Annotated in this window: 62 protein-coding genes (1 of these 62 only partly in view); 32 read left to right on the forward strand and 30 right to left on the reverse strand. The window is 66.4% G+C overall.

All coding sequences use genetic code 11. The features are described from left to right. Nucleotides 1-320: 320 nt before the first annotated feature. The 11 genes from SSA01S_RS08780 to SSA01S_RS08830 form a co-directional block, all read right to left on the reverse strand. Nucleotides 321-1256 carry a phosphatase PAP2 family protein gene (locus SSA01S_RS08780; protein WP_061780099.1) on the reverse strand — a complete coding sequence of 312 codons (936 nt, stop codon included), beginning with the start codon at nt 1254-1256 and terminating at the stop codon, nt 321-323. A 61-nt stretch (nt 1257-1317) separates the two neighbouring features. After that, nucleotides 1318-3237, reverse strand: coding sequence for an excinuclease ABC subunit UvrC (uvrC, locus tag SSA01S_RS08785; RefSeq protein ID WP_061780100.1), 1920 nt, complete (start codon nt 3235-3237; stop codon nt 1318-1320). A gap of 209 nt (nt 3238-3446) precedes the next feature. After that, entirely contained in the window at nt 3447-3767 is a 321-nt protein-coding gene (locus SSA01S_RS08790; RefSeq protein WP_042484285.1) for a DMT family transporter, read from the reverse strand. 240 nt (nt 3768-4007) lie between these two features. Beyond that, on the reverse strand, nt 4008-4670 hold the full coding sequence (locus SSA01S_RS08795) for a F0F1 ATP synthase subunit B family protein (protein ID WP_061780101.1): 663 nt from the start codon (nt 4668-4670) through the stop codon (nt 4008-4010). Then, nucleotides 4663-5157: a F0F1 ATP synthase subunit B family protein gene (locus SSA01S_RS08800; protein WP_042484280.1), complete on the reverse strand. Its 495-nt coding sequence runs from the start codon at nt 5155-5157 to the stop codon at nt 4663-4665. The genes SSA01S_RS08795 and SSA01S_RS08800 overlap by 8 nt, the downstream gene beginning before the upstream one ends. Before the next feature lie 63 nt (nt 5158-5220). Further along, a complete protein-coding gene (locus SSA01S_RS08805; protein ID WP_007406947.1) occupies nt 5221-5448 on the reverse strand; it encodes a F0F1 ATP synthase subunit C in 228 nt (75 codons plus the stop codon). An 80-nt stretch (nt 5449-5528) separates the two neighbouring features. Then, entirely contained in the window at nt 5529-6320 is a 792-nt protein-coding gene (locus SSA01S_RS08810; RefSeq protein WP_058733792.1) for a F0F1 ATP synthase subunit A, read from the reverse strand. A gap of 33 nt (nt 6321-6353) precedes the next feature. Further along, nucleotides 6354-6671 carry an AtpZ/AtpI family protein gene (locus SSA01S_RS08815; protein ID WP_061780102.1) on the reverse strand — a complete coding sequence of 106 codons (318 nt, stop codon included), beginning with the start codon at nt 6669-6671 and terminating at the stop codon, nt 6354-6356. A gap of 344 nt (nt 6672-7015) precedes the next feature. Continuing rightward, the gene (locus SSA01S_RS08820; RefSeq protein WP_061780103.1) at nt 7016-7396 is read right to left on the reverse strand and encodes a YdbL family probable chaperone protein; all 381 of its coding nucleotides are present in this window, start codon (nt 7394-7396) and stop codon (nt 7016-7018) included. Beyond that, nucleotides 7396-7575: a YnbE family lipoprotein gene (locus tag SSA01S_RS08825; RefSeq protein WP_241488661.1), complete on the reverse strand. Its 180-nt coding sequence runs from the start codon at nt 7573-7575 to the stop codon at nt 7396-7398. Before SSA01S_RS08825 ends, SSA01S_RS08820 begins: the two co-directional genes overlap by 1 nt. Nucleotides 7576-7613: 38 nt before the next feature. Beyond that, nucleotides 7614-10835, reverse strand: coding sequence for an intermembrane phospholipid transport YdbH family protein (locus SSA01S_RS08830; protein ID WP_082795004.1), 3222 nt, complete (start codon nt 10833-10835; stop codon nt 7614-7616). A 94-nt stretch (nt 10836-10929) separates the two neighbouring features. Here SSA01S_RS08830 and radC point away from each other — a divergent pair, with 94 nt between their 5' ends. After that, complete coding sequence (gene radC, locus SSA01S_RS08835; RefSeq protein WP_061780104.1) at nt 10930-11616, forward strand: RadC family protein; 687 nt, start codon at nt 10930-10932, stop codon at nt 11614-11616. 17 nt (nt 11617-11633) lie between these two features. On the opposite strand, the gene SSA01S_RS19065 is transcribed toward radC, so the two are convergent. Beyond that, on the reverse strand, nt 11634-12170 hold the full coding sequence (locus SSA01S_RS19065) for a hypothetical protein (RefSeq protein WP_156477719.1): 537 nt from the start codon (nt 12168-12170) through the stop codon (nt 11634-11636). Then, nucleotides 12116-12664: a glycoside hydrolase family 19 protein gene (locus SSA01S_RS20065; protein ID WP_240954968.1), complete on the reverse strand. Its 549-nt coding sequence runs from the start codon at nt 12662-12664 to the stop codon at nt 12116-12118. The genes SSA01S_RS19065 and SSA01S_RS20065 overlap by 55 nt, the downstream gene beginning before the upstream one ends. 533 nt (nt 12665-13197) lie before the next feature. Here SSA01S_RS20065 and pth point away from each other — a divergent pair. The 7 genes from pth to SSA01S_RS08875 all read left to right on the forward strand — a co-directional run bounded on the left by pth (nt 13198) and on the right by SSA01S_RS08875 (nt 18248). After that, nucleotides 13198-13773, forward strand: a complete 576-nt coding sequence (pth, locus tag SSA01S_RS08845) for an aminoacyl-tRNA hydrolase (RefSeq protein ID WP_058733782.1) — start codon at nt 13198-13200, stop codon at nt 13771-13773. Beyond that, entirely contained in the window at nt 13770-14372 is a 603-nt protein-coding gene (locus tag SSA01S_RS08850) for a TIGR02466 family protein (RefSeq protein ID WP_061780106.1), read from the forward strand. The genes pth and SSA01S_RS08850 overlap by 4 nt, the downstream gene beginning before the upstream one ends. A gap of 160 nt (nt 14373-14532) precedes the next feature. Beyond that, entirely contained in the window at nt 14533-14727 is a 195-nt protein-coding gene (locus SSA01S_RS08855; protein WP_058715837.1) for a hypothetical protein, read from the forward strand. 91 nt (nt 14728-14818) lie between these two features. Further along, complete coding sequence (gene ychF, locus SSA01S_RS08860) at nt 14819-15919, forward strand: redox-regulated ATPase YchF (protein WP_061780107.1); 1101 nt, start codon at nt 14819-14821, stop codon at nt 15917-15919. 80 nt (nt 15920-15999) lie between these two features. Beyond that, nucleotides 16000-16392 (forward strand): BLUF domain-containing protein, encoded by a 393-nt coding sequence (locus SSA01S_RS08865; RefSeq protein WP_061780108.1) that lies wholly within the window; start codon nt 16000-16002, stop codon nt 16390-16392. Nucleotides 16393-16483: 91 nt separating this feature from the next. Continuing rightward, nucleotides 16484-17791, forward strand: a complete 1308-nt coding sequence (locus SSA01S_RS08870; RefSeq protein ID WP_061780109.1) for an alkaline phosphatase family protein — start codon at nt 16484-16486, stop codon at nt 17789-17791. Between the two features lie 10 nt (nt 17792-17801). Next, nucleotides 17802-18248 (forward strand): MaoC family dehydratase, encoded by a 447-nt coding sequence (locus SSA01S_RS08875; protein WP_061780110.1) that lies wholly within the window; start codon nt 17802-17804, stop codon nt 18246-18248. On the opposite strand, the gene SSA01S_RS08880 is transcribed toward SSA01S_RS08875, so the two are convergent. Then, the gene (locus SSA01S_RS08880) at nt 18249-18740 is read right to left on the reverse strand and encodes a hypothetical protein (protein ID WP_082795007.1); all 492 of its coding nucleotides are present in this window, start codon (nt 18738-18740) and stop codon (nt 18249-18251) included. It abuts the gene before it with no gap. Nucleotides 18741-19055: 315 nt separating this feature from the next. On the opposite strand from SSA01S_RS08880, the gene petA reads away from it, so the two are divergent. The 7 genes from petA (at nt 19056) to SSA01S_RS08915 (ending at nt 24460) form a co-directional block, all read left to right on the forward strand. Further along, complete coding sequence (gene petA, locus SSA01S_RS08885; protein WP_061780112.1) at nt 19056-19649, forward strand: ubiquinol-cytochrome c reductase iron-sulfur subunit; 594 nt, start codon at nt 19056-19058, stop codon at nt 19647-19649. A gap of 14 nt (nt 19650-19663) precedes the next feature. Then, complete coding sequence (locus SSA01S_RS08890; protein WP_058715830.1) at nt 19664-20962, forward strand: cytochrome b; 1299 nt, start codon at nt 19664-19666, stop codon at nt 20960-20962. A gap of 26 nt (nt 20963-20988) precedes the next feature. Beyond that, the gene (locus SSA01S_RS08895) at nt 20989-21837 is read left to right on the forward strand and encodes a cytochrome c1 (RefSeq protein ID WP_058715829.1); all 849 of its coding nucleotides are present in this window, start codon (nt 20989-20991) and stop codon (nt 21835-21837) included. A gap of 146 nt (nt 21838-21983) precedes the next feature. Beyond that, complete coding sequence (locus tag SSA01S_RS08900; RefSeq protein WP_061780144.1) at nt 21984-22520, forward strand: adenine phosphoribosyltransferase; 537 nt, start codon at nt 21984-21986, stop codon at nt 22518-22520. Continuing rightward, on the forward strand, nt 22520-22975 hold the full coding sequence (locus SSA01S_RS08905) for a tRNA (cytidine(34)-2'-O)-methyltransferase (protein ID WP_061780113.1): 456 nt from the start codon (nt 22520-22522) through the stop codon (nt 22973-22975). The genes SSA01S_RS08900 and SSA01S_RS08905 overlap by 1 nt, the downstream gene beginning before the upstream one ends. Before the next feature lie 35 nt (nt 22976-23010). Further along, complete coding sequence (gene hemF, locus SSA01S_RS08910) at nt 23011-23871, forward strand: oxygen-dependent coproporphyrinogen oxidase (protein ID WP_061780145.1); 861 nt, start codon at nt 23011-23013, stop codon at nt 23869-23871. Between the two features lie 4 nt (nt 23872-23875). Beyond that, nucleotides 23876-24460: a GNAT family N-acetyltransferase gene (locus SSA01S_RS08915; protein ID WP_061780114.1), complete on the forward strand. Its 585-nt coding sequence runs from the start codon at nt 23876-23878 to the stop codon at nt 24458-24460. Here SSA01S_RS08915 and SSA01S_RS08920 read toward each other — a convergent pair. Together SSA01S_RS08920 and SSA01S_RS08925 are read right to left on the reverse strand one after the other, a co-directional pair. Next, entirely contained in the window at nt 24457-25209 is a 753-nt protein-coding gene (locus SSA01S_RS08920) for a hypothetical protein (protein WP_061780115.1), read from the reverse strand. The genes SSA01S_RS08915 and SSA01S_RS08920 overlap by 4 nt on opposite strands. Further along, the gene (locus tag SSA01S_RS08925) at nt 25209-26063 is read right to left on the reverse strand and encodes a DUF7847 domain-containing protein (protein WP_156477720.1); all 855 of its coding nucleotides are present in this window, start codon (nt 26061-26063) and stop codon (nt 25209-25211) included. Before SSA01S_RS08925 ends, SSA01S_RS08920 begins: the two co-directional genes overlap by 1 nt. A gap of 117 nt (nt 26064-26180) precedes the next feature. On the opposite strand from SSA01S_RS08925, the gene lipB reads away from it, so the two are divergent. From lipB to SSA01S_RS08945, 4 genes are all read left to right on the forward strand, one after another. Continuing rightward, nucleotides 26181-26852, forward strand: a complete 672-nt coding sequence (gene lipB, locus SSA01S_RS08930) for a lipoyl(octanoyl) transferase LipB (RefSeq protein ID WP_153003054.1) — start codon at nt 26181-26183, stop codon at nt 26850-26852. Between the two features lie 90 nt (nt 26853-26942). After that, on the forward strand, nt 26943-27206 hold the full coding sequence (locus SSA01S_RS08935; RefSeq protein WP_058717597.1) for a hypothetical protein: 264 nt from the start codon (nt 26943-26945) through the stop codon (nt 27204-27206). 236 nt (nt 27207-27442) lie between these two features. Continuing rightward, entirely contained in the window at nt 27443-28153 is a 711-nt protein-coding gene (locus SSA01S_RS08940; RefSeq protein WP_058717598.1) for a hypothetical protein, read from the forward strand. Between the two features lie 187 nt (nt 28154-28340). Further along, complete coding sequence (locus SSA01S_RS08945) at nt 28341-30203, forward strand: ABC-F family ATP-binding cassette domain-containing protein (RefSeq protein WP_061780117.1); 1863 nt, start codon at nt 28341-28343, stop codon at nt 30201-30203. Nucleotides 30204-30388: 185 nt separating this feature from the next. On the opposite strand, the gene SSA01S_RS08950 is transcribed toward SSA01S_RS08945, so the two are convergent. Next, nucleotides 30389-30667 carry a DUF3297 family protein gene (locus SSA01S_RS08950; protein WP_061780118.1) on the reverse strand — a complete coding sequence of 93 codons (279 nt, stop codon included), beginning with the start codon at nt 30665-30667 and terminating at the stop codon, nt 30389-30391. 91 nt (nt 30668-30758) lie between these two features. Then, nucleotides 30759-31142: a hypothetical protein gene (locus SSA01S_RS08955; protein ID WP_419836515.1), complete on the reverse strand. Its 384-nt coding sequence runs from the start codon at nt 31140-31142 to the stop codon at nt 30759-30761. 149 nt (nt 31143-31291) lie between these two features. Between SSA01S_RS08955 and SSA01S_RS08960 the strand changes: the two genes are divergently transcribed. Then, nucleotides 31292-31693, forward strand: a complete 402-nt coding sequence (locus SSA01S_RS08960) for an EVE domain-containing protein (RefSeq protein ID WP_061780120.1) — start codon at nt 31292-31294, stop codon at nt 31691-31693. A 22-nt stretch (nt 31694-31715) separates the two neighbouring features. On the opposite strand, the gene SSA01S_RS08965 is transcribed toward SSA01S_RS08960, so the two are convergent. From SSA01S_RS08965 to SSA01S_RS08980, 4 genes are read right to left on the reverse strand one after another with little or no spacing between them, the layout of a single operon-like run. Continuing rightward, entirely contained in the window at nt 31716-32534 is an 819-nt protein-coding gene (locus tag SSA01S_RS08965; RefSeq protein WP_061780121.1) for a shikimate 5-dehydrogenase, read from the reverse strand. Between the two features lie 57 nt (nt 32535-32591). Then, nucleotides 32592-33662, reverse strand: a complete 1071-nt coding sequence (locus SSA01S_RS08970; RefSeq protein ID WP_061780146.1) for a sialidase family protein — start codon at nt 33660-33662, stop codon at nt 32592-32594. A 42-nt stretch (nt 33663-33704) separates the two neighbouring features. Next, complete coding sequence (locus tag SSA01S_RS08975; RefSeq protein ID WP_061780122.1) at nt 33705-34751, reverse strand: NAD(P)H-dependent flavin oxidoreductase; 1047 nt, start codon at nt 34749-34751, stop codon at nt 33705-33707. Further along, on the reverse strand, nt 34748-35458 hold the full coding sequence (locus tag SSA01S_RS08980; protein WP_058717605.1) for a c-type cytochrome: 711 nt from the start codon (nt 35456-35458) through the stop codon (nt 34748-34750). The genes SSA01S_RS08975 and SSA01S_RS08980 overlap by 4 nt, the downstream gene beginning before the upstream one ends. 117 nt (nt 35459-35575) lie before the next feature. On the opposite strand from SSA01S_RS08980, the gene SSA01S_RS08985 reads away from it, so the two are divergent. After that, a complete protein-coding gene (locus tag SSA01S_RS08985; protein ID WP_061780123.1) occupies nt 35576-36466 on the forward strand; it encodes a prephenate dehydratase in 891 nt (296 codons plus the stop codon). 124 nt (nt 36467-36590) lie between these two features. On the opposite strand, the gene nudC is transcribed toward SSA01S_RS08985, so the two are convergent. The 3 genes from nudC to SSA01S_RS09000 are packed head-to-tail and all read right to left on the reverse strand — an operon-like array spanning nt 36591 to nt 39819. After that, complete coding sequence (gene nudC, locus SSA01S_RS08990; protein WP_061780124.1) at nt 36591-37448, reverse strand: NAD(+) diphosphatase; 858 nt, start codon at nt 37446-37448, stop codon at nt 36591-36593. Then, the gene (locus SSA01S_RS08995) at nt 37445-38761 is read right to left on the reverse strand and encodes a serine hydrolase domain-containing protein (protein ID WP_061780147.1); all 1317 of its coding nucleotides are present in this window, start codon (nt 38759-38761) and stop codon (nt 37445-37447) included. Before SSA01S_RS08995 ends, nudC begins: the two co-directional genes overlap by 4 nt. Further along, a complete protein-coding gene (locus SSA01S_RS09000) occupies nt 38761-39819 on the reverse strand; it encodes an A/G-specific adenine glycosylase (RefSeq protein WP_170171345.1) in 1059 nt (352 codons plus the stop codon). Before SSA01S_RS09000 ends, SSA01S_RS08995 begins: the two co-directional genes overlap by 1 nt. A gap of 26 nt (nt 39820-39845) precedes the next feature. Between SSA01S_RS09000 and SSA01S_RS09005 the strand changes: the two genes are divergently transcribed. The 3 genes from SSA01S_RS09005 to SSA01S_RS09015 are packed head-to-tail and all read left to right on the forward strand — an operon-like array spanning nt 39846 to nt 41835. Then, a complete protein-coding gene (locus tag SSA01S_RS09005; protein WP_156477721.1) occupies nt 39846-40361 on the forward strand; it encodes a DUF721 domain-containing protein in 516 nt (171 codons plus the stop codon). Beyond that, nucleotides 40361-41056, forward strand: a complete 696-nt coding sequence (locus SSA01S_RS09010) for a thioredoxin domain-containing protein (protein ID WP_061780126.1) — start codon at nt 40361-40363, stop codon at nt 41054-41056. The genes SSA01S_RS09005 and SSA01S_RS09010 overlap by 1 nt, the downstream gene beginning before the upstream one ends. A 29-nt stretch (nt 41057-41085) precedes the next feature. After that, nucleotides 41086-41835: a DsbA family protein gene (locus tag SSA01S_RS09015; protein ID WP_061780149.1), complete on the forward strand. Its 750-nt coding sequence runs from the start codon at nt 41086-41088 to the stop codon at nt 41833-41835. A 393-nt stretch (nt 41836-42228) separates the two neighbouring features. Here SSA01S_RS09015 and groL read toward each other — a convergent pair whose 3' ends face one another. Further along, nucleotides 42229-43869 (reverse strand): chaperonin GroEL, encoded by a 1641-nt coding sequence (gene groL, locus SSA01S_RS09020; protein WP_058717392.1) that lies wholly within the window; start codon nt 43867-43869, stop codon nt 42229-42231. Between the two features lie 53 nt (nt 43870-43922). Beyond that, on the reverse strand, nt 43923-44210 hold the full coding sequence (gene groES, locus SSA01S_RS09025) for a co-chaperone GroES (protein ID WP_042484184.1): 288 nt from the start codon (nt 44208-44210) through the stop codon (nt 43923-43925). A 225-nt stretch (nt 44211-44435) separates the two neighbouring features. Between groES and sppA the strand changes: the two genes are divergently transcribed. The 4 genes from sppA (at nt 44436) to SSA01S_RS19485 (ending at nt 48757) form a co-directional block, all read left to right on the forward strand. Continuing rightward, a complete protein-coding gene (gene sppA / locus SSA01S_RS09030) occupies nt 44436-46397 on the forward strand; it encodes a signal peptide peptidase SppA (RefSeq protein WP_082795008.1) in 1962 nt (653 codons plus the stop codon). 117 nt (nt 46398-46514) lie between these two features. Beyond that, the gene (locus SSA01S_RS09035; RefSeq protein WP_061780127.1) at nt 46515-47120 is read left to right on the forward strand and encodes a GNAT family N-acetyltransferase; all 606 of its coding nucleotides are present in this window, start codon (nt 46515-46517) and stop codon (nt 47118-47120) included. A 117-nt stretch (nt 47121-47237) separates the two neighbouring features. Next, nucleotides 47238-47996: a peptidoglycan-binding protein gene (locus SSA01S_RS19075; protein ID WP_082795009.1), complete on the forward strand. Its 759-nt coding sequence runs from the start codon at nt 47238-47240 to the stop codon at nt 47994-47996. Next, nucleotides 47993-48757: a hypothetical protein gene (locus SSA01S_RS19485; protein WP_156477722.1), complete on the forward strand. Its 765-nt coding sequence runs from the start codon at nt 47993-47995 to the stop codon at nt 48755-48757. The genes SSA01S_RS19075 and SSA01S_RS19485 overlap by 4 nt, the downstream gene beginning before the upstream one ends. A gap of 143 nt (nt 48758-48900) precedes the next feature. Here the strand turns inward: SSA01S_RS19485 and SSA01S_RS09045 are convergent, their stop codons facing one another. Then, nucleotides 48901-49773, reverse strand: coding sequence for a TonB family protein (locus SSA01S_RS09045; RefSeq protein ID WP_167348903.1), 873 nt, complete (start codon nt 49771-49773; stop codon nt 48901-48903). 218 nt (nt 49774-49991) lie between these two features. On the opposite strand from SSA01S_RS09045, the gene pgi reads away from it, so the two are divergent. The 3 genes from pgi (at nt 49992) to SSA01S_RS19490 (ending at nt 53294) form a co-directional block, all read left to right on the forward strand. Beyond that, nucleotides 49992-51485, forward strand: a complete 1494-nt coding sequence (pgi, locus tag SSA01S_RS09050) for a glucose-6-phosphate isomerase (RefSeq protein ID WP_061780130.1) — start codon at nt 49992-49994, stop codon at nt 51483-51485. A gap of 130 nt (nt 51486-51615) precedes the next feature. Further along, on the forward strand, nt 51616-52965 hold the full coding sequence (gene gor / locus SSA01S_RS09055; RefSeq protein WP_061780131.1) for a glutathione-disulfide reductase: 1350 nt from the start codon (nt 51616-51618) through the stop codon (nt 52963-52965). Nucleotides 52966-53126: 161 nt separating this feature from the next. Next, nucleotides 53127-53294, forward strand: coding sequence for a hypothetical protein (locus SSA01S_RS19490; RefSeq protein WP_156477723.1), 168 nt, complete (start codon nt 53127-53129; stop codon nt 53292-53294). Nucleotides 53295-53319: 25 nt separating this feature from the next. On the opposite strand, the gene SSA01S_RS09060 is transcribed toward SSA01S_RS19490, so the two are convergent. Together SSA01S_RS09060 and SSA01S_RS09065 are read right to left on the reverse strand one after the other, a co-directional pair. Beyond that, nucleotides 53320-53949, reverse strand: a complete 630-nt coding sequence (locus SSA01S_RS09060) for a glutathione S-transferase family protein (RefSeq protein WP_061780132.1) — start codon at nt 53947-53949, stop codon at nt 53320-53322. Between the two features lie 29 nt (nt 53950-53978). Continuing rightward, a complete protein-coding gene (locus SSA01S_RS09065; RefSeq protein WP_061780133.1) occupies nt 53979-54875 on the reverse strand; it encodes a dienelactone hydrolase family protein in 897 nt (298 codons plus the stop codon). Nucleotides 54876-55007: 132 nt separating this feature from the next. Here SSA01S_RS09065 and SSA01S_RS09070 point away from each other — a divergent pair, with 132 nt between their 5' ends. Then, on the forward strand, nt 55008-55212 hold the 5' end (the start) of the coding sequence (locus SSA01S_RS09070; protein ID WP_061780134.1) for a hypothetical protein. It continues 641 nt past the right edge of the window; 205 of the gene's 846 nt are visible here — the first part of the coding sequence; the start codon lies at nt 55008-55010; its stop codon lies beyond the right edge, outside the window.

Consider the following 55212-nt stretch of genomic DNA (forward strand, 5'->3'; position numbering starts at 1 on the left):
CCCGCCGATACAGGCCTGCGGCACTGAACGCATCGGCGGGTGTGCCAAGTGACTTGGGACCGCCGATACGAGAGAACCAGTCCGCCAGTTCGATCATGCCCCCCGTGTGCCCACGAAGCGCAAGATGCCATATGATCGGCGTCCAGCAGCCGGCCTGCCTACGCCATCGCTTATAGCGGATCGCCAATCCTCTCAGATAGAGCCGATTGCCAGCCGTCTCGCCCAAGATCACTTCCATGATGTCAGCTTCTCACACCGAGCGGCAAAACGACCAGTGGCGCCCCGCCCGGTAGGAACCAAAAGGCAATAGCTAAGGGATGCTAAGAGTTCACCGGACGCAGTAGGTCGATAAGCCCGTCTGACACCGTTGAAGTGGACATGCTACGACGACGGACCACAAGGATCGACGCAATTGCGACGGCCGTTCCACCAAACAGGTCAACGACATAATGGCCTCCAATCGGTACGGCCGAAACCCCCATGACCGCATTGGCCAGCACCATAGGCACGCGAGCAACTCGTACGGGCCATGCCGCCCAGGCGAAGATGACGGCCATAGAGGCGTGGAAGCTGGGAAAGGTCACGATTCCACCCAGATCGTACAGGTCGACCTCGTAAAATCTATTGCTTCTCAGCTCCGCGATGATCTTACCATAATGCTGCCCCAGATTTGGCACGTCCTGATATTCATAGAAGGCAAACGCCGCCTCGGCTGGAAAGAAAAAGGCGACGAAAACGGTCAGCGCCAGCGCGACTGCATAGACTGCAAGGAAGCGGTAAAGTCGCTCGGACCGCCCGGTCAAAGCCAGAAGCACGATCACCACAAGGGGAATACGGAAGCACAGGAAGTACGCGTTTTCCAAGGCCGCCAGCAATGTTGGACGTGCGTCGACAAAGGCCCTGATGGCGGGCCAGCGAAAGCCCATGAGCGCATCCATCCGGTCGAGCGCTTGATCCATCAATAGGCCTGAGTGGTGCATGGCGATATAGCTTGCCACGGCCCCCACCATGCCGATCACGGCAAACATGAGCGTCGCGTCCACGATCTGCACGACCGGTTGCAGGCGACCGAATCGATCAGGACGAATGCCGAGAGAAATGATCATGACGATGACGATGGAAGCGAGTTGCGTCGCCGACCCGGCGCTCAACCGAAATCCACTGATCATCGCTGCAAAGATACACAAACCAACTGCGCCTAGCGACGCCAGCCACAGATAATCCCGGAAAGCCTGTCGATCCATCAAAAGGCGCATGGACGTCTTGCTAATGCCCGCCGCTTAACGATCCCATAAAGCTGGGCAACGGGCTATGACGTCACCGACTATGGTAAAAGTCGTACACCTGCTGAGCGACCGCCTGGCTCACCCCCGGCGCTTTCTGTAAATCCTCCAAGCTGGCGTTCCTGACCGCCCGCCCCGTGCCGAAGTGCATCAGCAGCGCCTTCTTGCGCGCCGGGCCGATGCCGGGCACTTCGTCCAGCGGGCTCGCGCCCATTGCCTTGGCGCGTTTGTCGCGGTGCGCGCCGATCACGAAGCGGTGGACTTCGTCGCGTAGACGCTGGAGGTAGAAGAGCAGCGGCGCGTTGACCGGCAGCATCCGTTCGCTGCCGTCCATCATGTGGAAGACCTCGCGCCCCTCGCGGCCGTGATGCGGGCCCTTGGCGACGCCGACCAGGCAGACATCCTCGATGCCCAGATCCTCCAGCACCGCCTTGGCGGCATTAAGCTGGCCGCGTCCGCCGTCGATCAGCACCAGATCGGGCCAGGTTGCGTCGTCGCGATCCGGGTTCTCCTCCAGCTGGCGGGCGAAGCGGCGGCGGAAGACTTCGCGCATCATGCCGAAATCGTCGTCGGTCGCCGCCTCGTTCCCCTTGATGTTGAACTTGCGATACTGGCCCTTCTGGAACCCCTCCGGCCCCGCCACGACCATCGCGCCCAGCGCATTGGTGCCCTGGATATGGCTGTTGTCGTACACCTCGATCCGCTGCGGCGGGTCGGACAGGTCGAAGAAGTCGGCCACCTCGCGCAGCAGCTTAGCCTGAGTGGTCGATTCGGCCAGTCGCCGGTCGAGTGCCTCGACCGCGTTGCGCTTGGCCTGATCGAGCAGGCGGCGGCGGTCGCCGCGCTGTGGCACGGTCAGCTGGACCTTATACCCGGCCCGCTCGCCCAGCGCCTCGGTCAGCAGCTCGCCTTCGGGCAGGTCGCGGTCGAGCAGGATGGTCTTGGCCGGCGGCACTTCCTCGTAGAATTGGGTGAGGAAGCTGGTCAGCACCTCCTCCTCGGGCACGTCGTTGGTGTGCGCAGGGAAGAAGCTGCGATGCCCCCAATTCTGGCCGCCGCGGATGAAGAAGGCCTGGATGCCCATCACCCCCTCGCGATTGGCCAGCGCGAAGATGTCGGCGTCGCCCACCCCTTCGGCATTGATCGCCTGCGTGCCCTGGATGAAGGTCAGCGCCTTCAGCCGGTCGCGCAGGATCGCGGCCAGCTCGAAATCCATCGCCTCAGCCGCTGCCTGCATCTGCGTGCCGAGCTTGGCCTGGACCTGGGTCGACTTGCCACCCAGGAAGTTCTTCGCGTCGGCGACCAGTTCGGCATAGGCGGCCTCATCGATCCGGCCGACGCAGGGGGCTGAGCAGCGCTTGATCTGGTAGAGCAGGCACGGTCGGTCGCGCCCCTTGAAGAAGCTGTCGGTGCAGGAGCGGAGCAGGAACAGCTTTTGCAGCGCGTTCAGCGTGTTGTTGACGCTGCCCGCGCTGGCGAAGGGGCCGTAATAATTGCCGACCGCCCGCCTGGCCCCACGATGCTTCTGGATGCGCGGGAAGTCATGGTCGTTGCGTAGCAGGATGAAGGGAAAGCTCTTATCGTCGCGCAGCAGGACGTTGAAGGCCGGGCGATAGCGCTTGATCAGCTGCGCCTCGAGCAGCAGCGCCTCGGCCTCGTTATTGGTCGTGACGATGGTCATCGACCGGGTCTGCGACACCATGCGTTGCAGGCGCTTCGGCAGGCGGTCGACCTGGGTATAGTTGGCGACGCGGTTCTTCAGCGCCCGGGCCTTGCCGATATACAGCACGTCGCCGCGCGCATCCTGCATCCGGTACACGCCCGGCCGCAGCGGCAGCGTCGCCAGCACGTTGCGGATCGCCGCCACCCCCGCCTTCAGATCGGGCGCATCGGCCCCGCGCAGGGTGAAGGTGGATTTCTCTTCGTTGAAGCGGTCGACGGGAGGCTCAGACATTGGGTGCGATTTAGGAGCGACAAGGGCGGATCGCTACCCTGCCGGGAGGTTTGGTTCACGCGAAGCCGCGAGGACGCGAAGGTTTTTTGTTTGCGCAGAGGCGCGGAGGACGCAGAGAGCTTAGGAAGACATTCCTTCATCTCAGCGCTCTCTGCGCCTCTGCGCGAACCACCTTCTTCGTGTCTTCGCGGCTTCGCGCGAACCTTATTTCACCCTTGCGCGAATAGCTTGGTGCCCATCACGCCGATGACGGTCAGCACCATGAAGCCCGCCTGGATCGGCGCGATCTTGTCGCCGAACACGATGGCCCCGCCGATCACGACGCCGACCGCGCCTAGCCCGGTCCACACCGCATAGGCGGTCCCGGCCGGAAGCCCGCGCATCGCCAGCGCCAGCAGGCCCATATTCACGAAGCTGAGGATGATCGGCACGCTTGACGCCTGCCAGGTGGCGACGGTCGCCGCCCATTTCAGGCTGAGCGCCCAGCAAATCTCGGTAATCACGGCGATGCCCAGAATGACCCATGCCATCGGAAGTGTCTCCTTTGTCACGGGCTCGGAGAGCTGGGCATCGTCGCCGGAAACCCGGAAGAGACGGCGATGCGGCCCCGCATGTGCGGGGGTATGTGTTGCAGCGACTTGACCGTCGACGGCCGGGTGAGCCCGGCGGCTTTCTCCGTTCCATCCCGGTGACGTCGGGGCCCCCGGAAACGACCGAACCGCGCCTCGGGCCAACCCGAAGCGCGGTCCTGTCTCCGGCCCTGAAGCCGATCAGTTCGGGCGACCGAGCCCCGATATGGTGCGGTCGATCATCGCACGGTCCGCGTCGGCCGAGTGATGCTCGGCGATCAGCAGACCGGCGGCCTTGGCAGCAGCCTCGGCGGCGCGGGCGCGGACTTCGGCGATCGCGGTGCGCTCGGCAGCAGCGATCTTGTCCTCGGCCATCTTGGCGCGACGCTCCATCAGCGCCTCGGCATCGGCCTTGGCCTTGCTCAGAAGCTGACCCGCTTCATGCTGGGCCTGAGCGCGCATCGCTTCGGCATCGGCATGGGCGGCCTTCGCCTTGGCCTCATATTCGGCCTTCAGCGTTTCGGCTTCCTGACGCAGCTTGTTGGCTTCGTCGAGCTGGGCGCGGATACCGGCGATCTTCTGGTCGAGAGACCGACCAATCATCGACGGCACCTTTTTCACCAGCATGCCGATCAGCACGACCAGAGCGGCGAGCGCCACCCAGCCGGTCGAATCGAAACCCAGCGCGGTCGGGCTGGCGGCATGATGCTCCGCCTCAGCGGCTGCGACCGTGTTACCGGTCAGGCCGTCGCCTTCGCGGATCGGCTTCTGCGTCATGCCCTCGGCCGACGCGGCGTCGGCCAGGTTCTGCGCGACCAGCGCATCGGCACTGGCCGCGGCGCCGTTAGCGGAATGATTAGCCATGCGCGCTCACCTTTCGCACCGCGTCGGCCGCCGCATCCTCGCCCACCTGGACGCCGGACAGCTTGGCGACGAGATCGCGCGCGGCCTCGGCCGCCACGGTCTGAAGATTGGCCATGGCCTCGACCTTGGCATTGGCGATCGCCAGGTCATGATGACCCAGACGCTCGGCCAGGTCGGCATCGGCGGCCTTCACCTGCGCCTCGAAAGCGTGAGTGGCGCGTGCCTTGGCGGCATTGGTTTCGGCCATCGCGGCGACGCGCGCGGCGTCCATTTCGGCGCGCCATGCCGCCTCGACCCGGTCGGCCTCGGCACGCGCGGCCTCCGCCGCCGCCAGATCGCCGGCGATACGGCCTTCGCGAGCGTCCACCGTCGCCTGAATCTTGGGCACCATCCCACGACCGACCACAAAATACAGCAGGCCGAACGTGATCAGGAGCCAGAAGATCTGCGACGCATAGGTCGCACTGATCTGTGCTATCTGGGGCATGGAGTCCTCGTTGCCATATCAACCGGGCGCATCCTCAGCGACACGCCCGGCCGATCCGAATGATTAGGCGACGAACACCAGGATGATCATCGTCACGAAGGCGAGCAGGCCCAGAAGCTCGGCACCGGCGAAACCGATGAAGAGGCGGCCCTGCTGGCTGTCCGCCGCACCCGGATTGCGCAGCGCGCCTTCGAGGAACTTGGCGAACACGTTGCCCACGCCGAGCGAGGCGATGCCCATGCCGATAGCGGCCAGACCGGCACCGATCAGCTTCGCGGCTTCTGCGTCCATTTCAATCACTCCAGTTCAAAAAGGGTCGTTTGGGTATTCAAATCAGCGTCGAGGCGATCCGCCCGATCCGGCTTCCCGGATCAGTGCAGATTCACCGCGTCGTTCAGATAGACCGAGGTCAGCAGCGCGAAGACATAGGCCTGGATCGCGGCGACCAGCAGTTCGAGAAGGGTGATGCCGATCATCAGCAGGAAGCTCGGCAGGGTGATGAGCGCGGCATAGCCCGGGCCCATGTTGATGCCGTTGATGACGAAGGCGGCGAGAACCTTCAGCAGGATGTGCCCCGCGGTCATCGCAACGAACAGTCGCAGACCCAGCGAGAAGGGGCGCACCAGAAAGCTCATCAGCTCGACCACGAAGATCAGCGGAATCATCAGCTTGGGCGTGCCGTGCGGAACGAACAGCGCAAAGAAGTGGAAGCCGTGACGGCCGAAGCCGACGATCAGCACGATCGCGAACGAGATCACGGCGAGCACGCCGGTCACGGTCAGGTGGCTGGTCACGGTGAACGGATGGACACCCGGCACCACGCCGAAGGGCAGCAAGCCCAGCACGTTGGCGAACAGGATGAACATGAACAGCGAGAAGACGTAGGGCAGGAAACGCTTGCCCTCCGGCCCGATGTTCGACGTCAGCATCGAATTGACGAAGCCGGTGAAGCCCTCGACCGCCGCCTGCCAGCGCCCGGGGACCAGATCGCGCTTCATGCCGCCGATCATGAACACCCACAACGCGACCAGCGTCGCCACCATCCACAAAGCGGAATTGGTGAAGGAAAGGTCGTAGCCGCCGACCACCCAGTGCTGACCGAGCACCGGCTCGATCAGGAACTGGTGCATCGGATCAATCTTGCCGCCCGATTCTGCCGCCACGCTGCTTCGTTCCCACATATGACGAACGCCCGGTTACTCCGGGCGCTCACCAGAAATCCGAATGATCTGCCTGAACGCCACGCCGATCCCCAGGAACAGCATCACGATCAGGGCCCAGGGTGCGGTGCCGAACCAGCGGTCGAAGAGCCAGCCGATCAACGCACTGCCGACAAGACTTCCGATCAGCGCGGAGATCACGCGGCTGCCCTGGGAATAACCCCTGTCGGCGTCCACCTTCACCCCCTGCCGCGCTACGCCTTCCGCTTTCGCCTTAGCCAATCGCTGATCCAGCGCGGCCAGACGCGGGTCGTCCGCATCGCCAAAGTCCTGTCCGGGTTCCTTCTCCGCCACGCAGCCACCCTCACCTAATTTCGTCACCGAAGGGGAGAATGCGCGCGAACGGCGAGCGACCCCGCCAAGGCGAGGCCCGTTTAGAAAGCGTGTCTTCCCAAGTCAACCGCTTGGGGGTCAGCTTGTGACAGATGTGTTAAGGGTTGTGTCCAAGGAGTGACAGGCCCTTCCTTCTTCTCCCCTCCCGCAGGCGGAAGGGGTCGGGGGAGGGCTGGCGCTTTCGGCATGCACCGCTGCTTGTTGGTCGCCGGAGCTTAGTCCACTCCTCACACCGTCGGCCGGATCGCTACCGGACTCCCCTCCCCCAGCCCCTCCCGCCTGCGGGAGGGGAGTAAGAAGAAGGATTACACGCAGGCCGGGGCGCGTTCCGGGGCGGCAGCGGTGCGGGTCTTCCACACGCCTTCGGGCGTCTTGTACTTCTCGCCGCTCGCGGTCTGCGCGATCAGGTTGCAGCCGCTGGTGAAGGCCATCTGCTCCACCGTGGCGCCGCTCGCCTGCGCCTTCTGCGTATAGGCGGCCTTGCGCTGGATGTTGATGCTGTTGACCAGCGTGCGCAGCGCGGGCGTCGCGCTGCCGACGATGCCCAAATAGCCGTCGGGCTGCTCGCCCACGAGCCCCTCGGCGCGCGCCGCTGCATAGGCCGGATCGCGCTGCGCCATCGCCATGCCCGACACGCCCAGCAGCGCCACCGCGCCCAGCGTCAGGATGATCGTCTTCGTCTTCATCAGAATATCCCCGGATTCTGCTGGATCAGCGATTTGGCTTCGCCATCCAGGCGATATACCACTTCCTGCGTCACATTGATGTTCAGATTGATCTCGATCGGCTTTTCCGGCGCGGAGATGTTGACGCATCCTCCGCTCATCAGGGTCAGCGCGACCGGCATCCATCGTGTCGCATCCAAGATCGGCATCCTTACCAGCATTTTCAATCCTGTTACGGTCATGGCACGGTCTCGCTTGCGGCAGGCTGAATAGGAGTGGTGGCGGGTTTGGCGGGCGTATTGGCGGGCGGCGCGGCGCGCTTGTTCTGCTCGTCCAGCAGTGCGGGCAGGTTGCGCTGGATCAGGCGGCGCGGGTCGTAGAAGGACTGGGCCGAATCGAGCAGGCCGCGGAAGGGCGCCTTGATCCGCACGTTGAAGATGAAAGGCAGCTTCTGCAGCCGCCGGATCAGGAAGTTCGATTTGGCGCCCTTGCCCTGGCTGATCCCGGCGAAGCGGACATCGGTGACCATTTCGCCCGCCAGCGGTCCGTTCATGTCGATCCGCAAGGAGCGATAATTGAGCGAACGCAACGCGCCGAACGCCAGATTGCCCCAGATACCCAGATCCTTCTGACTCAGTTCGCCCAGATAGGCGATGCTGCCACCGCCCGGCCGCACGACCAGCCGACCGCCCTCGATCCGCCCGCCGCGTTCGTCGAAGATCATCGGCAGGGTGCCGTCGAAGACACCGGTGGCGTTCAGATTCTGGAAGTCGAACTGGAGCAGGAACTGGTCGGCGGCCGCTCCCTCGACATGGAAGGTCATGCGTCGTTCGACCGGCTGCGAGAAGTCGAGAAGCGTGGGGTCGAGCGTCAGCTGCCCGCCCGCGAACGGCCAGCGCCCGCTCTCCACCTTCACCCGCGCACCGGACAGCGTTTGATAGCGGATGACGCCATTCGTCACCTGGATGCCCGGATTGATCGTCTTGACCGTCGCCACCTGTCCGGGCGCGCTTTCCAGCGCCAGCAGGTCGGTGAAATGGATCGTCCCGGCAATCCCACTGACCGGACCGAGTGCGGCGGCAAGGTCGATCCCCTCGGTGCCGAATTGCCCGGTCGAGCGCACGCCGCTGGCATCCCAGACGATCCGTCCCGTGCCCGAAATCGGCCCGCGCACATCCTCGATCACGCCCTTGGTCACCGGGGTGAGCAATTCGGGCTGGAACTCCTTGGTAAAGGTGATGCCCGGCACGCTCAGATCGGCCTCGCCCGCGCCCTTGTCGAGCGCATGGGTGATGGTGACGTCGGCGACCTTCACCGATTTGGTCGGCTCGAACAGCGTGCCCTTGGCGTCGATGTTGCTGCCCGCCAGCGTCAGCGTGACGTCGCGCGCTGCCATGGGCAGGAAGCGCGGCGAGTCGGCGCGTGCGTCGCGCACCTGAAGCGCGCCGGTCAGGCTCAACACGCCCCCGGCGAGCCGCCAGTCGCCCGCCGCGTCGCCCAGCAAAAGGGGCACCTGCCCCACCTGCCCTGCGCCGCCGGTGAACTGCCCCGCGATCCCTTGCGGGGTGACCCGGCCGGTCAGCGTGGCCGCGTCGATCCGGGTCGGCGATTCGGGGCGGCCGATCAGGCTCTTCACCTCGGTCAGAGCAAAGCCGCGATCGGCCAGCGCGAAGCGGGTCGTCCCCGCCGACAGCCGCAACGGGCTGCTGCCGATCATGCCCGTAAGGCTCGTCGCACCCAGTTGCACGCCGCCGCCGATCCGCGTCCCGTCGAGCCGGACCAGCGCGCCGTCCAGCGGACAGGCCCGGACCGCCACCCGCGCCAGCCGTAGCCCCGACAGCGCCAGTCGGTCGATCGCCAGCGGCTGGCAGGTGGGATTGACCACCAGCCGCCGCCCGCCGTCCCAGCGTGCAGCGATGGGCAGGGCCAGCCCGTCGATTCTCCCGCCGCTGATCGGCCCGGACAGCGACAGCCGAGTGGTCACCGCTGTCGTGCCATTGCCCGCCGCCGAGAAGACGACGCGATCCAACGCCAGCGCCGCGCCACCCGCCGCATAGCGCGCCATCGTCGCCGTGCCGCGCATCGGCTCGCGCGGCCCCGCCTGTTTCAGGGTAGCGCGGATCGCGGGCAGGCCACCGCCGCCCATTGCCAGCGCGGTATCGATCCTGATCCCGCGCGAATCGTAAATCAGGCCATCGCCGCCGCCGAGCGCGACCCGGCCGCCGCTGTTCGAGGCCAGCATCAGGCTGGGCACACGGATGGAGAGCCCCTGAGCACGCGCGCCAGCCTCGCGATCCAGCGCCAGTTTCAGGTCGGCGGCAAAACCGCGCCCGCTCCGCTCCACCGCGCGTAGCACGGCGTCCGCCACGGGCCCCACCGGCGTACCTGCCACCGCCCGGCCCCAGCCACCCAACCGGGCGAGCATCGCGGGCGCGACCTGCGCGCCGCCCATGCGGACATGCCCGTCGAAGCGCATCGCCTGCCCGACCAGATAGCGCCCCGCGATCCCGACGCGATCGGCGCGCCCCTGCTGGGTCGTCACGCCCCGTGCGGTCAGGTCGAGCTGTCCGCTGGTCGCCGCTGCATTGCCGGTAAAATCGAGTCGACCGCCCAGCGCCGCCGTCGCCGCGACCGGATGTCGCAGCGCGCCGCCCTCCAGCACGGCCTGTCCACGCCACTGGTCGAGCGCGGGCTGTAGGGTGACGTCAACCCGCGCCGCCAGGTCGCGCGCGGTCACCGCGCCGCAGCGCAGGCCTGTCAGCCGCAACGGCCCGCTCAGGCTCGGCCGCTCGCGCACCACGCGTACCCGGAGCGGCGCGGCGAGCCCGGTCATGACGCAATTTCCGATGGCGAGCCGCGGCGCCACCGCCCCCAGCCGCCCGCTGAACCCGTCGCTCAGCACGCCCCGGCCGGTCAAGCTGAGCCCGACCACGCCATGCGGCGTCTCCAGCCGGATGCCGCCGTCGCGGACATCGACGTCGAGCGCGGGCAAGGCAAAGGGCTTGCCCGAGGATGGTCCCATCAGCTTGTCGAGGGTGCCCAGGCTGATCTGCCCTTCGATCAGCCGCCCATGCAGGCGAACCTTGCCCGCGCGCACGCCGGTGACCACCGGGCCGGACAGACCGATACGTGTGCGCGTCTCCAGCCAGTCGGCGACCAGATCGGGCTGGCGCGGATCGCCGATCACGACGTTGGTCAGCCGCTGTCGACCGAACCCCAGATCGCTGATCGTATAGCGGGCGGGGACACCACGCCGCGCCAGTTCGCGGTCGATCGCACCACCGGCTAGCGACTTGCGATCGATCCACAGCGCGACCAGGGCGACGAGCAGGATCAGCGCGACGGCGATCAGGATTCGCTGAAGCCGCCGGAACCGCCTGACGGGGCTCTTGCGCGTTTCGGCTTCCTCGTTCGCGCCTTCGACCCCGATCGTTCTTCTCCCATCCTTCCCCAGCGTCATAGCCTTGGGCCGACGCGCCACGCAATCGCATGAGCCCCGGCGACAGTTCCCGCCGCCTGCCCTATGCTGCCCTCACACGGGGGAAAGGGGCACGATGCGCGACATCAGCGACCAGCAGGCCGATCATAGCGGGCATCGCGGGCGCCTGCGGGAGCGATTACTGGCGGGCGGCGGATTGCTCGACCATGAACTGCTCGAATATCTCCTGACCACCGCCATTCCCCGGCGCGATACCAAGCCGATCGCCAAGGCCCTGCTGCGCGAATTCCACGATATCGGCGGGGTGCTGACCGCCGATCCGGTCGCGCTGCAACGCGTCGACGGGGTGGGCGAGACGGCGGCGGCGACGCTGAAGATCGCGCACGCCTGCGCGATCCGGCTGGTCCAGGCGGAGGCGGCGAAGCGCCCGGTCCTGTCCAACTGGCAGGCGCTGCTCGACTATCTCCACGCCGATATGGCGCATCACGGGGTGGAGCGGTTCCGGGTGCTGCACCTCAACACGCGCAACATGCTCATTCAGGACGAGCTGATGGGTCAGGGCTCGATCGACCAGGCCCCGGTCTATGTCCGCGAGGTGATCCGCCGCGCGCTGGAGTTCGGATCGGCGGCGGTCATCCTGGTCCACAACCATCCCAGCGGCGACCCCTCGCCCAGCCGCGCCGATATCGACGTCACCCGCGCCATCGCGGAGGCGGGCAAGCGGCTGGGCATCACGGTGCACGACCACCTGATCATCGGCACCTCGGGGCATGTCAGCCTTCGGGCGCAGGGTTTGATTTGAGGGCCCTGTGACGCACGTCAATGCGCCACGACGCGGCCTCCGCTCGGCATGAACTGCACCGCTTTGCTGGTCGAGATCGGCGCATCGTCATCGCATTCGCGGTTCGATAGCGTTCTGCCACCTCGCTGCACGATCAGACCGCTGCGCATATCCGGCATATTACGGCCATCCGCTCCGAATCCAGTACGCACGGTCTTGTCGAACAGGATGTAGCGATAGTCCTTGTTCGCGACTTGGATCTGAGTTTCGCCGCCGCCGGAATAGGCACGTTGCGCCAACGTCATCGCCCGAGCTGTCATCTCAATCCTGCCCGGACGACCATAGCGATACACCGCCTGTTTGCCGACACCGCATACCGCAACCAGCTTGCCGCCAATAGGACAAGCGAAAATCTTGGTTTCACCTGCCTGGCACAAGCCGCCGCCAGCGACGGGCCGAGACGAGGAAGCGGCTGCCGGATTGCCTCGCACGATGCCAAATCCGCCGGTCGCCAACAGCATCACTCCGAAGAAACTGGCTGCAATGCCCTTAACGCCCGCCGATACGCTGACCATCGCTCATCACTCCCATGATTGCCGCCATTGACGGTTTGCGAAACGGAATTGAATTGGGTTCGGTTGAGTTCCGCATTTGTCCGAGCGTTAAGGCCGTTCTGTGACCAGAAACGCCCCGCGCTATCCGCCGCCGTCTGCGGGTCGGAAAGCGCATCGGGGTTACTCTCAAATCCGGCGGCACGATAATTATCGCGTACTGTCGTCTGCATCAATCCGCGCCCTCGAAACCGATAACCATCTCCGCTTTCAACACCGCCATTGCCCAATCGATCAGCATAAACATAATTTGCCAGCGCTTCAGGATTATGCGCGTAATTGTCGGCAACCTCCTGGGTGCGGAATCTACGAGGCCAGACGGCCCGCAGACGAGATGCCGAGTAATTCAAATTTTCCTCAACATGGCGGAGTTCGCCGCTCTCTACGCTGATCTGCGCTAGAAAGGCGGCACGGCGTTCGTTGGTATTAATGTCATGCGCCCGCATCGCCGCGTTCAAGGGCCCTATGTACCGGGCAATTCGGGTCCCAGCATTGGGCATGATCGCTCGCATCTGCGCGTCGGTGACATCTCCTGCCACCGCTGTGGCGTGTCCCCCGCCGCGACTTGGTTCACGCTGAGGCATAGTGGGTCTCGGGGAAGAGCGCGGCTCGGCCACTCCATCACGCTTCAGGGGCAACTGCAAGGATTGGCCCACTCTGAGCCGGTCGGGATTGCGTAGGCCGTTGATACTGGCGACCTCCTGCCAAGAAAAACCGTATCGCCCTGCAATCGAAGAAAGACTTTCTCCCCGGCGCACGACATGCTGTTTCAATGCTGCCTCCACCGCCAAATAAGACGACGAATCAATTGAGACTGATCATGCAAAGGCCTGACGGTGCTTTCAAGCATCACGTTCATCCGGACAACTTTATGTCGGCTACATATCATTGAGCATGGCCGAGAAGCTCCCAAGCTGGCTGCCACCTGCGCCTTTTGCGTTGGGCCACCCCGATGCTAGGGGCCGTCACGATCACCAAGAAGGAATATCACATGCAGGTCTGGACCGGGCTGGGCAATCCGGGGCCGCAATATGCGATGCACCGCCACAATGTCGGCTTCATGGCCATGGACGCCATCGCCGAGGTGCACGATTTCGGCCCCGTCAAGAAGCAGTTCCAGGGCTGGACCCAGGAAGGGCGGATCGGCGGGCAGAAGATCCTGCTGCTGAAACCCGCGACCTTCATGAACGAGAGCGGCCGAAGCGTCGGCGACGCGCTGCGCTTCTACAAGCTGGGGGTCGAGGCGTTGACCGTCTTCCACGACGAACTCGACATCGCGCCCTTCCGGGTCAAGGTGAAGACCGGAGGCGGCACCGCCGGGCATAATGGCTTGCGTTCGATCGACCAGCATCTGGGCCCCGATTTCCGCCGCATCCGGCTGGGCATCGGCCATCCGGGGCATAAGGACCGGGTGACCGGCTATGTGCTGGGCAATTACGCCAAGGCGGAGATCGATCCGCTGTCCGACTTGCTCGGCGCGGTGGCGGCGGAGGCACATTGGCTGGCGGAGGGCGATGACGTGCGCTTCGTCAACGATGTCGCGCTGCGGCTAGGAGAGGCAGCATGAGCGTCCGCCGACTCTTCGCCTCACTCCTCTACGAAGGCCAGCTCGACGACGCCGACCTGCTCGAGGAGATCGAGCAGAGCTGCTGGGCGCTGGCCGAGGACGATCGCGCCGGGCGGCGCTGGTCGAAGGAGCATGGCTATCGCGGCTATACCAGCTACGCTTCGCTCAACGACCTGCCGATCCGCGATCCGGTCTTCGCCGACCTGCGCAAGAAGCTCGACCGCCATGTCGCGCGCTTCGCCGAGGAATGCGCCTTCGACCTGGGCGGGCGCAAGCTGAAGCTCGACAGCCTGTGGGTCAATGTCCTGAAGCCGGGCGGCCATCACTCGGCGCATATCCACCCGCATTCGGTCGTCTCCGGCACGCTCTATGTCGCGATGCCCAAGGGGTCGGGCGCGTTGAAGCTGGAGGACCCGCGCCTACCGATGCTGATGGCCGCGCCGCCGCGCCGCCCCGATGCGCCCGACGATCTGGCAACCTTCGCCACCGCCACGCCCGAGCCCGGCACCGTGCTGCTCTGGGAAAGCTGGCTGCGGCACGAGGTCGTGCCCAATGTCGCCAAGGGCGAGCGGATCAGCGTCAGCTTCAACTATCGATAGAAACGGACACGACGACGCGCCGCACACCCGCGACGAGCCGAAAAGTTCCAACATTCCGTCGATGATTAGGGGCGCTTCGTCGCGCCAATATCGAGTGATTAACCTGTTTAGGCTAGGGAGACAGGGATCGCAGCCCACCCAGCATCGGACGTTACACCCCATGGTCGAATTTTGTGTCTTCACCTTTGGCATGTTGGCGAGCTTCGTCCTGTCGGGTCTTGGCCGGAACAAGAAGGCGCAGCGGGCCAATCCACCGATGCTCCATTATATGGGCCTGGTCCTGATGGGCTTTTCCAGCGCGCTCGGTCTGCTGCTGCTCGGCTGGGCCGCCGCGATGATGGTCGGGGTTGCCTGACGCCATAGGCCGACGCGCCGCCATCGGTTGAGAAATACCGCCATCGCCGCTAGAGGGGCGCTTTCCCCTTGATCCACAGGATAAGCGACGCATGGGTTTCCGCTGCGGCATCGTCGGCCTGCCGAATGTCGGCAAGTCCACCCTCTTCAACGCGCTGACCGAAACGGCGGCGGCGCAGGCCGCCAATTATCCGTTCTGCACGATCGAGCCCAATGTCGGTAACGTCGCGGTCCCCGATCCGCGTTTGTACCAGCTGGCCGAGGTCGCGGGCTCGGCCAAGATCATCGAGACTCAGCTGGCGTTCGTCGACATTGCAGGCTTGGTGCGCGGCGCGTCCAAGGGCGAAGGGCTAGGCAACCAGTTCCTGGGTAATATCCGGGAGGTGGACGCGATCGTCCACGTCCTGCGCTGCTTCGAGGACGGCGACGTCACTCACGTCGAGGGTAAGGTCGATCCGATCGCCGATGCCGAGACGGTCGAGACCGAACTGATGCTGTCCGACCTGGAAAGCCTGGAAAAGCGGGTCCCCGCCTTTATCAAGAAGGGCCAGCAGGGGGACAAGGAAGCCAAGATCGCCGCCTCGGTCCTGGGCCAGACGCTGGAACTGCTGCGCGACGGCAAGCCTGCGCGGCTGACCAAGCCCAAGGACGAGGAGGAAGCCCGCATCTTTTCCCAGGCCCAGCTGCTGACCGCCAAGCCCGTCCTCTATGTCTGCAACGTCGAGGAATCGAACGCGGCGAACGGCAACGCGCATTCGGCGCGTGTGTTCGAGAAGGCCGCCGCCGAGGGCGCGCAGGCCGTCGTCGTATCGGCCGCGATCGAGGCCGAAATCGCGACCATGCCGCCCGAGGATCGCGGCGAGTTTCTGTCCGAGCTGGGCCTGTCCGAAACCGGTCTGGCCCGCGTGATCCGCGCCGGTTACGCGCTGCTCGACCTGCTCACCTTCTTCACTGTCGGGCCGAAGGAAGCGCGCGCCTGGACCGTCCATCGCGGCGCCAAGGCCCCCAATGCGGCGGGCGAGATCCATAGCGATTTCGAACGCGGCTTCATCCGAGCCGAAACCATCGCCTTCCCCGATTATATCGCGTTCAAGGGCGAAGCCGGAGCCCGCGATGCGGGCAAGCTGCGCGCGGAGGGCAAGGAATATGTCGTGCAGGACGGCGACGTGATGCTGTTCCGCTTCAACGTCTGACCCGATTTGTGCCGGTTCGGTCCTACCGACCGGCACATTCCCCCTTTGCACGGCGAAAGCGGATCGATACGCCTGGCGTCATGATCCATGTTAGCTCCTATCGTCGCATCATCTACAGCAGCCGCTCAGTCGGCGCGGATGGGCGCGCCGATCATCAGGCGATCTTGGCGACCTCGCGCCGGAACAACGGCATGGACGGGATTTCGGGCATCCTGTGGATCGGCGACGGCCAGTATCGCCAACTGCTCGAAGGTCCGGCGGACAGCGTCGGCGAGGTGTATGAGCGGATCGCGAAGGACCCGCGCCACACCGACATCGTCGTCCTGGACGACCGCACGATCGATTCGCCCGAATTTGGCGAATGGGCGATGGCGGGCCTGCCCGGCGATCGTCCTCAGGACGCCGCTGAACGCCTGCGTCTCCTGCTGCGCAACGCCGCCCCGGAAATCCGGCGCTTTTTTCCGGTCGACTGACCCGCATCGCGCGGACGACGGACTCTCATCGGCCCTCTCGCAACTGACATAAGTCGGCGCTATCGGGCGGTTTCGAAAGGAACCGCTCCCCGTGACCCGACTCCCCCTGACGGCTCTTGCGCTCGCCCTGCTGGCGGGTTGCGCCTATCCCCACACGCCCCCCGCCCTCTTCCCGGTCACCGCGCCCGCTCCCGCCCAGGCGGCGGCGACGGTCGCGCCGTTGGAAGACCGGGCACCGGTCACCATCCTGGTGTCGATCGACGGCTTCTGGGCGCCTTATCTCAAGCGCGGGCTGACGCCGAACCTGTCGCGGCTGGCCGCCGGGGGCGTCAGCGCATCGATGCGGCCGTCCTTTCCGTCCAAGACCTTTCCCAATCACTGGACGCTGGTGACCGGCGTCGTGCCGGACCGGCATGGCATCGTCGCCAACAGCTTCACCGACCCCGCGCATCCGGGGGAGAAGTTCACCATGTCCTCCGAACAGCCCTATTGGTGGGACGAGGCCGAGCCGGTCTGGGTCACCGCCGAGCGGGCGGGCATCCCGACCGCCACCATGTTCTGGCCCGGCTCCAACATCGCCTGGGGCGCAACCGCGCAGGACGACGAGGAACATGACGCGTCCACTGGCGGCACGCGCCCGCATGACTGGCAGCAGTTCAGCGCGAATGTAAATGACCGCCAGCGCGTCGATACGATCATCGATTGGCTGCGCCGTCCGGCCGCGACCCGGCCGCGCTTCCTGACCCTCTATTTCGACGAGGTCGACGGGGCAGGCCATAAGGGCGGGCCGGACTCGGTCGAGGTGAACAACGCACTGAAGGCGGTCGACCAGGCGATCGGGCGACTGGTCGCGGGACTGGACGCCCTGCACCAGCCCGCCAATCTGGTCATCGTCGCCGACCATGGCATGGCCGCCACGTCGAGCGACCGGATGATCGTCCTCAATCAATTCCTGGACCCAGCCGATTACGAGCTGTCCGAGGACGGCCCCTTCGCGATGATCCGCGCCAAGCCGGGGCATGAGGCCGCGCTGGAGGCACGCCTGCTCGGCCACCGCGACCATCTCGACTGCTGGCGCCGGCAGGATATCCCGGCGCGCTTCCATTATGGGCGCAATCCCCGCATCGCTCCCTATTTCTGCCTAGCCCAGGCGGGGTGGACGATCAGCGCCGAGCCGCCCAAGAAGCCGTTCCGCGGCGGCACCCACGGCTATGACAATCAGGACCCCAGCATGGCGGCGCTGTTCATCGCCAACGGCCCGGCTTTCCGATCGGGTGTGACGCTGGCGCCGTTCGACAATGTCGATATCGCCCCGCTGATCCGCGACCTGATCAGCCTGCCGCCGGGACAGGGACTGGACGGCAATGATGCACCGTTCCGCCGCACCTTCAAACGATAAGGATGAGAGGATGACTTTTCTGGAGGACATCGGGGTCGGCGACGTGGCCCGTTTCGGGTCGTACCGAGTCGAGCGGGAAGAGGTGCTGGCCTTCGCCAAGGCCTATGACCCGCAACCGTTCCACCTGTCCGAAGAAGCGGCGGCGGCCACCCATTTCGGGCGGCTGTCGGCCAGCGGATGGCACACCGCGTCGATGGCGATGGCGATGATCGTCGCCCATTTCCGCGAGACCGGCTTTCAGAGCATCGGCTCGCCCGGGGTGGACGAGCTTCGCTGGCTGAAGCCCGTTTATCCGGGCGATACGCTGCATTGCGAGACCGAGGTGCTGGAAACGCGGCGCTCGGCCAGCCGCCCGGAAATGGGCTTCGTGATCAGTCGCTGGACGGTCCTCAATCAGGACGATGTGGCGGTCATGACCATGCGCCCCACGGTCATGATCCGCACGCGCGGCGTCTGATCAGCGCCGTCCGCGTCCGCCCGGTCGGCCACCACGCCAGCCGCCGGGCGTTCCGCGATTGCCGCCGCGCCAGCCCTCGGCCCGCGGCGGCGGTGGTGGCGCTGGCCTGACCGCCCCATTGCCTCGCCAGCCGCCGGGCACGTCGCCCCGCCAGCCGCCTCGGCCCCATCCGCGCCACTGGTCGCGAATCGGCCCACCGCCCCACGACCCGCGCCGCCCTTCCCAATAGGCGCGCTGGCCATCGTTCCAGCGATAGGGCCGACGATACCGGTCGTAGACATAGACGCCGGTGCCCGGATAATAGAAATTGTCGTACCATCCGAAATAGGACGGCGCGTAGCCATAGCCCCCGCCATAATAGCCGGGCGCATAGCCGCCACCATATCCCGCGCCGACCGACACGCCGCTATAGCCATAGCCGTCGGTACAACCGCCCAGCGCCATCAGGCCGGCGAACATCGCCGCTGCCAAAGATTTCCGACCGAGGACCATCGTCCCTCTCCAAGCCCCTGGCCTGTCATCGCGGACCGCGGCAGGGGTCCGCAATCCCACGTCCCTCACCGGTCAACCCGGGCGCATGATCATGGTTCCTGCGCTCTGGCCGATGCATCGGCCATGAACGAGGGCCACGAAGGGGATGGGGGGGCGACGAAGGGGGATTGGCAAAGCGGCTCAAGCAAGGCTAACCTGAAGTACCGTTCATCATGGGCGGTGGAGTGAATGGGCGGCGCATGACCGGGATCAATCCGGCACGACCCCCGACAGCGTACCAGTGCGCACGCGAGCGAAGGTGGAGGGACAGGACGAATGGCGATGACGGAGAACACCGTACCCCCCGGCGAAGCGCCGGAGCCATTCCAGGAAGAGGTCCATGATCCCCGTCGCCGCGACTTCATCAACGTCGCCGCCGCTTCTTTCGCCGGCGTGGGCGCGCTGGCGATCGTCCTGCCGCTGATCAACCAGATGAACCCCTCGGCCGATGTCCTCGCGCAATCGACGACCGAGGTCGACCTGTCGAAGATCGAACCGGGCCAGGCGATCAAGACCAGCTTTCGCAAGCAGCCGCTGTTCGTGCGCAACCTGACGCCCAAGGAAATCGCCGAGGCCAATGCCGTGCCGCTGTCCGAGCTGCGCGATCCGCAGACGCTGGCGGAGCGGACCAAGCCCGGCAAGACCAACTGGCTCATCACCCTGGGCGTCTGCACCCATCTGGGCTGCGTGCCGCTGGGCGCGGGCGAGGGCGAGAACAAGGGTCCCTATGGCGGCTATTTCTGCCCCTGCCACGGCTCGGCTTATGACACCGCCGCGCGCATCCGCAAGGGTCCGGCCCCGAAGAACCTGTTCGTGCCCGATTATAAATTCGACAGCGACACGACCGTCACGGTCGGCGCGGCCGCTTGAAGGGGATTTGAGAGATGAGCTTTCCCTGGGCCAAGCATTACGAACCGAAACAGCCGCTCATGCGCTGGCTGGACGAGAAGCTGCCGGTGCCGCGCCTCGTCTACAACGCTGTGGGCGCGGGTTATCCGGTGCCGCGCAACCTGAATTATTTCTGGAATTTCGGCGTGCTGGCGGGGGCCGCCCTTGCCATCCAGATCATCACCGGCGTGGTGCTCGCGATGCACTATGCCGCCAATGCGGGCGTCGCCTTCGACTCGGTCGAAAGCATCATGCGCGACGTCAATGCAGGCTGGTTCCTGCGTTATGCCCACGCCAACGGCGCGTCGATGTTCTTCATCGTCGTCTACACCCATATCTTCCGCGGCCTGTACTACGGGTCCTACAAGGCCCCGCGCGAGATGGTCTGGCTGCTCGGCGTGGTCATCTTCCTGCTGATGATGGCGACCGCCTTCATGGGCTATGTGCTCCCCTGGGGGCAGATGAGCTTCTGGGGCGCGCAGGTCATCACCGGCTTCTTCTCGGCGATCCCGCTGGTCGGCGATACCATCCGCATCTGGCTGCTGGGCGGCTTCGCGCCGGACAATGCCGCGCTCAACCGCTTCTTCTCGCTCCACTATCTGCTGCCCTTCGTGATCGCGGGCGTCATCATCCTGCATATCTGGGCGCTGCATATCCCCGGCTCGAACAACCCGACCGGCGTGGACGTGAAGGGCGAGCAGGATACCGTGCCCTTCCACCCCTATTACACCGCCAAGGATGCGGTCGGGTTGGGCGTGTTCCTGCTGGTCTTTGCGGTGATGCTGTTCTTCTTCCCCAATTATCTGGGGCATCCGGACAACTATATCCCGGCAAACCCGCTCTCGACCCCGGCGCACATCGTGCCCGAATGGTATTTCTGGCCCTTCTATGCGATCCTACGCGCCTTCACGGCCGACTTCATCCTGCCCGCCAAGCTGTGGGGCGTGCTGGCGATGTTCGGGTCGATCCTGCTGCTGTTCTTCCTCCCCTGGCTGGACAGCTCGCCGGTGCGCTCGAACAATTTCCGGCCCAAGGCGCGGGTCGCCTTCTGGGTGCTGGTGGTCGACGTGCTGCTGCTCGGCTGGTGCGGGGGCTCGCCCGCGACGCCCTTCTTCATCATCCTCAGCCAGGTCACGGCGGCCTATTATTTCCTCCACTTCCTGGTGATCCTGCCCTGGATCGCCCGGACGGAGCGCCCCGCGCCGCTGCCCAACTCGATCACCGAGGCGGTGCTGGCCAAGCATGGCGGTACGGCCCCCACCAAGTCGGCCCTAACCCCTGCGGCCTCGGCCTGACCCGAACCGAGAGAGGATAAAAGAACATGGTTCGTGGCATCGCATTCCTGGTCGGGGCGGCCTTCACCTTTGTCCTTGCCATCGCGCTGTGGGGCAGCATCTCGGGACTTGTCTCCGAGCCGCCCGCCCCCACGGCCGAGGAGGAGTTCCACCTTCATCCCAAACAGGCGCATCTGGCCTCGGACGGCATCATGGGCCGTTTCGACCGCCGCCAGCTCCAGCGCGGGTTCCAAGTCTATAAGGAGGTTTGCGCGGCCTGCCACTCGCTGCGGCTGGTGGCGTTCCGTGACCTGAAGGATCTCGGCTATAACGACCCCGAGGTGAAGGCGATCGCCAACCAGTGGGTGATCGAACAGCCGAGCATCAACCCGGAAACGGGCGAGGCGACGACGCGCAAGAACGTGCCCGCCGACCACTTCCCCTCGCCCTTCGCCAACGAAGTCGCGGCGCGCGCGGCCAACAACAATGCGCTGCCGCCCGACCTGTCGCTGATGACCAAGGCGCGGCATGACGGCACGAACTACATCTATTCGCTGGTCGGCCCCGACGCCTATCGCAACCAGCCTGCCGAGCTGCTGCGCAAGTTCCCGGACATCAAGACGCCGACCGGCCTGCACTACAACCCCTATTTCGCGAACCTCAACATCGCGATGCCGCCGCCGCTGACCTCGGATGGCCAGGTGCAGTATACCGATGGCACGCTGGCGACCCGCGACCAGATGGCCAAGGACGTCGCCGCCTTCCTGACCTGGACCGCCGAGCCCAAGCTGGAGGCGCGCCATTCGGCCGGGATCGGGGCGGTCGTGTTCATCCTGATCTTCTGCTTCCTCGCCTGGGGCGCGTATCAGAATGTCTGGCGCGACGTGAAACACTGAGATCGGGCAAGCCCGTACGAGCGCCTGGGGCGGCTTCCGACACGGGAGCCGCCCTTTTTCTTTGGCCGCCCTCCGCCCCTGGTGCTTGCGGAGACCATGGCCATCCCCCCTTTACCCCTGCCCTCCATGGGCCCATGACGCGGCGCATGAGCGCGAATGACGACCTGAAAGCCCTGATCCGCACGATCCCGGACTTCCCCAAGCCCGGCATCCAGTTCCGCGACATCACGACCCTGTTGCTCGACCCGACCGGCGTCGCGCGCACCGTGGAGCGGATGGTCGCCGCGACACGGGGGCCCGTCGATCTGGTCGCGGGGATCGAGGCGCGCGGCTTTCTGTTCGCCGCCGCACTCGCCGTACCGCTGAACGCGGGCGTCCTCCTGATCCGCAAGGACGGCAAGCTGCCCGGCGCGACCATCGCGGAGGATTATGCGCTGGAATATGGTCAGGACCGCATCGCCATCCATGAGGATGCGCTGGTTCCCGGTGCCCGCGTCCTCTTGGTCGACGACCTGATCGCCACCGGCGGCACGGCGCGCGCCGCGGTCCGGCTGATCCGCAAGGCGGGCGGCGTGGTGAACCAGGCCCAGTTCCTGGTCGACCTGCCCGACCTGGGCGGTGCCGAGGCGCTGCGTGCCGAGGACATCGCAGTCGACGCGCTGGTATCCTTCCCAGGCCACTGATGCGCCTCGCGCTTCATGAGCCCGATATCGCGGGCAATGTCGGCACGCTGATCCGCACCGCGACCTGTTTCGGGGTCGCGGTCGACCTGATCGAGCCGATGGGCTTTCCCTATTCCGACCGCGCGCTGGCCCGCTCGGCGATGGACTATGCTGCGCTGGCCGAGGTGGTGCGCCATGCCGACTGGGACGCCTTTCGCGCCGCCACGCGCGGGCGGATCGTGCTGGCGACGACGCTGGGCGCAATTCCCCTGCCCGAGATGGCCTTCCGCCCCGACGACGTGATCCTGCTGGGTTCGGAAGGGGCGGGCGTGCCGGAGGCCGTCCACGACGCCGCCGATATCCGCGTGCGCGTGCCGATGCGCAGCGGGGTCCGCTCGCTCAACGTCGCCATCACCGGCGGCATATTGCTGGCCGAGGCGCGTCGTCAGACCGGCTGGGCGCAAATGCCGGGTTGACCCTGGCCCCCGCCCCCGCCCAGAACCCCCGCGTCATGACCAGCCGCACCCCCGATATCGCGCTCGATGCCGAGCAGGACGCCGCCCGCCTCTGGTTCGAGAGCTTGCGCGACCGGATCTGCGCCGCGTTCGAGGCGATCGAGCGTGAGGCGGGATCGGACGCCGCGTTCGACTATATTGCCTGGGACCGCGCCGATCCCAGCGGCGAGCCCGGCGGCGGCGGCGTGCGCGGGGTGATGAAGGGCTGCGTGTTCGAGAAGGTCGGCGTCAACGTCTCGACCGTCGGCGGCACCTTCGAGGGGCCATTCGCCAAGACCATTCACGGTGCCGGCGACGATCCGCGCTTCGTCGCGACCGGGATCAGCCTGGTCGCGCATATGGCAAATCCGCATGTACCCGCCGTGCACATGAACACCCGCTTCCTGAGCACGACCAAACGCTGGTTCGGCGGCGGGGCGGACCTGAACCCGCCGCTGCCCGTCGAGGAGGATACCGCCGACTTCCATGCCCGGCTGAAGGCGGCGTGCGACGCGCACGACCCGGAGCATTATCCCCGGTTCAAGGCCTGGGCCGACGATTATTTCTACATCCCGCATCGCCAGGTGCATCGCGGCGTCGGCGGCATCTTCTACGATCATCTCGAAGGGGATTTCGACACCAGTTTCGCCTTCACCCGCGATGTCGGCGAGGCGTTCCTCGACATCTTCCCGCGCATAGTCCGGCGCCGCATGGACACCCCCGCGACCGAGGCGGATCGCGCGCAGATGCTGGCGTGGCGCGGACGCTATGCCGAGTTCAACCTGGTCTATGACCGGGGCACGCTGTTCGGGCTGAAGACCGGCGGCAATATCGATGCGATCCTGATGAGCCTGCCGCCGCTGGCCACCTGGGAATAAAGCGATGGCGCTGATCCCCGTCGACGCGGCCGAGATCGCGACCATCGTCACCACGCTGGAGATGCGCGATCGACCGCGCCCGCGCCCCCTGCCCGCCTCGCCGCTGGGTCTGGTCGCCTGGAAGTGGCCCGATCCGGCCAAATACCGCACACTGTTCGCGCGGGTCGGCGCGCCCTGGTTGTGGTTCTCGCGGCTGGTGATGGATGATCCCACGCTGACCGCGATCATCCATGACCCGGCGGTCTCGGTCTTCGCGGTGGTCGACCGGGCGGGGATCGAGGTCGGGCTGCTCGAACTCGATCATCGGCGGCCGCGTGAGTGCGAGATCGGCTATTTCGGGCTGATCCCCGAATTGGCGGGGCAGGGGCATGGCCGCTGGCTGATGGCGCAGGCTTTGATGCGCGCCTGGATGCCCGGCGTGGAGCGGGTGTGGGTGCACACGTGCACACTCGACCACCCGTCCGCGCTCAACTTCTATCGCAAGCAGGGGTTCGTGCCTGTCTCGCGTGCGATCGAGACCTTTCCCGATCCGCGCACCCTCGGCCTGTTGCCGCCCGAGGCCGCGCCGCAAATCCCGCGTCTGGTTTAGGCGCGAACCAGGCGGCGATAGGCCGCAATCGAGATCAGCGCCTGCCCCAGCCCCGCCGCCATCGCCACCGCGGCGGCCCCCGCTTGCAGCAGCGCGATCGCGACCGGATTGCCGGACCCCATGCCGCCATCGCCCTGCACCATATCGATCAACGCCACGAAAGGCTGGGCCGCGACGATTCCGCCCAGATAGGTGCAGGAGGCCAACGCCGCCATCGACAGCCCCGCGCCGCGCGTCAGCATGACCGACCGCCCCATAGCCGCCAGCGCCGCCGTCCGCCGCTCGGCAAACAGTACCGGCCCGACCAGCATCAGCCGCCCCGCAATGTAGATGCCGGGAAGTATCCAGAGCAGCGTCCCCGCGCCCACCGGCACCGCAACCAGCACCATCGCCAGCACGAAGCGCGGCGCCATGGTCAGTGCGCGGCCCAGCGCCTCGCCGACGCTCTGCCGCCCGCCGCCCAGCTCCAGCGACAGGACCGCCGCCGTGCCGATCAGGCCGATCGCATAGGCGGCAAAATACCAGCCGCCATAATGGGTCGCCCATTCACCGACCGAATCGATCCAGGCCATGGCGCGCAGGCCCCCCTCGCCCACGCCTTCCTCGGGCTGGGGCGGCATGGGTACGAGCAGCCCGAGCGCCAAAGCGGGCCAGAACAGAAAGGGCGCGGCCAGCCGGACCAACAGCCCGCCGTCCCGGCGGAACAGGCCCCAGGCGTCCCGCAGGGTCGCGATTACATCCAGCTTCATCACAGGGCGGGCGCGCCGTCCTCGACCGGATAGGCCTTGTCCCCCGCCGTCGCGACATAGAGCCGCGCGACGAAGACATAGGCGAGCGTCAGGAAACCCGTGCTGACCACCGTGCCGATCAGCATGGCCAGCAGCAGCGCCAGCGGCGCGCGGTCCGCGCCCAGCACCAGGCGCAGGACCGCGCCCGACACGCCCTGCGCGGCGAGCGTGGCGACACCCAGCACGATCAGGAACAGGATGAAGACGCCGATCAGCCGCCAGGTCATTCCCCGGGTCAGCGCGATCGAGCGGCGGAACGCGCCGAGCCCACGCCGCTCGTTGAGCACCACCGCATAGACCGGCATCAACCGCGCGACGAGCCAGAGCGATAGCACCGCCACGACCAGCGTGTAGAGCGCGACGAACATCGCTGCGCCGCCCGGCATCGGCGGCAGCTTCGACGGATCGCCTTGAGCCGCCATGACGGCGGCGAAATCATAGCCCGACGCGCCGAGCACGACGATCGGCACCAGGATGATCAGGCCAAAGCCGATACCGATGACCGCACCGACGCCGATCACCGGCAGCAACCGGCCCAGCGCCGCGCGCGACGCATCCGCCGTGGTCGTCGCCGGATGGGTCGCGACCGCCATGATCGCCAACTGGGCCCAGACGCCCATGATCAGCGACAGCAGGGTGATAGCGAAACCCGTCACCCCCATCTGTCCGGGCGCGGCGCCGCGCGGCACCAGCAACAGCTGCAATACCGCCGGAAGGACGATGCCGATCGCGGCGATCGGCGCAAGCATCCCGGCCCTGCCCGACAACACCTGCTGCGTGCTGTCCCACACGGTTCCGATCCTGACGGTCATCATTCCTCCCTTGGCCGGGCCACCCCGCCCGGTCCGCTTTGCCTAGACGATTGCTCGGGCCAACGCCATCGGTGCGCAATGCTTGCAACCCCGGGGGCGGGGGCGCAGAGACGGGACATCGTGACTCACATACCCGACATGCCCGATATCGAATGGCGGATCAGCCCCGGCCTGACGCCCTATGACCAGTCGCTTGCCGAGATGGAGGCGCGCGCCGCCGCCGTGGCGGCGGGCGAGGCGCGCGAGCTGGTCTGGCTGCTCGAACATCCGCCCGTCTATACGGCGGGGACCAGCGCCGATCCGGTCGAGCTGGTCGACCCGCGTTTCCCGGTGTTCCAGACCGGCCGCGGCGGCAAATATACCTATCACGGCCCCGGCCAGCGGACCGGCTATCTGGTGCTGGACCTGACCAAGCGCGGGCGCGACGTGCGTCGCTTCGTCCACGGGCTGGAGGACTGGCTGATTGCCGCGCTCGCCCGGCTGGGCGTCCATGCCTTCAGCGTCGACGGGCGCGTCGGCATCTGGACCCGCGACGGCGGGCCGGAGGCGAAGATCGGGGCGATCGGCGTCCGCGTGCGCCGCTGGATCACGCTGCACGGCTTTGCGATCAATATCGCGCCCGACCTGTCCCATTTCGGGGGTATCGTGCCGTGCGGCCTGCCCGAATTCCCGGTGACCAGTCTTTTTGCGTTAAACGGCGTCAAGTCCTTGGAAACCTTTGACGAGGCACTTGCGTTCACATTTCCGGCTTTCCTCAACGCTCTCGACGCGCTGCGACAAAACGAGGCTTGAGGACCAGACGGTATCCGATTAATGTCCACCCCGATTTGGGTAATAGGGCCAGCAAGCCGTTCCAAATCCTTTATATCAAGGGAGCTTCCAATGCGTGCAATCATCTCCAAGGTCCTGACGGGCTCGATCATCGCCGGCGCGGCGCTCGCGGTTTCGGCTTGCGGCTCGAAGACCGAGAACACTGCCGATGCGAACATGACCATGAACGCTTCGGAAGGCATGGACACCGCCACCGACAACATGACCGCCGTCGACGGCGCCATGAACGGCGGCATGATGGCCAACGACACCATGGGCAACGACATGATGATGGCCAACGACACCATGTCGATGAACGCATCGAACGCGATGTAATCATCATCGGGGCAACCCGATAGGAAGGGGCCGTCCGGGCGACCGGACGGCCCTTTTTCATGCCCGCTGAAGTCCCACCGCAACCCCGTCGAAATACGGCACTTTCACTACCCTTCCGTAACGACCGACGATCCCCGGCAATCGTCCCGCCCACGCGATTTCCATTTGGGTTAACGGCCGAAAAGCGTTATGTTTCGGGACGCTCGAAGGCCCTACGGGGGAAGGATCGAAACATAATGAAGGTGGTGCGTACCGCGCTGGTCGCTGGCGTGGCGTTTTGGGGGATGGGTGCCGCGGCGCCTGCATCGGCACAATTCTTCCTGCAGCCCTACAACTTCCAGGGAAAGCCCGTTCAGGGCGACGAACCCGGCATCGGCCAACCGCTGCCCGGGGCGACTCCGGCCGAGTTGCGGGCAGGCTTGCTGTGGAACATGCGCGCCGCGCTGAACGTCGCCGCGCTGCAATGCCAGTTTGAGCCGATGCTGGCGACCGTCGCCAACTATAACGCGATCCTGAAGGACCATGATGCCGAGCTGAAGGGCGCGTTCGACACGCTGGGTGCCTATTTCAAGCGGAAGAACAAGACCCCGCGCGAAGGGCAGATGGCGCTCGACCAATATGGCACGCGCACCTATTCCAGCTTTGCGGCGGTCGCGGCGCAGCTGAACTTCTGCCAGACGGCGGGCTCGATCGCCCATGCGGCGGTGTTCACGCCGCGCGGCCATCTGGGCGAGCTGGCGGTCGAGCGGATGCGCGAGTTGCGCAACAGCCTGACCCCCTATGGCGAGCAGCGCTTCCCCCGCTATATCGGCCGCGAGCAACATATCGTCGCCACCATGCCGCGCCTGGATGCGCTGTGCTGGAACAAGAAGGCCGAATGGGTCGCCAAGAAGTGCGGTGCGCAGAACTGGCCGCCGGCCGGCGCGACCGCCATCGCCGCGCGCTGATCCAAAATCCTCCCCGATATGGGGAGGTGGCAGCGCGGAAGTGCTGACGGAGGGGGGGGCTTCCGCTGGGAGCGCCCTGTGTGGAACACCCCCTCCACCACCGCTTCGCGGCGATCCCCCTCCCCGTGCCGGGGAGGATGAAAGCGCCCCCTCCCCTTTCGCCGCAATATTTGCTAGGCGCGCGGCCATGCTCAATCTGAATGGCATCACCGTGCGCCTGGGCGGCCGCACGATCCTCGACGGCGCATCCGCGGCGCTCCCCCCCGGCAGCCGGGTCGGCCTGATCGGCCGCAACGGTGCAGGCAAGTCGACGCTTGTCCGCGTGATCGCGGGCCAGCTGGAGGCCGATGACGGCGCGTGCGAAATGCCCAAGGGCGCCAAGCTCGGCTATATCGCGCAGGAAGCGCCGGACGGCAGCGCCACCCCGTTCGAGACGGTGCTCGCCGCCGATATCGAGCGCGCGGAGCTGATGGAGCGCAGCGAGACCGAGAGCGATCCCGAAAAGCTGGGCGATATCTATGAGCGCCTGATCGCGATCGACGCTTATACAGCCCCTGCCCGCGCCTCCAGCATCCTGCAGGGCCTGGGCTTCGACGAGGCGATGCAGGGACGCCCGCTGTCCAGCTATTCGGGCGGGTGGAAGATGCGCGTCGCGCTCGCCGCGCTGCTGTTCTCCGCCCCCGACGTGCTGCTGCTCGACGAACCGTCGAACCACCTCGACCTCGAAGCGGTGATGTGGCTGGAGGATTTCCTCAAATCCTATCGCGCGACGATCCTGCTGGTCAGCCATGAGCGCGACTTCCTGAACAATGTCGTCGACCACATCCTGCACCTGCAGGGCGGCAAGGTGACGCTCTATCCGGGCGGTTACGATTCGTTCGAGCGCCAGCGCGCCGAGCGGATGGCGCAGCTCGCCGCCGCCAAGGCGAATCAGGACGCGCAGCGCGCCAAGCTGCAGGACTATATCGCCCGCAACTCGGCCCGTGCCTCGACCGCCAAGCAGGCGCAGAGCCGCGCCAAGATGCTGTCCAAAATGCAGCCGATCGCCGAGATGGCGAACGACCCGTCGCTGTCCTTCGACTTCCCCGATCCCGACCAGCTGCGCCCGCCGCTGATCACGCTGGACCTGGCGAGCGTCGGTTATGCGGAAACGCCGATCCTGAAGCGGCTGAACCTGCGTATCGATCCGGACGATCGGATTGCGCTGCTGGGCCGCAACGGCAACGGCAAGACGACGCTCGCCCGCCTGCTCGCCGCGCAGCTGGCACCGATGGAAGGCGAGATGAACGCCTCGGGCAAGATGCGCGTCGGGTACTTCACCCAGTATCAGGTCGAGGAGCTCGACACCGACGACACCGCGCTGGAGCATATGACCCGCATCATGCGCGGCGCGAGCCCGGCGGCGGTGCGCGCGCAACTGGGTCGGTTCGGCTTTTCGGGCGACAAGGCGACGACCAAGGTCGGCAAGCTGTCGGGCGGCGAACGTGCGCGTCTGGCGCTGGCGCTGATCACCCGCGATGCGCCGCACATGCTGATCCTCGACGAGCCGACCAACCACTTGGACGTCGACGCGCGCGAGGCGCTGGTCCAGGCGCTCAACATGTACAAGGGCACGGTCGTGCTGGTTAGCCATGATCGCCACATGCTGGAGATGACGGCGGACCGACTGGTCCTGGTCGACAACGGCACCGCGAAGGAATTCGACGGGTCGCTGGACGATTATATCGCCTTCGTCCTGAAGGGCGATGCGGGCCAGGGCGACGCCGCGTCCAAGGCGGACCGCGCGGCGAACAAAAAGGCCTCGGCCGAACAGCGCGAACGCTTCAACGCGATGAAGAAGACGCTGCGCGGCATCGAGGACGAAATGGCCAAGCTGACCCGCGAACGCGACGCGCTGGACAAGGCGATGAACGATCCCGCCGCCGCCGAGCCGCGCCATGCAAAGCTGTCGATGGGGGAGCTGAACAAGCGCCGCGCCGAGGTGGTCGACAAGCTGGCCGAGGCGGAAGTGCGCTGGATGGAAGCGGGCGAGGCGATGGAGGCGGCGTAAGCCGCCGTCTTTGCGGAGAAGTCGGAGCGGGGCGAGCTTATCCCCCAAAACCCACTTGTTCCCCGGCGAAGGCCGGGGTCCAGTTTCTATAACGCAGGTGGCGCGCCACCCACCGCGTGGGAGGCCATCGCCCGCACACCGCAACTGGACCCCGGCCTTCGCCGGGGTACGCGCGATACTTAGGCTTACGCTTCTTCCGAACCCTCGACGGCGTCTTCGCCATCGGCCGGATTCTCGATCCACGCCTCGACCTCGCCGGTCAGCTTCAGGGTCAGCGGGCGGCCATGGCGGTCGACCTTCTTGCCCAGCGCAACGCGAATCCAGCCTTCGGAAATGCAATATTCCTCGACGTCGCGGCGCTCGGCACCCTTGAAGCGGATGCCGACCCCACGCGAAAGGAGGTCCTGGTCGAAATAGGGGCTGTCCGGGTTAGTGGACAGGCGATCGGGAACGGTATCGGTCATGCTTCGGCCTTAACGCCGACTCGGGGTCGCTGCCAAGAAGGCCGCCCGAGAAAAAGCGGCGCCGGGATTGCTCCCGACGCCGCCAAAGGCCTTAGTTACAGACCCGCACCTGAACATTGCGGCCCCAATAAGGGTCCCAGCGCCAGTCGGTCCAGCAGCGCGGCGCATAGCTGCGATACTCATATTGGTACACCGGCGGCGGGGGCGGCGGTGCATAATAGGGGTCGTAACCCCGATCATAGTAATAGCGGCGATCGACATAGCGCGGCTGGTTGCTGCTCGCGATGGCCGCACCGATGCCCAGGCCAAGTATGCCGCCGATCAGCGCGCCTGCGGCCGCATCGCCGCGATCGCGGTGATAATAACCGCCATAGCCACCACCCCAGCCACGGCCCCAACGCTGCGCCTCGGCCGGAGCCGCCGCCGTCAACGCGGTGGCACCCAGGGCGAGGCCCAGTCCCAATTTCTTCCACATCCCATTCATACCGAACCTCCGATACTGATACGCCCGGTCCGCTGACGGCAAAACGCGCACGCGGCGTCCGTGTTGCCTGCTCTGCCACTATCGGGCTGAATGGACGCGGAATATGGTGTTTAGTCAGCGTTCAGGAGGGGGAGGAGGTGATGGCGTGTTGGCTGCTGAAATCGGAGCCGGACAGCTATGGCTGGGACGATCTGGTCCGCGAAGGATCGACCGAATGGGACGGCGTGCGCAATGCCGCCGCCGCGAAACATCTGCGCGCGATGCAGGTCGGTGACCGTGCGATCTTCTATCACAGCGGCAAGGACAAGGCGGCGGTCGGCATCGCAACGATCACGCGCGCGGCCCGGCCCGATGGCGAGAATGGCCGCTGGGTCTCGGTTCAAGTCGCCCCCGACAGACCGCTGTCCCGGCCGGTGACGCTGGCGGCGATGAAGGCGGATGCGCGACTGGCCGGACTGCCGATGCTCCGTCAGTCGCGGCTGTCGGTATCGCCGGTGGGTGAGGCCGAGTGGGGCGTGCTGATGGAATTGGCGGGCCTTTAAAACCTCCCCGTTCCGGGGAGGGTCAGCCCAGGCTCCGGGCGTAGTCGGCCGCCTCGCGCACCTGCTCCGGCGTCGGGCGCACGCCGGTGTAGAGCACGAACTGCTCCAGCGCCTGGATCGTCGCGACCTCGGTGCCGGTGATGACCCGCTTGCCCATCCCGCGCGCGACCGTCAGGAACTTGGTCTCGGGCGGATATTGCACCACGTCGAAGGCGATTTCGGCCTCGGCGATCATCGCCTCAGGGAAAGCCAGCTGGTCGTCATTGCCGCCGGTCATGCCGATCGGCGTGACGTTGATCAGCAGCGCGGCGCCCTCGTCCAGCTCGCTCGCCCAGCCGAAGCCGTAAAGATCGGCCAGCTCTCGCCCGACCGCTTCGTTGCGCGCGACAATGGTGCCGTCGGTAAAACCCGAATCGCGCAGGGCCGCCGCCACCGCCTTGGCCATGCCGCCGGAGCCGCGCAGCACGAAGGGCGTCGCGCGGTCGATATCGGCGATCAGTTCGACCACGGCGGCGTAATCGGTGTTGTAGCCGGTCAGTCGCCCGTCATCGTTGACGATGGTGTTCACGCTGTCGATCGCCGCCGCCGATCCAGCAAGCCCGTCGAGCATCGGGATCACCGCTTCCTTGAACGGCATCGAGATGGCGCAGCCGCGAATGTTCAGCGCCCGGATGCCGCCCACCGCCGCCGCCAGATCGGTGGTGCTGAACGACTTGTAGACATAATCGAGCCCGGTCAGTTCATAGAGCCGGTTGTGGAAGCGCGATCCGAAATTACCGGGCCGCGCCGACAGCGACATGCACAGCCGCGTGTCGCGGCCGATGGGGGGCTTGGTGGTCATCGGGCCTGTCTAGCGGAATGCGGGTGGGCGCGCATCCCTTGGCCCGCGCTCTGCCGATCACCGCAACAATTTCGGATCGATCACCACATGCCGGATATGCTGCCGGTTCCAGGTATAGCTCACATGCACCAGCCCGTCGCGGGTCTGGATCACCGCCGGATAGGCATAACCATCGGGCATGGGCTTGCTCTCCAGCGTCAGGACGTTGCGCCAGCGCACGCCATCGTCGGACAGCCCGATGTTGAGCGGCCAGCGCGGCCCGTCGCCCGGGGTGCCCGGCGCATGCGCGCTGTGATTGTAGACGATCAGCTGACGCCCGTCGGCCAGCGTCACTGCGTCGGTGCCCGCATTGGGATTGGGCAGATCGATCGCGGCGATCGGCGACCAGCTGACGCCGCCGTCACGCGACCAGCTCTGCGCCAGCGCACCCTGCCGCGTGCGGGCGATCAGTTCCAGCTTGCCGTCCTTGTGGAACAGGATGCTGGGCTGGATCGCCTCGATATGCATGGGCGAGGCGATGGGTGGGGTGACGGTCCAGCTGCGCCCCTGGTCCGTGCTCCGCTCGATACGCAGCGACCAGATATTGGCCTCAGCCGTGCCTTCCTCGCGGCTCGACGGCGACAGCCAGGCGCCATCGGGGGCGATGACCGGCTTGTTCTTGATCGGGCCCAACACGCCGCCCGGCAGGCGCTCGGGCTTGCTCCATGTCCGTCCGCCATCGCCGGAGCGGATGACCATGCCCCACCATTCGCGCGGGTTGGGCCCGACCTTGTAGAACAGGTGGAGCGGCTGACCCGGCGGCTGGAACAGCACCGGGTTCCAGGTGGGATAACGCTGGCCACCGGGCACGATACCGTCGGCGACGGGCACCGGCGCGGTCCAGCCCTTGGCCTCGCGGCGCGCGAACCAGATACGGACATCGGGGCGGCTCTCGCCCGAACCCGCGAACCAGGCGGCGGCCAGCATACCGTCGGGCAGCTGGACCAGGGTCGAGGCATGGGCCTGCGGATAGGGCGCGGCGGCATCGACGAACTCGGACAGCAGGATCGGCGAGCGTGGCTCCGCCGCGGGGAGGGCCGAGCCGACCACCGCCATCGGCACCAGCAAGGCTGCTATTGCGATCCGCATATTCCGTCCTTCGCCGCCCATGGAGAGCCGCGCCGATAGACGCTATCGCCGGATCTCGCCAGCGATCGTGGCGACCAGCGCGGCGGCGGGCATCGCCCGGGCGAGCGGCGCCCCCTGCCCCGCCCATTGCGCGCCATAGCCATATTCGCCCCGCCCCCGCGCCGCCGCGTTCAGCGCCTTTCCGGCGTCATAGGCGACCGGATAATCCGGGATCGGCGCGGCGAGCGCCTCGGCCAGCGTCGTGAAGCGATTGGGCAGGCACCGTGCCGGACGCCCCGAAATGGCGCGGGTCATCACCGTATGCGCCGCGCCCTCGCCCATCAGCGTCGCACGGTACGCCGCATCCGCCGCGCTTTCGGGACAGGCGATGAAGGCGGTGCCGAGCTGCGCCGCGACCGCGCCCAGCGCCAGCGCGGCGGAGACACCCGCCCCGTCCATGATCCCGCCCGCCGCGATCACCGGCAGGGTCGTTTGCGTTACCAGCAGCCGGGTCAGCGCCAGCGTGCCCAGCCAGTCGTCGGGGGCATCGGGATCGAAGACACCGCGATGGCCACCCGCCTCATAACCCTGCGCGATCACGGCATCCATGCCCGCCCGCTCGGCGGCCTGCGCTTCGGCCAGCGAGGTAACGCTGGCGAGCAGACGGCATCCCGCCTGTTTCAGCGCCGTCACCTGGGCGGGGGCGGGCAGGCCGAAGTGAAAGCTGACCCAGGCCGGTCGCGCCTCGACCAGCAGGGCCAGCATCGCATCGTCTTCGCGAAAGCTCGGATAAACGGGCCGCAAAGCCTCAGGCGGTTCGGCCCCGAAAGTGGCGAAGGTAGGACTTAAGGCCTCACACCATGCGGCCTCGCGCGCGCGGTCGATACGCGGCGGGGCATGGACAAAGAGATTGACGTTGAACGGCCGGTCGGTCCGCGCCCGCAACTCGGCCAGCATGTCTCCGGCCAAGGCAGGCGTGTTCGCCCCCAGCGCGATGCCGCCCAGTCCGCCTGCCGCATTGACCGCCGCCGCCATGGCGGGTGTCGATACACCCGCCATCGGCGCTTGCAGGATCGGAACCGCTGCGATCAGGGCGTCCGGCACCGTCAGCGCGGGGCCTTGGCCCCTTCGATAGCGGCCTGCGGATCGACCGAGGGCGCGCCTTTGGCAGGTGTGCCGGTATTGGCGATCGATCCGGTGTCGGCGCGCGGGTCCGCCTCGACCTTGTTGACCGCCGCGTCAGCCGCATTGGCGGGAGCCTCGCCCGCCGCGGGTTCCGCCTTGGCCGCCGGGGCGGCGGGCAGCGGCAGGTTCGATCCCTGCTGGTTGAGGTACAGGATCACGTTCGCGCGGTCCTGCGGGTTGGAAAGACCGGCAAAGGTCATCTTCGTGCCGGGCGCGAACTTGCGTGGGGACGTCAGCCACGCGTTCATCTTGTCCCAGTCCCATTTGCCGCCGACGGCCTTCAGCGCGTCGGAGAAGGCGAAGCCCGCTTTGCCTTGCGCGATACCCTCGCCCAGCGTGGCATAGAGGTTGGGACCGATGCCGTTCGCGCCGCCCTGGTTGATGGTGTGGCATGCCGCGCATTTCTTGAAGACTTCGGCACCCTTGGCCGCGTCGGCGGTGGGCAGGAGCGAGGCGATCGGCACCTCGGCGGCTCCGCCGCCCGCACCCTCGGCCTCCACGCCTTCGATGGCATAGCCCATCTTTTCGGGGCGTTCCTCGTGGAAGATCATGCCTCCGACGATCGAAAGGCCCAATGCTGCGCCTGCCGCGCCCAGCACCCATCCCGCGATCGTATTGGTCTTTAGGTCCATCGCTCTTCGCTGCCCCGCCAATATCTCTCCTGAACGGCGACCTTAGGTGCGGCTTTCGCGAACGGCAAGTTCTGCTTCCCTTGATCGCGCCGCCCCTGCGCTTTAGGCCGCACGCCCATGGAGAATTACGCCGCCCCCGCCCGCCCGATCGTCGAGGCGATGACCGCCGCCGCTCTCGCCGAGCCCGCGCGCGCGGTCGCGTTCCAGGGCGCGCCCGGCGCCAACAGCCATGTCGCGGCAATGGAGGTATTTCCCGACGGCCTGCCGCTGCCCTGTTTCGATTTCGCCGATGCGCTGGACGCGGTGAAGACCGGCAAGGTCGACCAGGCGATCATCCCCATCGAGAATTCGCTGCACGGCCGGGTCGCCGACATCCATTTCTTGCTGCCCGAATCCGGGCTGGCGATCGTGGCTGAGCATTTCCTGTCGATCCGCCACGCCCTGATGGCGACGGGCACCCGAGACGAACTGGCCGAGGCGATGAGCCATCCGCAGGCGCTGGGCCAGTGCCGCCACTGGCTTCGCGCCCATGGCATCCGTCCCATCGCCTATGCCGACACGGCGGGGGCGGCGGCACGGGTGGCGGAGATGGCCGATCCCCGTATCGCCGCGCTGGCCCCGCCGCGCGCCGCCGAACTCTACGGCCTGAAGCTGCTGGCCGAGGATATTTCGGACGCCGACAGCAACATGACCCGCTTCGTCGTGCTAGCGCGCGGCAACCAGCCGCCCGTCGGCGAGGGGCCGTGGATGACCAGCCTGATCTTCGAGGTGAAGAACATCCCCGCCGCCTTGTACAAGGCGATGGGCGGGTTCGCCACGAACGGCGTCAACATGACCAAGCTGGAAAGCTATCAGCGCGGCGGCAGCTTCGCCGCGACGGAGTTCTATTGCGACGTGGTTGGGCGGCCGGGTGAACCGGCCTTCGACCGGGCCATCGAGGAACTGGGCTTCCACAGCAAATGGGTGCGGATGCTGGGGACCTACCCGCAGGCGCGGGAGCGGGGGTAAACTGAAATTTCCTCCCCTGGAAGGGGAGGTGGCGCGCATAGCGCGACGGAGGGGTGTCGCCCTCTCGATAGCGGGACACCCCTCCACCAGCTTCGCTGGTCCCCCTCCCCTTACAGGGGAGGAATTACGAGTCAGCCCACGCCTCCAGCAACGTATGCGCGATCGCAAAGGCGGGCGGCACGCCGAACCGCGAACCATCGCCCGCCAGCGCCGCGCGAACCTCATCCCGCGACACCCAGATCGCGTCCTCCAGCTCGGTCGTGTCGATGGTCAGCCGGTCATCCAGCGCCTCGGCCACGCAGGCGATCATCAGCGACGACGGGAACGGCCAGGGCTGGCTGGCGATGTAGCGGACATTGGCCACCCGCACCCCCGCTTCCTCGAACAGCTCGCGCGCGACGGCCTCCTCGATCGACTCTCCCGGTTCCAGGAACCCCGCCAGCGCGGAATAACGCCCCGGCGGGAAAGTAGGCTGGCGACCGAGCAGCGCCCGGCCGCCATGCTCGGCGATCATGATGACGACCGGATCGACACGCGGGAAATGCTCGGTGCCGCAGGAGGGGCAATGCCGCCCCCAGCCCGCGCGGAACGGTTCGGTCGCCGCGCCGCATTTCGCACAAAAGCCGTGCCGCGCATGCCAGTCGAGCACCGAACGCGCCGCCGCATAGGTCGCCGCCTCCCCCGCCTCCAGCGCATGGAGTGCGGCGATCATCTCGAACGAGCGCCCGACCGCCGGTTCGCCGGTCAACCGCGCGAAATGGGGCACGCCATGCTCGATGCCGAGCAGCACATGATCCTCGACCCGCGCCCCCGCATCGATGCCGGTCCAGCCCAGCCGTCCATTCGCCATGACCGGCTGATAATCGTTCAGCACCAGCAACCGCGCCGCCGGATCGGCCAGCGCCGCCGCGAACCCCGCCGGATCGTGGCGCAGCGGATCGGCTCGATCCAGCCGTCCGCCGGTGAAACCCAGTGTTGTCACTTCGCCACCCGCCCCAAATCCTTGTAGAGCGCCGCCGCCAGATCGCGGCGCAGCGGATAGCGGTCGGCGGGGAAGTAATTGACCATCACGACTCCGCGCACATGCCGGGTCGGGTCGACATAGGCGATGGTCCCGGCCGCGCCGCCCCAGCCATAGGTGCCCTTGCCCGGTCCGCCCGGCGTGTCGGCCAACGTCACCGATCCACCTGCGCCGAAGCCCGTCGGCACCTCGCCCGAACCGCCCCCGCTCGCGCCCGTCACCGAGCCATAGGTGACACCGGCGGGCAGCAGGTTGGACATGGCGAGGCGCACCGTCTCCGGCTTCATCACGCGCACGCCGTCGACCTGCCCCTCATTCTGGAGCATCTGGAGGAAGCGATCATAATCGCGCGCCGACATGACCAGCCCCGCGCCGCCATAGGGAAAGCTGGGCGGCTGGCGGAAAACCGAGCTGGCCGCCGGATCGACTGGGACCATCGTATCGCCCAGGAAGGTATAGTTGCTCGCCAGCCGGTTCGCCGCCGCATCGGGCACCTGCCAATAGCTGGACTTCATCTTCAGCGGCGCGAACAGCCGGGTCTGGACGAACCGCTCGAACGGCATGCCCGACACCTTCTCGACCACCGCCGCCAGCACGTCGAGGCCCATCGAATAGCTCCACCGGGTCCCCGGCTCGGCGATCAGCGGCGCGGTCGCGGCGCGTTCGGCGAATTGCTGGAGGTTTGCGGGGCGAGTCGGGCGGACCTTGGCCTCGACCTGCGCATTGGCCGCATAGGGCATCAGGCCCAGCCGCTCATACTCCTTGAGCAGCGGGCCCTTGGCGGTGAAGCTGTAGCCCAGCCCCGCCGTGTGGGTCATCAGCTCGCGGATCGTGATCGGCTTGGTCGCCGGGCGGCTGTCGAGCGAGGCCTGCGGGTTGGTCAGTACCCGCATCTGCTTATAGGCCGGGTAGATGTCGGACAGCGGCTGGTCGAGCATCAGCTTGCCCTCCTCGATCAGGATCATCGCGGCCATGGCAGTGATCGGCTTGGTCATCGAATAGACGCGCCACAGGCTGTCGGGCGTGGCGGCGGAGGCGTTCGGCTCGATCCCGATCCGTCCGGCCGCGACGAACTGGGGCGGCTGGCCCTGCAGCCCGATCGCGGCGACGATGCCGGGCATCTTGCCCGCCTTCACATAGCCGTCGAACAGCGCCTGCGTCGCGGGCAGCGCCGCGTTCCGCTGTGCCTCGGCCCTGGTCTGCGCCACCTGCGCAAAGGCGGGTGTGCTCAGCAGGGCCAACACCGCCCCGCCCGTCATCATCACGCGACGCATCATGAATCCTCGTTCCTTTTCAAACGCTCGGCTGCCCGCGCGAACAGCGTGGGAAGCCCGGCGGTTCCCAATTCGGCGATCGGCCACCATTCGCCCGCCGCCGGATCTGCCGGTTCGCCTTCGCTCCTGGCGAGCGCCAGTTCCAGTTCGAAATGGGTGAAGCCATGCACGACCGTCTCGTTCAGCATGACCCAAGGCCCCTTCCCCGGCGCCTCGGCCAGCCCCGGCCGGTCATCGGCCCAGGGCCCGGTCGGCAGTGCGCGCATGCCGCCCAGCATTCCCTTGTCCGGGCGGCGGACCAGCCAGACCCGGCCTTCATGCTCGATCCAGAACACGGTTCCATGACGATAGGGGCGCGCCTTCTTGGGTGCCTTGGCGGGCAGCGTCTCGGCGATAGCCTCGGCCCGCGCGCGGCAGTCCACTGCGATCGGGCAGAGCAGGCATTGCGGCTTCTTCACTGTGCAGATGGAGGAGCCCAGGTCCATCATCGCCTGCGCGAAATCGCCCGCGCGCATGTCGGGGGTGATCCGGTCGGTCGCCTCGCGGATAGCGGGCCGCGCGGCGGGCAGCGGCGTTTGGATCGCGAACAGCCGGGCGACCACCCGCTCGACATTGGCGTCGACGACCACCGCCCGCTCGCCGAACGCGATGGCCGCTACCGCCGCCGCCGTATAGGCCCCCAGCCCCGGCAGGTCACGCAGGCTCGCCTCGGTTTCCGGAAAACGCCCGCCATGCTCAGTGACGACCGCGCGGGCAGCCTTCACCAGATTGCGGGCGCGGGCATAATAGCCCAGCCCCGCCCAAGCGGCCATGATGTCCTCGTCCGCCGCGGCCGCCAGGCTCGCCACATCGGGCCAGCGTGCGGTCCAGGCGGTGAAGCGCGGGGTGACCGCCGCCACCGTCGTCTGTTGTAGCATCACCTCGGACAGCCAGACGCGGTAGGGATCGGGCGTTTCCCCCGGCTTGGCTCGCCAGGGAAGCTCGCGGGCGTGCCGGTCATACCAGGCGAGCAGCCGGGCGGCGGGCGTATCGGGCGATGATGAATGCTTGGCGTCCACCCGCCCGCTATGGCATGGGGACGGATATGAGCAAGCGCGTCCGCGCCCCCCAGGAGCCGCCCCCCCGTTCCAACCGCCCCCGCGCGGTCTCCGAACTGCTGCCCGCCATCGGCGGCGCGGCCTTTCGCCGCTTCGGCTTCGTGCAGAGCGCCATCGTCAGCCGCTGGCCCGATATCGTCGGCCCGCGCCTGTCGACCGCCAGCGCGCCCGAATCGATTCGCTTTCCGCAGGGCGAGAAGCAGAATGGCGTGCTGACCCTGGTCGTGCGCGGCGCGCACGCGCCGATGATGCAGCATATCGCACCCGAGATCATCGAGCGGGTAAACCGCTTCTTCGGCTATCCGGCGGTCGCGCGGCTGCAGATCCGGCAGGGTGAACTGCCCATGGCCGCGCCCAAGCGCGCCGCGCCGCCCAAGCCGCAGCCGGTGCCGCCGGAAATGGGCGACGGCCTGCGCCAGATCGCCGACCCGGAGCTTCGCGCCGTGCTCGAATCGCTGGCCGCTGGCGTCGCTGCGACGCGCGGCATTCCCAAGGTGTCGTGATGCGTCTTTTCCTGTCGCTGGCCGCGCTCGGCCTCTCGCTCTCCGCCGCCGCTTCGGTCGACGCCGCCCAGGCGCAGGCCAAGGTCGACTGGACGACGCATATCACCCAGACCCCCGCCGGGGCCTATGTCATCGGCAACCCGAATGCGCGGGTGAAGCTGGTCGAATATGTCAGCTATACCTGCCCGCACTGCGCCGCTTTCGTCACCAGTTCGACGCCGGTGCTGAAGGGGCAGTTCGTCCGGTCGGGGTCGACCAGCATCGAGATACGCCATTATCTGCTCAACCGGATCGACCTGGCCGCCTCGCTCGTCGCCCGGTGCGGCGGAGCGGGCAAGTTCGTTGGCCTGACCGAGACGCTGTTCGCCCAGCAGAAGAGCTGGGCGGCGCGCGCCATGGAATATGAGCAGGCCAATGGCCAGCGCATCGGCATGTACCCGCCCGCCGCACAGATGCGGGCGATTGCCGACGGTTCCGGGCTGACCGCGATCGGCAAGAGCGCGGGGCTCAGCGATGCGCAGCTCGCCGCCTGCCTGTCCGACCGCGCCGCCACCGACCGCATCGTCGCGATGACCAGCTCGGCCCCGCAATCCATCGAGGGCACGCCCGGCTTCTTCATCAACGGCAAGCAGGCGATGGGCGTCTTCTCCTGGGACCGCCTGTTGCCGCTGTTGCGCGCGGCGGGCGCCCGCTAATTCCCGTTTTTTCCTCGGAGCATATGTCGATGAAGTCTCGTGTCCTCCTCCTCGCCCTGTCGGTATGCGCACCGCTGGCCTTCGCCGCTTGCGGCGGCAATGGCGACGCCAACGGGACGGCACCCGCCGCCTCGCCGTTGCCCGCGATCGCCGCTCCTGCGGGCAAGGACTGGACCCAGGTCGTCAGCAAGACCGCCGAGGGCTATGTGATGGGCAACCCCAACGCCCCCATCAAGCTGGTCGAATATGGCTCGCGCCTGTGCCCGGCCTGCGGCGCGTTCGCACGCGAAGGGTTCGAGCCGCTGACGAACAATTACGTCAAGTCGGGCAAGGTCAGCTGGGAATTCCGTGAGTTCCTGATCCACGGCGCGCCCGACCTGCCGCCCGCGCTGCTCGGCATCTGTGTCGGCGAACAGACCTTCTTCCCGATCCTGGAGCAGATGTACCAGGCGCAGACCGGCTTTAACGACAAGCTGCAGGCGATGAGCCCCGACCAGCAAAAGGCGTTGCAGAACGCCAAGCCGGTCGACGTCATCAAGGCGCTGGCCGAGCAGATGGACCTGATCAACTTCGTCAAGCAGCGCGGCCTGCCCGAAGCCAAAGCGCGTGAGTGCCTGGGCAACATGCTGGAGATCGACCGCCTGACCAAGCAGACCCAGGATCGCGGCGCGGACGGCACGGTGACCGGCACGCCGACCTTCATCCTGAACGGCAAGCCGCTCAAGGGCGCGATCACCTGGCCGGACGTCCAGGCGGCACTGAAGAACGCGGGCGCGTAAGGCGCGGCCTTACTGGTTACGCGAAAGGCGGTCGGGCGAAGGTCCGGCCGCCTTTTTCTATGCCCCCGGTCCCCGGCGAAGGCCGGGGCCCAGTCACCATGCGCTCCGAAGAGGTTGGGACATAGCGTGGGAGGCCTATGCCACTACCTCGCTATGGCCTCCCACGCTTTGTCCGGCGCACTATCGGCCGGGTAGTAACTGGGCCCCGGCCTTCGCCGGGGAACGGATTTTTCTGAGGGCTTTCTCGCCCCATCTCCCTTCGCTCAGGCTGAATCCCGTAAACGCAAAAAGGGCCCGGGGATCGCTCCCCAGGCCCTCTTCATGGTAAGCTGGAACTCCAGCCGGTCCGAGTCCCGGCGAGACGCAACGCCCCGCCGGGACCCGAAATCCGACTTAGAAGTCCATGCCGCCCATGCCACCCATGCCGCCACCGGCGGGCATGGCGGGCTTGTCTTCGGGCAGCTCGGCCACGGTGGCTTCCGTGGTGATCAGCAGGCCCGCGACCGACGCCGCATTCTGGAGCGCGGTGCGAACGACCTTGGTCGGGTCGATGACGCCAGCGGCGACCAGGTTCTCATAGGTATCGGTCGACGCGTTGAAGCCGAACGAGGTGTCGTCCTGGTCGAGCAGCTTGCCCGACACGACCGCACCGTCATGACCGGCGTTCTGAGCGATCTGGCGAACCAGCGCGGTCAGCGACTTGCGAACGATGTCGATGCCACGGGTCTGGTCGTCGTTGACGCCCTTGACGCCGTCCAGCGCCTTGGTCGCGTACAGCAGCGCCGTACCACCACCGGGGACGATGCCCTCTTCGACGGCCGCGCGGGTCGCGTGCAGCGCGTCGTCGACGCGGTCCTTGCGCTCCTTGACCTCGACCTCGGTCGCACCGCCGACCTTGATGACGGCCACGCCGCCAGCGAGCTTGGCCAGACGCTCCTGGAGCTTCTCGCGGTCGTAATCGCTGGTGGTGTTCTCGATCTGCGCACGGATCGCCTCGGTGCGGCCCTTGATCGCGTCGGCTTCACCCGCACCATCGACGATGGTGGTGTTGTCCTTGTCGATCGTGACGCGCTTGGCGGTGCCCAGCATGCCGACGGTGACGGTCTCGAGCTTGATGCCCAGGTCTTCCGAGATCAGCTCGCCCGCGGTCAGGATGGCGATGTCTTCCAGCATCGCCTTGCGACGATCGCCGAAGCCCGGTGCCTTGACCGCTGCGACCTTCAGGCCACCGCGCAGCTTGTTGACGACGAGCGTGGCCAGAGCCTCACCCTCGATGTCCTCGGCGATGATCAGGAGCGGACGGCCCGACTGGACGACGGCTTCCAGGATCGGGAGCATCGCCTGCAGGTTCGACAGCTTCTTCTCGTGGATCAGGATGTACGGGTCGTTCAGTTCGACCGTCATCTTTTCCGGGTTGGTGATGAAGTAGGGCGACAGATAGCCGCGGTCGAACTGCATGCCTTCGACGACGTCGAGCTCGAAATCGAGACCCTTCGCTTCCTCGACGGTGATCACGCCTTCCTTGCCGACCTTCTCCATGGCTTCGGCGATCTTCTCGCCGACTTCACGGTCGCCATTGGCCGAGATGATGCCGACCTGCGCCACTTCCGACGAACCCGACACGGGCTTCGAACGCGACTTGATGTCCTCGGTCACCTTGGCGACGGCGATGTCGATGCCGCGCTTCAGGTCCATCGGGTTCATGCCGGCCGCGACCGACTTCATGCCCTCGCGGACGATCGCCTGGGCCAGGACGGTCGCGGTGGTGGTGCCGTCACCGGCGATGTCGTTGGTCTTCGACGCCACTTCGCGCACCATCTGGGCGCCCATGTTCTCGAACTTGTCCTTGAGTTCGATTTCCTTGGCGACCGAAACGCCGTCCTTGGTGATGCGCGGGGCACCGAACGACTTGTCGATCACGACGTTGCGGCCCTTGGGGCCCAGCGTGACCTTAACGGCATCGGCGAGGATGTCGACGCCCTTCATGATGCGCTCACGCGCGTCGCGCGAAAACTTGACTTCCTTGGCTGCCATGGTGGCTACCCTTTCGATCTGGAATTGTCAGAAAAACGGGAGAAGGATCAGTCTCAGCCGATGATGCCGAGGATGTCCGATTCCTTCATGATGAGCAGGTCTTCACCGTTCACCTTGACCTCGGTGCCCGACCACTTGCCGAACAGAATGCGGTCGCCCGCCTTCACGTCGAGCGGCGTGACCTTGCCGTCTTCGGCCTTCGCGCCCGAACCGGCGGCGACGACTTCGCCCTCCTGGGGCTTTTCCTTGGCGGTATCCGGGATGATGATCCCGCCAGCCGTCTTTTCCTCGGCCTCGACGCGACGGACGAGAACGCGGTCGTGCAACGGACGAAAGTTCATTGCCATGTCCCTTTAATCTGGCGTGTTACACTTTTCTGGCACTCGAGCCATGCGAGTGCCAACGCCCCGGATATGTGAACGGCCATTCAGGCCGTCAACGCCCCTTCCCAAAAAATTTCGACCGGCCGCCCGATACGCGGGAACAAATTCGCGAAAAGCCGGGTGCGTATTGGCACCCTAATACGGGCCATTGCCCAGCCAGCGCGCCTGGAGTAGCGATAGCACATGACCGACGCCCGCGCCGACGCCCTTCCGCCCGCCTCCCCGCTCGACCAGGATTTCAGCCGGCCGGGGCGCAAGCCCGGCAAGCGCAGCGGCTGGCGGCTGGTGCGCGGCGCCTGGAAGCTGCTGGTCGGGATCAAGGACCTGCTGGTCCTGGCGGCGATGCTGCTGTTCTTCGGGTTGATCTTCGCCGCGCTCAACGCCCGGCCGGGAACCAAGGCGATCACCGACGGCGCGCTCCTCCTCAAGTTCGACGGCCCGATCGTCGAGCAGCCGGAGACGATTTCCCCCCTCGCCATGCTGTCCGGCGGCAAGACACCGCACCAATATCGCCTGCGCGACGTGGTCCGCGCGATCGATGCGGCCAAGGATGACGGCCGGGTCAAGACGCTGGTCCTCGACCTCGATTCGTTCGGCGGCGCCTATCCGGCGGCGCTCCAGGAAGTGGGCGACGCGCTGGCGCGCTTCCGCAAGGGCGGCAAGCCGGTGCTGGCCTATGCCACCGCCTATACCGACGGCGCCTATCGCCTGGCCGCCAATGCCAGCGAAATCTGGGTCAACCCGCTGGGCGGCACGATCTTCACCGGGCCGGGTGGCAACCAGCTTTACTATAAGGGACTGATCGACAAGCTGGGGGTGACGACCCATGTCTACCGCGTCGGCAAATTCAAGTCGTTCGTCGAGCCCTATATCCGCGCCGACCAGAGCCCCGATGCCCGCGCCGCGTCGCAGGCGCTGTACGGCACGCTGTTCGCCCAGTGGCGCGAGGCGGTGGCCAAGGCGCGGCCCAAGGCGCAGATCGACACCTTCCTGACCCAGCCGGACCGCGTGATCCTGGCCGCGAACGGCAACATCGCCGAGGCAAACCTGAAGGCCGGGCTGGTCGACAAGCTGGGCGACCGCCTGGCCTTCGGCAAGCGCGTCGCCGAGATTGCGGGCGCGGAGGCGAACAAGCCGGCGGGTACGTTCCGCACCATTTCCTACGCCTCCTGGGTCAAGGCCAATCCGCTGCCGACCAAGGGCGATGCGATCGGCGTGCTGACCATCGCGGGCGAGATCGTCGATGGCGAGGCGGGCCCCGGCACCGCGGCGGGCGAGACGATTTCCAAGGCGCTGCTCGACGGGCTGGCGAAGAAGAATCTGAAGGCGCTGGTCGTCCGTGTCTCCTCGCCGGGTGGCTCGGTGCTAGCGTCGGAACAGATTCGCCAGGCGATCCTGGAGGCCAAGCGCCAGAAGCTGCCCGTCATCGTCTCGATGGGCGGTCTTGCCGCCTCGGGCGGTTATTGGGTCTCGACGCCCGCCGATATGATCTTCGCCGAACCCGGCACGATCACCGGCTCGATCGGCATCTTCGGCATCATCCCGACCTTCGAGAACACGCTGGCGAAGATCGGCGTGACGACCGACGGGGTGAAGACCACGCCGCTGACCGGCCAGCCCGACGTGCTGGGCGGCACCACGCCGATGCTCGACACCATCCTGCAGGCGGGGATCGAGAATGGCTATCGCCAGTTCCTGACCCGCGTCGCCGAGTCGCGCCACATGACGCCCGAAAAGGTCGACACCATCGCGCAAGGCCGCGTCTGGGACGGCGGCACCGCGCGCCAGATCGGCTTGGTCGACCGCTTCGGCAATTTGTCCGACGCCATTGCGGAGGCGGCTCGCCGCGCCAAGCTGGACCCGACCAAGGTGCATGCCGAGTATCTGGAGAAGAAGCCGGGCTTCGCGGCCTTCCTGGCCGAGGGGTTCGAGAGCGACGATGACGGCCAGCAGGGCGGCGACGTCTTCGCCATCGCCGCCGCCGAGCGTCGCGCCGTCGTCGCCCGCGCGCTGGGCGACGTGACGCGGCTGGTCAAGGGCGGCTCGGTCCAGGCGCGTTGCCTGGAATGCGGCGGCCTGGGCCCGATGGCGAAGCCTGGCGATGCGCGCCTGCTCGACCTGCTGATCGCGAAGCTGGGCTTGTAAGGCGCGGGCGGCCGCGCTTCGTCCCGAGCGAAGTCGAAGGCCCGGGGGAAACGGGGCTTCCCGAACCGCCGCCCTGCGCGCTAGGCAGGTCTATCGCCTCTGGAGACCCCGCCGATCATGATCGCCATCCGTGCCGCCCGCCCCGATGACGCCGCCGCCATCGCCGCCATCTATGCCCCGCATGTGCTGGCCGGTGTCGTGTCGTTCGAGACCCAGGCGCCCGATGCCGAGACGATGCGCGCCCGGATGGAGGGCGCGGATGGCCTTTATCCCTGGATCGTCGCCACCTTGCGCAGCCAGGACGGCGCCGAGGACGAGGGGCAGGAGGAGGCCCTCATCGGCTATGCCTATGCCGCCCGGTTCCGCGAGCGCGAGGCCTATCGCTGGGTGGTGGAGACGACCATCTATGTCGCCGACGTGTCGCAGCGTTCGGGCATCGGACGGCTGCTCTACGAGGCGCTGGTCGACACGCTGACCGCGCAAGGCTTCACCCAGGCGATGGGCGTGATCGCGCTGCCCAATAACGGTTCGATCAAGCTGCACGAAGCGGTCGGCTTCCGCCGCGCCGGGGTCTTCCGCGAGGTCGGCCACAAGCACGGCCGCTGGATCGATGTCGGCTATTGGCAACGCGAACTCGCCGAACCCGCCCCCCACCCCGCCGAACCGAAACGCTTCGCCGATATCGGCGTGGTCCGCGATCCGGTGTCGGGGAAGCATCGGTAAGGCCGAAACAAGGGCAAGCGATTTATTGGCAAGACCTCACGGCCAAGTGTTCATAAGTCTTGCCAATACAGCGCCAATTCCCGCATCATGAATCCACGGCTGTAAGTGGGTGCAACCATGATCACGGGAAGCGTGGGACAATATGGTGATAACCGGCGTGATGACGTAGCGGTCATCCAGAAGCTTCTAAAACACGCCGGGATGGACCCTGGCCCAGTCGATCATATTGCCGGTCGACGAACCATTGCTGCCATTTTCGGATTTCAGCAGCGCTTCTTGACCAAGCCCGATGGCCGCGTCGATGTCGGGGGAATTACCCTGGCCCGTTTGCAAAGCGGAGCCGTCCGTGCCGCACCACACCAGATGACGCAGTCAGAACCAGCGCCTGCCAGTACACCATCGCCTGCCAGATTGACGGACAATCCGAACCGCGAGCCAAGGGACTGGACCGGCGACAGCAGCAAATGGGCGCAGGACAAAAAGCTGGCCAGCCTCGAGCCCGGATTTCGCCGAAAAATCGAGACCGTCCTCCAAACGCTTAGGGCGCAAGGCTTCCGCCCCAAGATCGTCTTCGGCTGGCGATCTGTTGCCGTACAACAGGAGTTGATGCGCCGAGGCGTCACCAAGGTTCGGTTCAGCTTCCACAATGCACAGACCCCGCAAGGACGCCCCAATGCCTGGGCGGTAGATATTGTGGATGAGCGCTGGAGTTGGAACGAACCCGATTGCCACATCTTTTTTCGTGCTCTCGGAAAAGCGGGAAAGGCGCAAGGCCTTGTATGGGGCGGTGACTGGACCGGGTTTCGCGACTGGGCCCATTTGCAAGGCCGCCAGAACTCGGAGCTTCGGCAGGTAAAACGGGAAAGTGGTCTATGAAGAATGTCGCAAGCTCTTTTCGCTGCGTTATTGCTATAGTGGCCGCAGGCACCGCCCTTCCCCTTGCTGCGGCGGAAATGAGGCCAGGCGGATCGACGTGGACGATCGTCCAAAGTGCACGAAACCCGTTGACGCTTGTCGGTATGGCGGCCGCGCGGCGTGCCCCGGGCGCACGCGTCTTGTCGGGTTCGGATTGCACCGAGTTTCGTGGCGGAATCTACGTTCTGGCGCGGCCCGGCAATACGCGTCCGGCGGGCAAACCCCTGACCGACAGCTATGTCAAACGCTGTACTCCCAAGACCGGGAGTGTTGCAGCCTTGGGTCTACCGGCAGTCGATCCTTCCTTTTCCGCCATGCGCGACACGCCGGTCAACTTTGACGGGGCGGATATCGTGACGACGATCCGCTCGAAGCTATTGCTCCGCCCCTGGTATTTGGCCACAGCCAATGATCCACGAGAAGGCCTTCGCATGGCGGTGGAAGATGTCTCCGGCCCGCGCCGTCTGATCGAGCGCGACTGCAGCCAAGCCGAAGTCGCACGCAATGGCCGCTACATAGCCATCGCCTGCGCGGTCGAGCAGGTGGGTGAGCAGCCTGTATATCGCACATCGGTCTACCGTGCCGGCGACCTTGCGCGCATCCACATCGAGCAACGCTGCCACAGACCGAAATTCGTCGCGGAGCGGATATTGGAATGCACCGCTCAACAGGTCGGTGCGGATGGACACATAACCGAGCGACAACGCAGGGTCACCGTCTAGACTGTTCGACGGAACTCTCAGGCACGAATTCCTTCGTCCCGCACCCCGTGGCCGGGTCTATATGTTGATCGATGCGGGTGCAGACGGAGCATCACCGATCATTTTAGGGGCGGTCCGGCGCGACCGGCCGCCCCATCGCGCGCTTAGCCGTTGAATACGAAGAGCGGCGTGCCCGGCTTCCAGTTGATCCGGCGAATCCAGACCGAGGCGATTGGCTGGCCATCGGCACCGATGGCGGGTTTGAACTTCGCGCGCGCGGTCGCTGCGCGACATGTGGCGTCCTGGAACACCTTGTCCCCGCCCGACTTGGCGACCGCGCAATTCTGGACGCTGCCGTCCGGGCCGACCAGCAGACGCACCACCACCGCGCCCGCCATGCCCATCTGCGACGCGCCAGCGGGATAATCGCCGGGCTTGAACCAGTTCGCTGGGTTCTCGACCGGCTCCGGTCCGTGACGCAACTGCTTCTGCTGGGCGGGATCGAGGCCCCAGGTCTTGATCAGGTCGTCCGAGCATTTGTCGAGCGCCGCGATCGCGCCCTTCATCGATCCCATGTCGAGCTGGATGGCATAGCGGCGGACGAAATTGACCCGCATCACCGTGGGGCGGCCCGCCGCGATATCACCGCGAAACGCCTTGGGCAGGTCGTCATCGGGCCGGAAGCGCAAAGTCGCGGGGATGCTGCCGGTGCTCGCAAACCCTTGCGCCTGCATGCCCGGCACCTCGGCCATGGTCGAGGTCGCGACCGATACCGGAACATTACGCTCGGTGGCCGGGATATGCGGCCCCGCCAACAGCATCTCCAGACGATCCGGCAGGTCGTAGCGGCTGATCTGGAGGATCGTCCGATCCTTGCCCTCGCCAAAGGTACGGATCAGGCGGCATTCGGTCGGCGCATAATCGACCTGCCATTTGGACGACGGAGCGATGGGGACCTGCGGATCGGCGGCCAGGACAATCTGTGACACCATTCCACCGAGAATCATCGTCAAGGCCATGCCCGTCCGTACACGCATCGTTTCTCTCCCTCTGATCCATCGCCCCGCTGGGTCGATAGCGAGCGAAGATGACATGGATATTCCGGCCGCCCAATGGGAAACATGCTGCTCCATCCCGCGTCACATGGCCGCGCTTCGTCGACACCATACCAATCTAAGGCTTGGCTTTGCGCCTCGGCTTTGTCTAACGCCGTGGAGGACGCCCCCCCGGGCACGGCAAGGAAGGAACAGGCATCATGGCTGCCGACTGGTCGACGATCGAATCGCTCCCGCAGACCCCGCTTCTCGATCTTTTCGCGAATGATCCCAACCGGCTGGCCTCGCTCAGTCTGGACGTGGCGGGTATCCATTTCGACTGGTCCAAGACCCATCTGACCGCCGAGGCCGTCGCCGCTTTCGCCGACCTCGCCAAGGCAAGCGGGCTGGCCGCCAAGCGTGACGCGCTGTTCGGCGGTGAGGTCGTCAACGTCACCGAAGGCCGCGCGGTCGAGCACACCGCCGAGCGTGGTGAGGGCAATCCCGAGAGCGTCGCCACCGCCCGCGCCTCGCACGCCCGGATGCGCGCGCTGATCGACGCGATCGAGGCCGAGGCACTGGGGCCGATTCGCCACGTCCTGCACATCGGCATCGGCGGCTCGGCGCTGGGCCCCGACCTGCTGGTCGACGCGCTGGGTCGTGACAGCGACCGGTACGATGTCGCCATCGTGTCGAACGTCGACGGCATGGCGCTGGAGGAAGTGTTCAAGCGCTTCGATCCCACCGCCACGCTGCTGGTCGTCGCGTCCAAGACCTTCACCACCACCGAGACGATGCTGAACGCCACCTCCGCGCTCCAGTGGATGACCGAGCATGGCGTCGAGGACCCCTATGGCCGCGTCATCGCGCTGACCGCCAACCCGGAAAAGGCGGTCGAATGGGGCGTGGACGAGACGCGCATCCTGCCCTTCGCCGAGTCGGTCGGCGGCCGCTATTCGCTCTGGTCGACCATCGGTTTCCCCGCCGCGCTGGGCCTGGGCTGGGACGCGTTCGAGGAATTGCTGGAAGGCGCGGCCGAGATGGACCGCCATTTCCGCCTGACCGACCTGTCGCAGAACGCCCCCGCCCTCGCTGCCTTCGCCGACCTGTATTACACCCAGGTCCGCCATGCCGAGACGCGCGCCCCCTTCGCCTATGACGAGCGGCTGCGCCTGCTCCCCTCCTATCTCCAGCAGTTGGAGATGGAATCCAACGGCAAGGGCGTGACTGTCGACGGACAGCCGGTCGGCCGGCCCACTGCCGCCATCACCTGGGGCGGCGTCGGCACCGATGCGCAGCATGCCGTGTTCCAGCTGCTCCACCAGGGCACGCATCTGGTGCCGGTCGAGTTCATCGCGGTCATCGAGCCGGGCGATGTGCTGAGCGACGATCATCACCGCCAGCTGCTGCTCAATGCGTTTGCGCAAGGAGCCGCGCTGATGAAGGGCAAGAAGGTCGACGACCCCGCGCGCAGCTATTCGGGCGATCGCCCGTCTTCGACCATCCTGCTCGACACGCTCGACCCGCGCACGCTGGGCGCACTGATCGCCTTTTACGAGCATCGCGTGTTCGTGAACGGCGTGCTGCTGGGCATCAACAGCTTCGACCAGTTCGGCGTCGAGCTGGGCAAGGAAATGGCCAAGGCTGCGGACCAGGGCGGGCAGGATTTCGATCCCTCGACCGAGGACCTGATCAAGCGGGCTTTCGGCGAGTAACGCTCCTCCCCGCTCGCGGGGAGGATTTGAATTTCCGATCACTGTCAGGGGGACGCTGAACTTGGCTCGGCGTCCCCCGTTATGCTTTTAGGCGGACCTGTCGTCCCAATCCCCCGGAGAAACCGTTCCCATGGCTGACTATGACTATGACCTGTTCGTCATCGGGGCGGGCTCGGGTGGCACGCGCGCCTCGCGTGTCGCGGCGGCGCATGGCGCGCGGGTCGCGGTGGCGGAGGAATATCGCGTCGGCGGCACCTGCGTCATTCGCGGCTGTGTCCCGAAGAAGCTGCTCGTCTATGGCGCGCATTTCGCCGAGGATTTGAAGGATGCCCGCCGCTTCGGCTGGCAGGTGCCGAGCGAATGTGAATTCTCGTGGGAAACGCTGCGCGACAATGTGCTGGCCGAGGTCGACCGGCTGAACGGCGCGTATAAGAAGACGCTCGAGAGCCATAATGTCGAGATCATCGACCAACGCGCCGTCGTTACCGGCCCGCACAGCGTCCGCCTGGCCGACGGGACCGAGAAGACCGCCGAGCGTATCCTGATCGCGGTCGGCGCGCACCCGGCCGTTCCCTCCTGCCCCGGTCACGAGCATGGCATCACCTCCAACGAGGCGTTCCATCTCGATGCGATCCCGAGCCGCGTGCTGATCGCGGGCGCGGGCTATATTGCCAACGAGTTTGCGGGCGTGTTCCACCAGTTCGGCGCACACGTCACGCTGATCAACCGCAGCAAGGATATCCTGCGCGGTTATGACCTGACGATCCGCGACCGGCTGCTCCAGATTTCGATGATGAAGGGCATTGAGTTCCGCTTCGACGCGACGTTCGAGGGGATCGAGAAGATGGACGATGGCTGCCTGAAGGTATCCATGTCCAACCATGAGCCGATGATCGTCGACCTCGTGATGTTCGCGACCGGCCGTCTGCCCAACACCCATGGCCTGGGGCTGGAGACGGCGGGCGTCGAGCTGGACGATCACGGCGCGATCAAGGTGGACGAGGACAATCGGTCGACCTGCCCCAGCATCTATGCGGTCGGCGACGTGACCAACCGGGTCCAGCTGACCCCCGTCGCCATCCGTGAGGGACAGGCCTTTGCCGACACGGTGTTCGGCGGCAAGCCGACCCGCGTCGATTATGACTGCATCCCGGCGGCCGTGTTCAGCCATCCGCCGATGGCGGGTGTCGGCATGACCGAAGCGCAAGCGCGCCAGACTTTGGGGTCGGTGCAGGTCTACACCTCCGATTTCCGGCCGATGAAGAACGTGCTGGCCGGCCGGGAAGAGCGGTCGCTCTACAAGATGGTGTGCGACGGTGATACCGGTCGAGTCGTGGGGCTGCACATGATCGGCCCCGACGTGCCCGAGATTCTCCAGGCCGCTGCCATCGCGGTGAAGGCCGGACTGACCAAGGCGCAGTTCGACGCGACCGTCGCGCTCCACCCCACCATGGCTGAAGAGCTGGTCCTGATGCGCTGACCCAAGCTGCCCCTACCCCTCGATCCTATCATCGGGGGGCCGGGGGTCAGTCTTTGGAACAATTCATGTATCGCGAAAAATATTATCGCGATTTACCATTGCTTCGGTAATGGGCCATAATGCCGTGACGGGCAAAAGGCCGGTTGAGTAAGGACGCCGTGATGCAGGACAAGGCCGTGACGTTGGAACAGATCATTTCCCATGCGCGCGCCGCCATGGAAGGTGCCGATGCGTTGAACCTGCCCCTGGCGGGCAATCACATTGCCGCGGGCCTGGACATGCTGCGCGCGGCCCAGGAAAAGTGCGGCGCGCATCCCCAGACCATCTGACGATGCGACAGCCAGCGGCCCGCCTTTAAAAGGCGTCGGTCTGGATCTCGTCGACGCCATCGTCCAGCGCGGTGGCACGGCGGTGCGCCGGGCGATCGTGCAGGCGACCGATATAGGCCATGATCGCGTCGGTCTTGGGGATCAGCCCGAACTGGGTAAACCACATCATCTGCGATCCGACATAGACATCGGCCGCCGTGAATCGGTCGCCCGCGATATAGCGTGAGTGCGCCACCGCGTCGCCGATGACGCCGATCGCTCGGTCGAAATCGCCATAACCCGCCATCCGCTGCTGATCCGGCGTAACCGTGACGCCGAACGCCTTGTTGGTGACGGCGGCCTCCAAGGGCCCTGCGGCGAAGAACAGCCAGCGATAATAGGCCGCGCGCTCGGACGGCAGCGGCGCCAGCTCGGCATCGGGAAAGACCTCGGCCAGATAGGCGCAGATTGCCGCCGTCTCGGTCACCACCCGTCCCCCGTGCACGATCGCGGGGACCTTCATCATCGGGTTGATCGCGCGATAGTCGTCGGCGACCATCGTCGTCCTATAGTCCAGCACGACCGCGTCATAGGCCGCGCCGGTTTCCTCCAGCATCCAGCGCGCGATGCGTCCCCGCGACTGGGGATTGGTATAGAGCGTCAGGTCGGCGGTCATTCCAGCGTCTCCCCAAGGTCGATGGGCGATCAGGCCCGATCGAGATAATGATGCAAGAAGCGCGTCGTCCGCTCCCAGGCCTGCCCCGCCGCCGCCGCATCATAGCGGGCGGCCGAACTATCATTGTTGAAGGCATGGTCGACACCGGGATAGGTAAAGGCCTCGACGGTGCGCCCGGCCGCCTTCAGCGCCGCGACCCAGGGCTCGCCGGTGGCATTCACCCGCGCATCCTTGCCGGCATAATGAAGCATCAGCGGGCTGCGCACCTTCACCGCTTCGGCCGGATCGGGGGCCGGTCCATAATAGGCGACACCGGCGGCGAGCGCCGGGCCCGCCGCCACCGCCAACCGGTTAACGAACGCCCCGCCCCAGCAAAAGCCGATCGCGCCGACCTTGCCGGTGCCCGTCCTGTCGGCGGCGGCATGGGCCATCATCGCCGATGCCTGTTTCAACGCCAGATCATAGTCGAGCGAGCCGATCAGCGTCCGCGCGCGGTCCTCGTCGGGTGGCGTCCCGCCCTGCGGCGCGAGCAGGTCGGGCGCGATGGCGTGAAATCCGGCCAGCGCCAACCGCCGCGCGACATCCTCGATATGCGGGGTCAGCCCGCGATTTTCGTGGATGACCAGCACCGAGCCGCGATGCGTCTTCGCGGCCTTGGGGCTGACGATATAGGCGGCGGAGCGTGCGCCGCCCTCCATGGCTTCGCGTCGGTCGATGCGCAGCCGTGCGTCATGCGCGTCCGTGATCACCGCCGCCGCCGGGCTGGCGGCCAGCCCCAGGATTAGCGCCTCGGCCGCCGCCGCCGATCCGGCCAGCGCGGTCATCTGGCGCAACAGCGTGCGGCGGTCGTGATGCTCATGGGTAAAGGCGTCATAGATACGCACGGCCTGGTCATGCAGCGCATCCGGTGTGGGGACATGGGTCATCGGCGGCCATCCTCCATCGGGCCGCCTGTCCGGTTTGGGACCGGATCACCTGCGGGGCGACCAACAGGTGCAGCATAGGCGCGGCGACCATGCCGGGCTAGGCTCGATCGAACCATCGGGAGAGGGAAAGTCATGATGTTCGTCGCATGGGTCCTGTTACAGGCCCAACCCGCGTTACCGCCCGCGCCGCCGCCCCCTCCCCCGCTGCACGGCGGCAATGGGCTGATGACCTGCCCGATCGGCGGTGAGGCGTTCGAGGGGTGGCAGATGGGCAGCTACTCCACCTATGGTGAGCGACCCGACGGGCGGCCCTATAGCTATATGCCCTTTCCCTTCC

The sequence above is a fragment of the Sphingomonas sanguinis NBRC 13937 genome (assembly GCF_001591005.1).
In the GTDB taxonomy this organism is placed as follows: Bacteria; Pseudomonadota; Alphaproteobacteria; order Sphingomonadales; family Sphingomonadaceae; genus Sphingomonas; species Sphingomonas sanguinis.

Coding starts and splice junctions, on each gene's coding strand:
- SSA01S_RS08780 (WP_061780099.1), bottom strand. CDS start 1,256: ATGCGCCTTTTGATGGATCGACAGGCTTTCCGGGATTATCTGTGGCTG.
- SSA01S_RS08830 (WP_082795004.1), bottom strand. CDS start 10,835: ATGACGCTGGGGAAGGATGGGAGAAGAACGATCGGGGTCGAAGGCGCG.
- SSA01S_RS09035 (WP_061780127.1), top strand. CDS start 46,515: ATGATCGCCATCCGTGCCGCCCGCCCCGATGACGCCGCCGCCATCGCC.
- SSA01S_RS08855 (WP_058715837.1), top strand. CDS start 14,533: ATGGTCGAATTTTGTGTCTTCACCTTTGGCATGTTGGCGAGCTTCGTC.
- SSA01S_RS09010 (WP_061780126.1), top strand. CDS start 40,361: ATGCGTCTTTTCCTGTCGCTGGCCGCGCTCGGCCTCTCGCTCTCCGCC.
- uvrC (WP_061780100.1), bottom strand. CDS start 3,237: ATGTCTGAGCCTCCCGTCGACCGCTTCAACGAAGAGAAATCCACCTTC.
- SSA01S_RS09060 (WP_061780132.1), bottom strand. CDS start 53,949: ATGACCGCCGACCTGACGCTCTATACCAATCCCCAGTCGCGGGGACGC.
- SSA01S_RS08805 (WP_007406947.1), bottom strand. CDS start 5,448: ATGGACGCAGAAGCCGCGAAGCTGATCGGTGCCGGTCTGGCCGCTATC.
- SSA01S_RS08895 (WP_058715829.1), top strand. CDS start 20,989: ATGGTTCGTGGCATCGCATTCCTGGTCGGGGCGGCCTTCACCTTTGTC.
- SSA01S_RS08965 (WP_061780121.1), bottom strand. CDS start 32,534: ATGACCACCAAGCCCCCCATCGGCCGCGACACGCGGCTGTGCATGTCG.
- SSA01S_RS08820 (WP_061780103.1), bottom strand. CDS start 7,396: ATGAAGACGAAGACGATCATCCTGACGCTGGGCGCGGTGGCGCTGCTG.
- SSA01S_RS19490 (WP_156477723.1), top strand. CDS start 53,127: ATGCAGGACAAGGCCGTGACGTTGGAACAGATCATTTCCCATGCGCGC.
- groL (WP_058717392.1), bottom strand. CDS start 43,869: ATGGCAGCCAAGGAAGTCAAGTTTTCGCGCGACGCGCGTGAGCGCATC.
- SSA01S_RS08850 (WP_061780106.1), top strand. CDS start 13,770: ATGAGCGTCCGCCGACTCTTCGCCTCACTCCTCTACGAAGGCCAGCTC.
- SSA01S_RS19065 (WP_156477719.1), bottom strand. CDS start 12,170: ATGGTCAGCGTATCGGCGGGCGTTAAGGGCATTGCAGCCAGTTTCTTC.
- pth (WP_058733782.1), top strand. CDS start 13,198: ATGCAGGTCTGGACCGGGCTGGGCAATCCGGGGCCGCAATATGCGATG.
- sppA (WP_082795008.1), top strand. CDS start 44,436: ATGACCGACGCCCGCGCCGACGCCCTTCCGCCCGCCTCCCCGCTCGAC.
- petA (WP_061780112.1), top strand. CDS start 19,056: ATGGCGATGACGGAGAACACCGTACCCCCCGGCGAAGCGCCGGAGCCA.
- SSA01S_RS09045 (WP_167348903.1), bottom strand. CDS start 49,773: ATGCGTGTACGGACGGGCATGGCCTTGACGATGATTCTCGGTGGAATG.
- SSA01S_RS08875 (WP_061780110.1), top strand. CDS start 17,802: ATGACTTTTCTGGAGGACATCGGGGTCGGCGACGTGGCCCGTTTCGGG.
- SSA01S_RS09065 (WP_061780133.1), bottom strand. CDS start 54,875: ATGACCCATGTCCCCACACCGGATGCGCTGCATGACCAGGCCGTGCGT.
- SSA01S_RS08935 (WP_058717597.1), top strand. CDS start 26,943: ATGCGTGCAATCATCTCCAAGGTCCTGACGGGCTCGATCATCGCCGGC.
- SSA01S_RS08920 (WP_061780115.1), bottom strand. CDS start 25,209: ATGAAGCTGGATGTAATCGCGACCCTGCGGGACGCCTGGGGCCTGTTC.
- SSA01S_RS08955 (WP_419836515.1), bottom strand. CDS start 31,142: ATGTGGAAGAAATTGGGACTGGGCCTCGCCCTGGGTGCCACCGCGTTG.
- SSA01S_RS08945 (WP_061780117.1), top strand. CDS start 28,341: ATGCTCAATCTGAATGGCATCACCGTGCGCCTGGGCGGCCGCACGATC.
- SSA01S_RS08950 (WP_061780118.1), bottom strand. CDS start 30,667: ATGACCGATACCGTTCCCGATCGCCTGTCCACTAACCCGGACAGCCCC.
- SSA01S_RS08995 (WP_061780147.1), bottom strand. CDS start 38,761: ATGCGTCGCGTGATGATGACGGGCGGGGCGGTGTTGGCCCTGCTGAGC.
- SSA01S_RS19075 (WP_082795009.1), top strand. CDS start 47,238: ATGATCACGGGAAGCGTGGGACAATATGGTGATAACCGGCGTGATGAC.
- SSA01S_RS08980 (WP_058717605.1), bottom strand. CDS start 35,458: ATGGACCTAAAGACCAATACGATCGCGGGATGGGTGCTGGGCGCGGCA.
- SSA01S_RS08800 (WP_042484280.1), bottom strand. CDS start 5,157: ATGCCCCAGATAGCACAGATCAGTGCGACCTATGCGTCGCAGATCTTC.
- SSA01S_RS08925 (WP_156477720.1), bottom strand. CDS start 26,063: ATGATGACCGTCAGGATCGGAACCGTGTGGGACAGCACGCAGCAGGTG.
- SSA01S_RS08790 (WP_042484285.1), bottom strand. CDS start 3,767: ATGGCATGGGTCATTCTGGGCATCGCCGTGATTACCGAGATTTGCTGG.
- SSA01S_RS09005 (WP_156477721.1), top strand. CDS start 39,846: ATGAGCAAGCGCGTCCGCGCCCCCCAGGAGCCGCCCCCCCGTTCCAAC.
- hemF (WP_061780145.1), top strand. CDS start 23,011: ATGACCAGCCGCACCCCCGATATCGCGCTCGATGCCGAGCAGGACGCC.
- SSA01S_RS08905 (WP_061780113.1), top strand. CDS start 22,520: ATGCGCCTCGCGCTTCATGAGCCCGATATCGCGGGCAATGTCGGCACG.
- SSA01S_RS08970 (WP_061780146.1), bottom strand. CDS start 33,662: ATGCGGATCGCAATAGCAGCCTTGCTGGTGCCGATGGCGGTGGTCGGC.
- SSA01S_RS08880 (WP_082795007.1), bottom strand. CDS start 18,740: ATGGTCCTCGGTCGGAAATCTTTGGCAGCGGCGATGTTCGCCGGCCTG.
- groES (WP_042484184.1), bottom strand. CDS start 44,210: ATGAACTTTCGTCCGTTGCACGACCGCGTTCTCGTCCGTCGCGTCGAG.
- gor (WP_061780131.1), top strand. CDS start 51,616: ATGGCTGACTATGACTATGACCTGTTCGTCATCGGGGCGGGCTCGGGT.
- pgi (WP_061780130.1), top strand. CDS start 49,992: ATGGCTGCCGACTGGTCGACGATCGAATCGCTCCCGCAGACCCCGCTT.
- ychF (WP_061780107.1), top strand. CDS start 14,819: ATGGGTTTCCGCTGCGGCATCGTCGGCCTGCCGAATGTCGGCAAGTCC.
- SSA01S_RS08985 (WP_061780123.1), top strand. CDS start 35,576: ATGGAGAATTACGCCGCCCCCGCCCGCCCGATCGTCGAGGCGATGACC.
- SSA01S_RS08890 (WP_058715830.1), top strand. CDS start 19,664: ATGAGCTTTCCCTGGGCCAAGCATTACGAACCGAAACAGCCGCTCATG.
- radC (WP_061780104.1), top strand. CDS start 10,930: ATGCGCGACATCAGCGACCAGCAGGCCGATCATAGCGGGCATCGCGGG.
- SSA01S_RS19485 (WP_156477722.1), top strand. CDS start 47,993: ATGAAGAATGTCGCAAGCTCTTTTCGCTGCGTTATTGCTATAGTGGCC.
- SSA01S_RS09015 (WP_061780149.1), top strand. CDS start 41,086: ATGAAGTCTCGTGTCCTCCTCCTCGCCCTGTCGGTATGCGCACCGCTG.
- SSA01S_RS08940 (WP_058717598.1), top strand. CDS start 27,443: ATGAAGGTGGTGCGTACCGCGCTGGTCGCTGGCGTGGCGTTTTGGGGG.
- SSA01S_RS08915 (WP_061780114.1), top strand. CDS start 23,876: ATGGCGCTGATCCCCGTCGACGCGGCCGAGATCGCGACCATCGTCACC.
- SSA01S_RS08900 (WP_061780144.1), top strand. CDS start 21,984: ATGAGCGCGAATGACGACCTGAAAGCCCTGATCCGCACGATCCCGGAC.
- SSA01S_RS08960 (WP_061780120.1), top strand. CDS start 31,292: ATGGCGTGTTGGCTGCTGAAATCGGAGCCGGACAGCTATGGCTGGGAC.
- SSA01S_RS08865 (WP_061780108.1), top strand. CDS start 16,000: ATGATCCATGTTAGCTCCTATCGTCGCATCATCTACAGCAGCCGCTCA.
- SSA01S_RS08795 (WP_061780101.1), bottom strand. CDS start 4,670: ATGGCTAATCATTCCGCTAACGGCGCCGCGGCCAGTGCCGATGCGCTG.